Here is a 45,284-nt window from a genome sequence, read left to right on the forward strand (position 1 = left end):
GCCTACGGCGGCGCCTACATCGTCATGGACAGCCAGTCCATCGGCGCCGACCTCACCTACGCCTGGCCGACCAACGAGATCGCGGTGATGGGCGCCGAGGGCGCCGCCAACGTCATCTTCCGCCGCCAGATCGCCGAGGCGGCCGACCCCGAGGCGATGCGGACGCGGATGGTCAAGGAGTACAAGTCCGAGCTGATGCACCCCTACTACGCCGCCGAGCGCGGCCTGGTCGACGACGTCATCGACCCCGCCGAGACCCGCCAGGTCCTGGCGCGCTCCCTGGCCATGCTCCGCGCCAAACACGCCGACCTGCCCTCCCGCAAGCACGGCAACCCCCCGCAGTGACCCGGCGGACCCTCCGCGTCCTCCGGCGCCCGGCGGAGCCCGCGCGGTGGCCCGCGGCGGGCCGGTGACGGCCCGCCCGGCGGCTTCCCCCACCCCATACCAAACCGTAAGGTTTGTTTGGGTGGCGGAAGCCGCCGGGCGGCTCCTGCGCCCCTGGACCGGTTCTCGACCGTGCCGGCCGGACGAAGAGTCCAATATGCAGTCATGCGGCCGATGTTGACACTCGACGGTTACTAGCACCTTGTTAAAAACAGAACATACGGTCCGGTATTGACAGACCGGGCGTGCTGTTTTTAAATCGGAGAGTGCCGGCAGCGCACGCGGACTAGGGGAGACGGCGTGGACATCGACGTACTGGGCGCACTGGACGTGAGGGAGCGCGGGGTGTCCGTCGCTCCGACGGCGCCGAAGCCCCGGCAGGTCCTGGCGCTGCTGGCGCTGCACGCCGACCGGGTGGTGCCGGTCGCCTCCCTCATCGAGGAACTGTGGTCGGGCAGCCCGCCGCGCAGCGCCCGCACCACCCTGCAGACCTACGTCCTTCAGCTGCGCGAGCTGATCGCCGCGGCCCTCGCCGAAACCGGCCACGACGGCAGCGAGGGCGCGGGGCCGGCCGCGGTGCGGGGCGGTGCGGTGCGCGGAGGCGCGGTGCGGCGTGGTGCCAAGGACGTGCTGATGACACTGCCCGGGGGATACCTGCTGTCCATGGACGGCGGCAGGAGCGATGTCCTGGAGTTCGAGCGGCTGGCCGGCACCGGCTACCGGGCCGTGGACGCGGGCGACTTCGCCGGTGCCTCACGCACCCTGCGCGCCGCCCTGGACCTGTGGTCGGGCACCGCCTTCGCCGACGTGCAGCGCGGCGCGCAGCTGACCATGGAGGCCAAACGGCTCGACGAGAGCCGGCTGTGCGCGCTGGACCAGCGCATCGAGGCCGACCTGCGGCTGGGCCGCCACCGCGAACTGCTCGCCGAACTGACCGTGCTGACCAGCCGTTACCGCACCCACGAGACCCTGCACGCCCAGTTCATGCTGGCCCTGCACCGTTCCGGCCGGCGCGGTGAGGCCCTCACCGTCTACCAGCAGCTGCGCACCACCCTCGGCCGCGACCTGGGCCTGGAGCCCTCCTCGCGGCTGCGCCGGCTGCAGCACTCCATCCTGCTGGCCGCACCCGAAAGCGCCCTGGCCCCGCCGGCCCTCCCGCCCCAGCAGGGCCCCCTCGACGGCCGCCTGGCCCCGGCAAGCTGAACCCCCGCCGCCAACTCCCGCTCCGCGCAGCCCGGTTCCGCCCGCACCACCCCTGCGAACGGCCCCCACCCCCCGGCCCCACCCCGCTTCACCCGTTCCGCCCGCCCCACCTGCTCCGCCCGCCCGTTGCCCACCCCGTTCCTGCCTGTTCCTGCCTGTTCCGGTCTCTGCGGTCTCTGCTGACGTCCTTGCCCGCCCGTTCCCTTCCGCCGGCTCGCGGAGTGCCGGCCGGGGCGGGGACGGGCCGGGGCCGGCGGTGGGGCGGGGGGCTGGGGCGGGCGGCACCGAATCCTTCGCGGAGGCGTCCACCATGACCAGCGAGCAGACGGCACCCGCCGGCGACGGCGGGGAACTCCTCGCGGAGCTGACCGCGGTGCTGGCCGGTGTGCTGCAGGTCGACCCCGCCCGGATCGACCCCCGCCAGCCCTTCCAGATCCTCGGCCTGGACTCGCTGCTCATCATCGAGTTCGTCTCCGCCGTCAACGCCCGCTTCGCCACCCGGATCGCGGCGGCGGCGCTCTACGACCACGCCACGCCCGCCGCGCTGGCCCGCCACGTCGCCGCCGAACGCGCGGCCCGCCCCGCCGGCAGCCAGGGCCAGGCCGGGCCCGGCCCCGAGGCGGGGGAGGCGGCCGTGCTGAAGGTGGTGCGCACCCACCTGGCACGGATCCTGCACTGCGACCCGTGGGAGATCGACCCCGGCGCGGACTTCGCCCGGCTGGGCATCGACTCCATCCTCGCCGCCGAGTTCGTGGCCGGCGTCAACCACGCCTACGGCCTCGACGAGCGGCCCGTCACCCTCTACGACCACCCCGACCTCGCCTCGATGGCGGCCCACGTCGCCGCCCACACCACCCTCGCCCCCCACCCCGGCACCGCCCCCGCCGCCCCGCCCTTCGCGGCCGGCCCCCTCCCGCAGGCCGCCGCCGGGACGGCCCTGTCCGCGGGCGAACTGGACGCGCTGCTGGACGCGGTGCGCGACAACCGGGTCAGCATCGACCAGGCGGTCGCCCTGCTGGCGGCCCGGGCCGCCTGAACCCGGGGACACGGCGTGGACACCAGAGAAATCCTCACCCGCTTCAAGAACGGCGCCCTCAGCCGCGACCAGACGGTAGCCCTCCTCTCCCCCACCCCGCCGCCGCAGGCACCCCCGGCTCCGCCCTCCCTGCCGTCCCCGGCCGCCGCACCGCCGGCACCCGCACCCCTGCCCACGCCGGCACCACCGGCGCCCCCACCGCCGCCGCACTCCCCACAACTCCCGCCGTCCGTACCACCGGTGGCCCAGACGCCCGTACAACCACCGTCCCCCACACCGCCTGTGGCCCCGGCATCCGTACCGGCATCCGTACCGGCATCCGTACCGGTTCCGGTGTCTGCTGCCGCCCATCACCCCCCGCCGGTACGCGCCCTGACCGTGCCGGCGGGTGGAACCAGCTCGCGGGATCAGCACGCGGGGTACGCGGTCACGGGTGTTCACGCCCGCTTTCCCGGCGCCCCGGACCTGCGGACGTTCTGGCAGCAGGCACGGGCGGGGATCACGGCCGGCGCCGGCCGGCCGCCGGCGCCGGGAACGTCGTGGCGGCCGGCGGGCAAGGACGGCTACCGGGGACGCTTCCTCGACCAGGCCGACGCCTTCGACGCCGCCTTCTTCGGACTCACCCCCGCCCAGGGGGAGTTGATGGACCCCCAGGAACGGCTGTTGCTGGAGAGCGCCTGGCACACCCTGGAGAGCGCCGGATACGCGGGTGCCCGCCTGGACACCCTCACCGCCGGCGGCCGCCCCCGCGCCGTCGGCGTCTACACCGCGACCGGACCCGGCGACTACGCCCTCCTCGCCGCCCCCCACAGGACGCCGGACGCCCCCGGCGGTCTGCCCGGCCGGCTCTCCGCCCTGCTGGACCTGCGCGGGCCCAGCCAGTGCGTCGACACCGGGGAGTCCTCCTTCCTGACCGCCCTGCACCTGGCGGTGGGCGCGCTGCGCGCCGGGGAGTGCGCGGCCGCGCTGGTGGGCGTGGCCGACCTGCGCCTGCACCCCCAGCGCCACGGCCCGGGCCGCGCCGAAGCGGCGGGTGCCCTGCTGCTGCGGCCCCTGGACGCCGCCCTCGCCGCCGGGGACACCGTCCACGCCGTCATCCGCACCACCGCCACCGGCCACATCGGCAGCCACCCCGCCCGCCCCGCCACCACCCACGCGGCAACCACCACCGCCACCGGCCCCAACGGCGCCCAGGGCGCACACACCGGTGCCGCGACCGGCCGGCAGCCCGACCCCACCGGCGCCACCGGCGGCCGTAACGCCGTCGCCGGAACCACCGCACAGGTCGACGGCGTTCCCGGGCACGATGGCGCCGGCGGGCCTGCCGGCGCGGGACGGCCGTGGCACACCCGGCAGCCCGGCAGCGGCGCGGGAGAGGCAGCGCGGGCATGGCCCTGGGACGGGGCCGACCCCACCCCCTTCGCCGCCGCCTCGCCGGCGGACACCGGCACCTCGGACAGCCAACTGTGGTGCGCGCGGCGGGCGTTCGGCGAGAGCGCCGCCGACGGGACACCGGCCGGGCTGAGCGAGAGCGGGCAGAGCGCGACAGCCGCCGTGGGAGACACGGGCGCGGCCACCGGGCTCACGGCGGTGCTCAGGGCGCTGCTGCAACTGCGCCACGCCGTGCTGCTGCCCGCACCGGGGCGCGCGGAACCGGGCGAGTGGCCCCGGCCGCGCGAGGAGACCGGCCGCGAACTGCCCCGCCAGGCCACGGTCACCGTCCGCGCCACCGGCGGCAGCCTCACCCGCATCCTCCTCGAAGAGGCCCCGCCCCCGCTCCCGCCCCCGCCCCGCACCCCCGGACCAGCCGCCCCCCACCACGACACCCCGCACACCCCGCACGGCCCGCACGGCCCTCACACGCAGTACGACCCGCGCACTTTGTACGACCCGTACGGTCGCCGGGGCCGGTGCGAGGAGTGTGAACAGGCGGCGGGGGCGGGCCGGCTGGTGCTGCTGTCGGCGCCGACACCAGGCCATCTCACCGCCACCGCACGGCAGTTGGCCCTTCATCTGGGTTCACCCGCCCTCCCCTACGGGCTGGAGGAGGTCGCGCGGGAACTGCGGCTGGGCCGCGCCGTGTTGCCCTGCCGGCTCGCCGTGGTCGCACACAGCACCGGTGAACTGGCGGCCCTGCTGGGCGAGTTCGCGGACGGTTCCGGGCGGGACGGCGGAAGGGTGTGCGCCGCCGACCTGCGTTTCCCGGCCGTACCCGCCCTGCTGGTGGGAGAACTGCCCGAGACGGCCGCCTACCTGGACGCCCTGTGGCGGGGCGCCCACCTGACGGCGCTGGCCCGGCTGTGGCTGGCCGGCACCGACATCACGGCCGCGCGGCAGACCGGCCCGGTCATCCCCCTGCCCGGCAGCGCCATGGAACGCCGGCCCCTGTGGACCCCCCGCCCCCGCCCCCGCCCGCAGCCGCAGCCGCAGCCGCAGCCGGAGGGGGAGCGGGAGCCGGTGCCGCCCCCCGGGGCGCAGGACGCCGGACACCGGACCCCCGCCCCAGGCGCCGGGTCCGAAGACCGTGACGACCTCGACGACCGGCCCCCGCCTCCAGAGGAGAGCCTCCCCGCCCCCGCCCCCGTCCCTGCCCTGGAACCCGACCCGCCTCACCCCCCGGCGGACGGCCACCCGGCCCCCGTCTCCGCCCCGGCTGCCGTCCGCGAGGTGGAACTCCCGGGCACCGCAACGCAGTTGAACACCGGCCTCCCCGCCGGTATCCCGCAGCCGCGCCCGGACACCTCCGCCCCGGGCCTTGAAGCCGCCCTCCCGGACCCGGTCCCGGCCCTCATCCCGGGCGGCGGCCACGCGGACCCGCGGCCGGTGCTGAGTGAGGGGCCTTCGCCCCGCGCGCCGGAACCGGGGCCCGGCGCCGGCCACCACCCGCGCCCGCCTCGCGGCGGCGAACACCCCTGCCCGGCAACGGAGTCGGACGGCACTCTCCCCGTCCCCGCCCCCCAGCGGAAGCCGGCCGGCGCCGGACATCCCCTCCCGGCGGAAGACCGCAGGGCTCTGCCCGGGCCTCCCGCCCCCGCGTCCCTGTCCGCGCCCGCACCCGTGCCCCCGACCGTGCCCGCGTCCTCCGCCGCGCCGGTGCCTCCGTCCGTGTCCGCGAGCAGGAGTCTCCCCTCCCCGGCCGTGCCCTCGTATCCCGTGTCCCAGCGCCCGTGGCGGGGGTCGGAGTCGGGCGGGGGGAGGTGGTGACGCTCACCGCCGCCTCCGAGGCCCGGGCGGCCGGGGCGGTGCCGGGCGGGGAGGGCGGCGCGCTGGTCAAGCTGTGGGTGTGCCCCAACGACGACCTCGCGCCGGGGCTGGCCGGTGTGCTGGCCGCGCACTGGCTGGATGAGCAGGAGCGGGAGACCGCCGGCCGGTTCCTGTTCGAGCGGGACCGGCGCCAGTATCTCGTCGCGCACACCCTCGTACGGCGGGCGCTGGCGCTGGAGGCGGGGCTGGCCGAGGCCGAACTCGTCATCTGGCGTTCCCCGCGCGGGCGGCCCTTCCTGCAGCCGCTGCCCGGGGGGCTGCCGCGCGGCGGTGACCACCTCGACTTCAACCTCTCCCACGCCGGCGGCTACAACCTGCTCGGTATCGTGCGCCGCCACCGCATCGGCGTGGACATCGAGCGCCTCGACCGTGACGCGCACGCCATCGACACGATCCTGCACACCTTCACCCTCCCGGAGCAGGACTGGGTGGGCCGGGCGCCTGCGGGCCGCCCGCGGGACCGGCGGGTGCTGCGGCTGTGGACGCTGAAGGAGGCCTACTCCAAGGCCCGCGGCCTGGGTCTGGGGCTGCCCTTCGATGAGTTCGGGTTCGGTCTGCACGACGAGCGCGGGGTGCTGTCCTTCCAGCCGCCCGCCGACGACCGCACCGGACGGTGGCGGTTCGTGGAACTGGAGCCGGTGCCCGACGTCCTGGCCGCCGTCGCCGTGCCCGCCGGCGAGGAGCTCGCCCCCGTCCTCCAGCTCCACCACGGATTCCCCTGGGGCCGCGCCGCCTCCCGCCGTATCGCCCTGCCCGCCCCCGCCCCCGTCGGCGCGAGAACCTGACGCACCGCACCGCAGCCCATGAACGGGATGAAGGGGATGAGCGGGATGAGCGGGATGAGCGGGATGCAGATGAACGGGTGAGCGGACCGCCGGGTGAAGGCGGCAGCAAATGAACGGACGGGCGGACGGGGGATCGGCGGGTGAAGGGGGAGGGGTGTGCGATTGTGCGGGTCAATTCCCGCTGTGCGGGCCGCTGTTGTTTCTCCGGATGCCGTCCGCTGTTTTTCCGTCCGTTTCCCTCCGCTTCCCGCCGCCGCATTTTTCCGGACGGGCGCGCAGAGGGCCGGCGGCGGGTTCGCGGGGAGGTGAGGGCAGCGGGAACGCGGGATCCGGGGGCCGGGGGAGTGCGGGCGGGGTGCCCGCGGGGGTTATGCGGGGACGGGGCCGCCGCTGTGCTCGCGCAGGGCGCGGCGGATGTCGGCGATCGCGGCGAGGGCGACGGGCTGGGGGTCCTCGCGGAAGTAGAAGTGGCCGCCGGTGAAGACGCGCAGGCCCAGGAAGCGGGCGCAGTGCGCGGCCCAGTGGGCCAGGGCGTGGGGCGGGGCGGCGTGGTCCTGCTCGCCGGCGAACACCGACACCGGGACCGGCAGGGGGGTGCCGGGCGGGGCGGGATGCCAGTTGGCGACCAGTTCCAGGTCGGCGCGGATCACCGGCGCGAACAGGCTCCACAGCCCGGGGTGGTCCAGCACCTGGGGCGGGGTGCCGCCCAGCAGGGCCAGCCGGCGCCGCAGTTCGGTGTCACCGACCCCGCGCAGCGACACCGGGTCGGGCGGGGCGCCGTCGCTGGGGGCGCCGCACGCCGACAGGCCCAGCCACACCGGCAGCGGCCCGCCCCGCGCGATGAGGCGGCGGGTCAGTTCGTAGGCGACCAGCGCGCCCATGCTGTGGCCGAAGAACGCGAACGGGCTCTGTTCGGAGGCCAGTTGGGGGCTCAGCCGGTCAAGGAAGTGCTCGACGAGGAGGGGGCCCTCGCTGATCAGCGGCTGTCCCAGGCCGGCGCCGTGGCCGGGCGCGTCCTGCGGGCGGATGTCCCAGTGCCCGGGCAGACGCCCCGCGAAGTCCTGGAACATCAGCCCCGAGCCGCCCGCGTGCGGGAAGACGTACAGGCGCAGCCCCCGCTCCCTGCCGGTGCGCGTACCGGGCCGCCCGCCGCCGTCCCGCGCCACGGCGGCAGCGGAGGCCGCCGCGGCGGCGAGGGGGCCGGCAGGGCCGGCGGGGCCGGCGGAACTGAGCGATTCCATCAGGACTCCGTCCGAAAACCGGCCTGTTCCCGGGGGGAGCAGGCGCACGCACCGTCGCAGAATATCCGCCGGGCGCATTCCCCGACCGGAACCCACAGTTCACTTCCAGTGCCGGTACATGTGTTCTTGAGCGTTCTTGAACGGGTCAAATGCCGTGCCTCGTACGGGACTTGGAATGCCGCTAGAGGACCGCTACAGAAAATCGCTCGGTGGGCACGGAGGCGGCTAGCGTGCGTAATGGCGCAGATTTCTGGCCACCGAAAGGAACTGGACAAGGAACTCGACGAGGTACGGAGGACACTGTGAAGATTCAGGTTCTGGGTCCGTTGAGTGCCGAGGTCAACGGGGGATCGATCGTTCCTACGGCCGGCAAGCCGCGGCAGATCCTGTCGCTGCTGGCGCTCTACCCGGGTCGGGTGATGCCCGTGCCGACCCTCATGGAAGAGCTGTGGGGAATGGAACCCCCGCCCAGCGCCCTGACGACGCTGCAGACCTACATCCTGCAGCTGCGCAGGCGTCTCGGCACGGCGATGGGGCCCGGTTCGCCGGCGGGCGCCAAGGACATCCTCGCCACCCGGCACGGCGGTTATCTGCTGCAGATCGACGACAGCTGCGTCGATGTGCACCAGTACGAGAAACTGATCAGAGAGGGGCAGTCGGCCTTCGAGGCCGGCGACAACGCGGTCTCGGCCGCCCGCTTCCGCGCCTCGCTCGACCTGTGGAGCGGGGCGCCTTTGGTGGATGTGAAGGTGGGGCCCGTCCTGGACATCGAGGTGATGCGGCTGCAGGAGAGCCGGCTGGTCACCGTGGAACGGCGCATCGACGCCGACCTGCGGCTGGGCCGGCACTCCGAACTCATCGCGGAACTCACCGACCTGACGGCCCGTCACCCCCATCATGAGGGGCTGCACTCCCAGGCGATGCTGGCGCTGTACCGCTCGGGCCGGCAGGCCACCGCGCTGGAGGCCTACCGCCGGCTGCGGATGCGGCTGATCGACGAACTCGGCGTGGAGCCCTCGCCGCAGCTGCAGCGCATGCACCAGGCGATGCTCGCCGTCGATCCGCTGCTGGACGTACTGGCGGGACCCCGCCACGGCTCCACGTTCGACCTGTTCGCGGCGTGAGGGAGACCGGCCGCGCCCTGCGGGCCCGGCCGGTCTCCTCAAGGCCCGCCCGCGGCCGGCGCGGGCCCTTCAGCGGTGCGCGCTCTGCAGCCGGGTGACCGTCTCCCACAGAACCGCCGGAGTGGCGAACGTCTCCAGTGACAGCGCCTCGTCCACGAACCGGACGTCGTAGGCGTTCTCCAGCGAGCCCAGCAGCTCGACCGCGCCCAGCGAGTCCAGGCCCGAGTCGCGCAGATCCGTCTGCGCCTCCAGCGGCTCGTCCTCGTCGAGGAACGGCAGGTAGTCGCGCAGCAGTTCCTCGAACTTCTCGTCCCACGCCATGGTGAACCCCAACCCTTTATTGTCTGCGTTGTCTGCGTTGTCTGCGTTGTCTGCGTTGTCTGCGTTGTCTGCGTTGTCTGCGTTGGTTGTGTGTGTTGTTGTGTTGGATGCCTGCGTTGTCGAAGTGTCCGCCGGCACATCGGTGTCCGCCGGTTTCCCGGTGTGTTCCTGCGTTGTGCACGGCGCCACCGCGGTGCCTGCCGCTACGGCACCACCGCCGGTGGGTGTGCCGGTACGCCGGTGCCGGGCAGCCGGTACCCGTCCTTGAGCCAATACCGGCCGCGGGGGCGCGGGGAACCCGTTGGCCACCCCTAACCCGCCTGCTCGGCCGAGATCCGTCCCGGGCCGCTGCCCAGGGCGAGGTCGACGGGAAGGTCACCGCGGCCGTTGATCTGCAGCTTGCGGTACACCTTCGTCAGGTGCTGCTCGACGGTGCTGACGGTGAGGTAGAGCTTGGCGGAGATCTCCCGGTTGGTCAGGCCCTGCGCGGCGAGTGTCGCCACCCGCTGCTCGGAGCTGCTCAGCCGGTTCTCCGGCCGGTCGGCGGGCTGCTGCCCGGGGCGGGCGGGCAGGGGCTGGGCCAGCGGCACGTCGGGCAGGATCTCCTTGCACAGGGCGAGCGCGCCGCACTCCTTGGCCAGGTTCCACGCCGCCCGCACGGTCGCGGTGCCCTTCATCGGTGCCCCGGCCTCCGCCTGCCGGGTGCGGCCCAGGTCGGCCATGGCGCGGGCGGTCGCCAGGCGGTCACCGGAGCGGTGCAGTTCATCGACGGCCTGCTCCAGCCAGAGCGCCCGCTGCCGCCCGCCGGCGCAGGCCAGCGCCCGCTGGTGCAGGGAGATGCCGCGTACCCAGGGCCGGCGGGCGTCCGGTGCGGCCAGCTGCTCCAGTACCAGCCGCTCGGCCTGCTGGGGCCGGCCCAGGCGCAGCAGTGCCTGCGCGGCGTCGCTGCGCCAGGGCAGGTAGGCGGGCCGGTCGATGTGCCAGGCCCGCAGCGCCCGGCCCACGGCGAGGAAGTCACTGAGGGCGGCCTGGGGCTGGTTGCCGCTGAGCTGGTGCAGCCCGCGGGCGCGCAGGAACGCCAGTGCGTGCACGCTTCGCAGCACCTCCGGCGGCAGCGGCCGGTCGCACTGGCGGCAGGCCTGGGTGTAGTGGCCCATGTCGCTGTGGGCGCGCACCAGTACCGCGGCCGCCGCGTAGGGGAAGGTGCCGCCGCGCTCGGGGAGTTCGTCCAGGGCGCGCCCGGCGTGGGCGGCGGCCTCGGGCAGGTCGCCGATGCGCAGCAGGGCCTGTGCGTGCAGGGTGGCGAAGACCGCGGCCCAGCCCGGCGCACCGCGCCGTTCGGCGTCCTGCAGCAGGCCGCGGCTCCAGGGCACGGCCCGCTCGGGGTGGTCGGAGAGCGTCAGCGACTCCAGCGCCTGCACGATCGGCGTCATGGTCGCCTCGGTCAGAGCCGCCGAGCGCAGCAGCCGCTCGGCGGCGGCGGGCGGCGCGTCGATGACGATGTCCAGCGGCGAGACACCCCCCTCCTCCCCGCCCTCCCGGCTGCCCTCCCGCCTCTCCCGGCTGCCGTCCTGGCCGCTGTGCCGGCTGCTGTCGTGGGCCTGGTGGTCCTGTGCGCGGTGGTCGCGGCCGGTGTCCTCCAGCAGGTCGCAGGCGTCGGCGAGGCGTCCCTGCAGCAGCAGTAACTGGGCCAGCGGCTGCGCCGGTTCGCCGTCGAGACGGCCCGCGCGCAGCGCGGCGAGCGGCCCGGCGAGCCGGCGTTCGGCCGCGGCCGGGCTGAACCGCCAGGTGACCCGGGCCAGCCGGATCCCGACCAGGTCGCGGCGGCGCTCGTCGGCGGCGCTGTCGTGGGCGACCTCCAGCAGCCGCAGCGCCGCCCGCCCCTCGTCGCCGGCCAGCCGGCTCTCGGCGGCCTCGCACAGGATGTCGCTCTCGGTCTGCGTCGCCTGCCAGGGCTCGCCCAGACAGGCATCGGCCGCCAGCAGCTGCCCGGCCGCCTCCGTGGCGGGCCGGCCGCGGCGGTGCAGCAGCCGCGCCGCCCGCCGGTGCAGGGCCGCCAGCTTGCCGGCCGGCAGTCCGCTCAGGACGGCCTCGGCCACCGCCGGGTGGCGCACCTGCGCCCCGGCCAGCAGTCCCGCCGCCTCCAGCGCCGTCAGCGCGTGCCGCACGGGCGCCGGGGCCAGCCCCAGCAGCCGGGCCACCAGCTCCGCCTCCGCCGCCGGGCCCAGCAGCGCCGCGGCCTGCGCGACGGCGGCCGGGGTGGGACCGGCGCGGTGCAGACAGGCCCGGACCGCCTGGGCGAACGGGCCGCCCGCCTCCGGCACGGCATCCTGGGGCCGGGCCTGCTCCCGTTCCTGGAGCAGGGCGCGCAGCAGCAGCGGATTGCCGCCGCTGGCCTCGTAGAAGAACCCCGCCGCCTCCCCTCCGCCCTCCGTGCTGCCCGTGCTGCCCGTGGTGGGCGGGGTGTGCGGGGTGTGGTGGGCGGAGGCGCTGTCGTGTCCGGCGGCGCGGGTGAGCGCCTCGCACTCCGCGCGCCCCAGCCGCTCCAGGCGTATCCGGCGGAAGGTGGGCTGGCGCATCAGCTCGGTCGCGAAGCCCGGGTGGGCCGCCTCGTGGTGCGGGGTGCCGGCCACGACCAGCAGGATCCGCGCCGGGCGGGCGTAGCGGGCCAGGTACTGCAGAAAGGCCAGCGACTCCTCGTCGGCGTGGTGCACGTCGTCGACGGCGACCACCACCACGGCGCTCTCGCTCAGCTCCCGCAGCTCCGCGCAGAAGGCCTGCATGTCCTGCGTCCGCGCCCGCCCGCCCCCCTCGCCGTCGCCGTCGCCGTCGCCGTCGCCGGGGCGGAGGGCGGCGGCCAGGGCGCGGTGGCCGGCCGCCAGCTGGCGCAGCACGCCGTAGGGGGCGGCGTGCTCGGCGGGGAAACCGACCGCGCACAGCACCACCGCGTCGGTGGCCGCGGCCTGTTCGAGGAGCGTGTGCAGCAGGGAGCTCTTGCCGCAGCCCGTGGGTCCCTCGACCAGGACGGTGCCCGGGCGGCCCGCGGCGCACTGCGCCAGCGCCTGCCCCAAGGTGTGGATCGCCGCTGTCCTGCCCACCAACGTCATAGTCGCCCCGTCCAGGTCGGTCCACCCCTAACCTCGACCAGCGTGGACAGGCCCCCTATAGGGGTGGTCGAGCGGCGGCGGAGAGCGGCCCCGCGCGACGGTTCACAGCTCGGCGCGCACCAGCCCCGCCACCCGCAGCTCATCGACCCAGATGTCCAGGTCGGCACGGGCGTTGGCGGGCTCGGTGCCCCACAGCGCGGCCAGCATGCGGGCCGCGCCCTCCACGTCCCCGTCGTGCTGGCGCAGCGCCAGCCACACCGCGGTGCCCACCGGACCGCACCGCACATGCCGCACCGGAGGCGCCGTCACCACGTCCAGGCGCCCGTGGGCATCGACACTGACACTCAGCCCGGGCACCGGTCGAACACGCACACGCACCTCCAGCCCGCGAGCTGCCAACGGCTTTGCACGGCCGGCCCGCAGGCGTGCCGCACAGGGCGGTCCGGCACCGGAATAACGCATTGCCACCATCCCGCCGCAGCGGCGGGAGCATCGATTCCATCGTGATGTCCGCACCCGGCAGTGGCAACAGTGGAACACCCCCTACAAGGTGGTGCGCCGCGCCCCGCCGGCTAGGGGTGTGGAGCCCGTTTCACCACTGCGCCCCCGGTCAGGGGCGCCGGGGAAACACATCCGGCCGAATGCATTTCCGAAAAGGCGGGGAAATTGGCCGAATGGAAGCGCAAAGCCCGCACGCCTCCTTCACACACTCGGTGCCGGAATTCGTTTCACCCGTTCTCCAACACCTCTCCACCCCCCGCCGCGATCCTCGCGGTATGCCACCGACGCTGACCGAACCCCTCAGCGGGGCCCTGCACGAACTCCTCACCGCCCGCTGCCGCGCAGAACGCAACAAGGAGATCGCCCTCGCCCAGATCGCGGCCGGCAACCGCGGCGAACCGGTCCCCCTCACCCGCCACTGGACCGACCTCCACCCCGCCGCCCCTCCCACACCCCTCCGCCTGACCTGCGAGAACATCCTCGCCGACGGTGAACGGGTCGCCTTGCGCGCCACCGTCCGCCAGGGCCGCGCCGCCTGGACCCTCATCGGTGAACTCCGCTTCGACGCGGCCGGGAGGATCGTGGAGAGCCACCAGACGATCCTCGAGATCCCGCCCCCGCCCGCAGCCGGCCCGACACCCCCCGCGTGTACGTGCTGAACCGCCCGCCGCGTCTTGAGCCGCTCTCGTGCCGCCCTCCAGCACGCCGCGACACCGTCGGGGCCGACATGGCGGACGGCGGGAGGCGGGCGGTGCACGAACAGGGGCGGCGCACACCGGTGTTCACCGCGGGCGAGGGCGACGCCGCCGTGCTGTTCACCGCCGGACCCCAGGTGCGGCCCGCCATGGCCCGCGCCCTCTACGGCACCTTCCCCGCCTTCCGGGACCGCTTCGACGAGGTCAGCGCGGTCCTGGACCGGCGGCTGCCGCTGCCGCTGGCCGCCGTCGTCTTCGCCCCCGAGGGCGGCCACGACGCCCGGCTGCTGCGCCGCGGCCCCTGCGCGCGGGCCGCGCTGTTCGCCTACGAAGCCGCCCTCTACCGGCTGTGGCAGGAATGGGGGATACGGGTCGGAGCGGTCGCCGGTGACGGCATCGGCGCCCTCGCCGCCGCGCACGCCGCCGGCGCACTGGGCCTTCAGGAGGCGGCCCGCTGCGCGGTCGCCGGCCGCCGGGTGCGCTCCGCCGCCCACGCCGAACGCGCCCTGTGCGCGGCCGGGTTCAGACTCCTGCTCGTGTGCGGCCCGGGCCGCTTCGGCACCGGCCAGGTGGGCCACCTCCCCGCCCTCCTCGCCGAACTCGCCGAACTCCAGCTCTGCGGCCCCCGCATCGACTTCACCGGCCTCTTCCACTCCGCCCGCCTCTGACCCGCCCCGCCCCGCCCACCGGCACGCGCGCGCCGCCGCCGCGAAGAACGGCACCGCCCGGACGGACCGCAGGGAAACAAAACGGTGACAGACAGTCAGAAAACGCGCGCAGAAGGCCCGTTGGAGGCGGGAAGCAGCAGGGGCCGCGCCAAGCCCTGTGCACACTCGGGCCCGTTGCCACGGGTCGTGGCGGCAACGGGCGCCGCCCGTACGCCGGTTGCCGTGCGGGCGGTCCGCCTCCCCGGCCGCCGCACGGTCCCCGCCCCCGGCGGAGAACGTGGCGCGGGCCGGGGAACCGGGAGCGGACCGGGTACGGGAGCGGACCGGGTACGAGAGCGGATCGGGGACGGTTCGTGGCCCGCTGGAGAAAAGCGGGGCGCAGCCCGCCGGCGGCCTACGGTGCGAAGGCCGAGCGTGAGGAGGCAGCCATGGAGGAGGCAGCCATGGAGGAACGGCACGCCACGCTGCACGTCCTGCCGCCCATGGCGCGCCCCGCGGATGAGCCCGCGCCCGCGCGGGCGGCAGCCCCCCGGCACACCGTCCGGGTGCATGTCGTCGGCGCCGATCCGCTCGCCCGGGTCGGTATCCGCACCCTGCTCGCCGGCCATCTGGAGATCCGGGTCACCGGGGAGAGCCAGCCCGGACCCCGGCTGGCCGCGGCGCTGCGCGCGCAGCGCCCGCACGTCCTGGTGGTGCACGCCATCCTCACCGCCGAACAGCAGGCGCTGCTGGCCCGGGAGGCGGCCGACGGCGTCCGGGTGATCATGCTGGGCGGCCCGGAGCCGTCCGCCCGCCCCGCCGCCTGGCACGGGCATCTGCCGGGCACCGCCACCCCCGGCCAGCTGGCCTCCGCGGTCATCCTCGCCGCCGCCGGCTACACCCTCCTGCCCGCGCCCGCCTCAGCGGCGGCGGTGCGCACGGAGCGGACGGCCCATCTCTCCCGGGTGCGCCCCGAGGAGCTGACCGGACGCGAACGCGAGGTACTGCAACTGCTGGCGCGGGGGCTGTCCAACGCCGAGATCGCCCGCCGCCTGACCCTGTCCGAGCACACCGTCAAGACCCACGTGCAGAACATGCTGCACAAGCTGCGGCTGCGCAACCGCGTCCACGCGGCGATCTACGCCTTCGAGGCGGGACTACGGCGCCCGTAGCGGCAGGCCGCCGGCCAGGCACGCAACCGACATCCAGGCACAAAGGGGGGCAGGGGTGATGAACGGCAGCCGTCCGGCGGGCGTGTGCGCGATCCTCGACCCCGCCCCCACCCCCGCCCCCACTCCGGTCCCCGCCCCCACTCCGGCGTCGGCCGGGCGGGCGGTCCTGCATCTGCGCGGCCCGCTGGAGGCGGACGCCTTCCACCGGGCCGTCCACCGGATCGCCGAGAGCCACCCCGGGCGGCGGCTGCCCGCACCCCGGCTGCTGCGCCACGGGCCCGGCCGGCACACCGTCGAACTCCCCGCCCACCCGCCCCCGCCTGGCACCCAGGCACCGTATCCGCTGGGCCTGCTCGCCGACCTGCTGACCGCCGGCCCGCCCGCACCCGCCCCCGCCCCCGCGCCGGGCCGTCCGGCGGCCGGCGGCCGGCACTGCGGGACCCTGCCGCGCACCCTGACGCTGACCCCCCTCATGCGCGAACGGCTCGCCGGCGCGCTGCTGCACCCCGGCCACCACGTCGAGCAACTGGCCTGGCGCTGGCACGGCCCCCTGGACGCCGCCCGTTTCACGGCCGCCTGGCAGGCCGTCACCGACCGGGAGAGCGTGCTGCGCACCGCCTTCGTGTGGGATCCCAGCCCCCGGGCCGTCGTCTTCGACCAGGGCACGCCCGAGGTGCGCCGCCGCTCCTGCGACAGCGCCGCCGACCGGGCGGCGGCAGGAGCGGCCGAACGCGCGGGCGGCTTCGACCTGCGCCGGCCCGGACCGCTGCGGGTGGCGCTGCTGGAAGGCGGCCCCGGCCGCACCGAGGTGCTGATCACCTATCACCGGGCCCTGCTGGACAGCTGGAGCGTGCGGCTGCTGATGCAGGAGTGCTGCCGCGCCTACCTCGGCGGCGGCCTGCCGGGCGGCGAGCGCCGGCCCGACCTGGGCGACTGCACCCGCTGGCTGCACGGCCAGGACCGCGCCCCGGCCCGCCTCCACCCCCCTGCGCCCCTGCCGCCGGCGCTGCCGCACCCCGCCGCCGGCGGGGCGGCGGGGGTGCACCGCACCGCGCTGACCCGCGCCGAGAGCCTGCGGCTGGCCCGGTGGGCGGCCCGCTGGGACGCCACCGAGAGCAGCGTCCTGCAAGCGGTGTGGGCGCTGGTGACCTACCGTGCGCTGGCAGCGGCACCCGCACCCAGGGCGGTCGGTTTCGGGCTGGCCTTCCCCGGCCGGGGACTGCTGCTGGAGGGCGTCGAACGCACCCCGGGCCCGTTCGAGAACACGCTGCCCATGACCGTCGCCCTCCACCCCCGACGCCCGCTGGCGGGGGTGCTGCGCGAACTGCGCGACCGCGCCCTGGAGATGGCCGCCTACGAATGGGCCGCCCCCGCCCCCGCCCCCGCCGCCGGTGCCGCCGAGGGGACCGGGACGGTGGCGGGAGCGGGCACACTGCTCGCCTTCGACTACGGGCCGCGCCCGCAGAGCTCCCTCACCGCCGCGCTGGCCGGCCACGGCGTCCGCGTCGAACGCCAGGACCTCGTCGGGGCCCTGACCGGCTACGCGCTGACCCTGCGCGCCGGCCCCGACGCCCGCCACGGCCTCGCCCTGACCTGCACCTACGACCCCGCCCTGGCCGGCGCCGAAGCGGCCCGCACGATGCTGGCACAGGCCGCGCACCTGCTACGGCTGCTGCCGTGCACCGCCCGCGGCCCGCTCACCGTCGCCGACGCCCTGGCCCTGCTGACCGGCGCGGCGCTGCCCCGCATGCCCCGCCCCGCCTCCCCCCGCCCGCCCGCCGGACCCGCCGGGCCGGGCGTCCTGGTGCCGCTGCGGCCCGCGGCCCGGCCCGGGGCCGGCACCGTCTGCGTGGTGGACGCGCCCGGCGCCCCGCCCCCGGCCCACCGGGAACTGCTGCGCCACTGCCAGGGCCCGCAGGCGCTGAGCGTGCTGCGCGCGGGCGGGGGCGAAGCCGCGCTCACCGCGGCCGCGCACGCACTGGCGGCCGCGGCCCGCTCCGGCCCCCGCCTCGTCCTCGCCGGCTACTCCGGGGCCGGCGCCCTCGCCTGCGAACTGGCCGCCCGCCTCGCCGCACACGGCGCCCGCACCCCCCTGGTGGTGATCAGCGGCGGCACCGACCACGACACCGCCGCCCGCACCCTGGCCCACGCCCTGCACGAGACCGCCCCCTGAACCACCGCGCCCCGCACCCCAGTTGACCCCGCCCGGCCCGTTCGGCCCCGGGCGGCACGGCCTGCGTCCGCGGGTGCCGGTGCCGGTGCCGGTGCCGGTTGCGGGCGTGGTCGCCGGCGGGGCCCTTCGAAGGCCGGGCCCCGGCCGGGGCGCGGTCTCACGAAGTGGCCCTCCGGCCATGGCCGTCGGCGGCCGGCAGGCCCGGGGCAGGCCCGGGAGGTCGGTATCCGCCGGTGCCGCCCCGGCGGCCGTCCGGACGGGATGTGCCCGCGGGGGCCGGGGCCGGCCCGGGTGTGCCAGCCGGGGGCCGTTGCCAACCCGGAAGGGGCCTGCCAGGGTGGTGCCGCCCCGGGCGAGTGCCGCCGGGGTGGGATTCTGTCGGTGCGGAGGTCCGTGAACTGCCCGCCCGCTCAAGCCTGTTGGGCCGGGGCGGGATTCGGGGCGGGCGGGCCGGGCTGGGTACGGTGGTGGCGGGGCCAGCCGATGTCGTCGGCGGCGGGGGTGTCGTCGGCTGCCCGGGCCGGCAGGGGGGTGCGGCCCACCGGGGCCGCACGGCCTGCCGGAACCGAGCGTTTCATGGACGACTCCCGTCGAACATACGGCAGGCCGGCGCGGGGTGGCGGCGGCTGGTCGTCCCCGATGCTGCCCGCCCCCGTTCGAGAGCCGCTTGAGAGACACACGACAACCGCGTGAGTCCGGAACGAGGCCCAGTACAGAGACTGTGGCAAAGGTTTGCCCAGCCGTTGCCCGCAGCCCTACGCTCGGTCGCGGCCCCGGTGGCAACCGTCCGATCCGTTCGGGGGCCCTGAACCGCGCGTCAACCCAGGGAATGGTCACATGCTGCAACAGCCCGCCTTCGGCCGCCGTGTGAGGAAACTGCGCCTGGCCCGCGGGCTGTCCCAGTCCGCGCTGGCCGGTGACGGCATGTCCACCGGATATCTCTCCCGGCTGGAGTCCGGTGCGCGCCAGCCCACCGAACGGGCCGTCACCTACCTCGCCGGGCGGCTCGGCGTGGAAGCGGCCGACTTCGAGGAAACCCCCGGCGGTTCCCTTGCCCACGCCTTGTCCCTGGCCGCCTCCACCGGCTCCGACAGCGCCCTGGAGACGCTGCGCGAGGCGCTGGCCGCCGAGGGGCAGGAGAGTGCGCCGCTGCGCTGGCAGGCGCTGTGGCTGCTGGCGGCGCAGTGCCGGGTACGGGGCGACCACACCGGGGAGCGGGCGCTGCTGGAGGAGCTGGTGCACCTGGGCGACGACGTCGGCCTGGCCGAGCTGCGGGTGCGGGGACTGACCCGGCTGGCCCGCTGCCTGCGCTCGCTGGGTGAGATCCCCGCCGCCCTGGAGGCCGCCGTCGGCGCGCATCTGCTGGCCCGCGACGGCGAGCTGGGCGTCGAGGACCGTGCCGCCGTCCTGCTGGCGCTGGTGTCGGTGGAGGCCGAGGCCGGACGGATGCCGGACGCCCGCGCGCACGCCGACGAACTCACCGCCCTGGTCGAGGGCGGCTCCAACGCCCTGTGGGCGGAGTCGATGTGGACCGCGGCCGCCGTCCGGGTCCGCCAGGGCGACTACCCCGGCGCCCAGCGCTGCCTGGAGGAGGCCCTGGAGAAGTTCGACAGCAGCGAGGACCTGGTGCTGTGGCTGCGGCTGCGGCTGGCCGCCGGCCGGCTGCACCTGCAGAAGATCCCCGCCGACCCGGGGGCCGCCGAGCGGTGCGTCACGGCCGCCGAGTCCGCGCTCGCCTTCGTCGGCAACTCCGGGCTGCGCCAGGAACTGACCGCCCTCAAGGCCGACCTCGCCTTCCTGACCTCCCGCTACGACGACGCACGCACCCTGCTGGGCGAACTCGCCCTGGAAGAACCGCGGATGACCTACCGCGACCGGGTCCGCCTGGACATCCTCCGCCACCAGCTGCGCATCCTGTCCGGCGACGACAGCGGCGTGCGGGGACTGCGCGCCCTGGCCGAACAGGCGCAGACGGACGCCAACATCGACCTGGCCGCCGAGATCTGGCGGATCCTGGCGGAGGCTCTGGCCCAGAGCCGGCTCGGCTCGACTCCCTCTGCGGCGAACTGAGACACGCCCGGCCTCCGCCCACCCCCGGCACCACTCCTCGCGGACGCAGGACGCCGATGAGGCATGAGGCCCGCCCCGGCCCACCCCGGCGCATCACCACCCGGCTCGAACTCGCCGCCGGCCTGCGCCGCGCCGTACTCCCCGAACACCGCACCCCGCCCGGCCCCCTCGCCCGCGCCACGCGGGGCATCCCCGCCGGCCCCCGCCCGCCGCGGTGAGCGGCACCGGCCGCCCCCGGCCGCCGGTGCGGTGGTGCCCCGGGCGGGGCCGCGCACGCACCGCAGCCGGTGGTCCTGGGCGTGCGCCGCGGCCTGGACGGCGAGGTGGCCCACCTCGCCGACCCGGTACCGGCCGCCGCCGTGCTGGACCAGGTGCCCGACGACATCGACCCGCGCCGCATCCTGCGTTCCGCCCCGCACTGCGCCACCGGCTGCGCCCACCGGCGCGGCCCGGACTGCACCCTGGCCGAACGGGTGCCGGCCGCCTGTCCCGCCGCCGCAGGCCCGCTGCCGCACTGCCCTCTGCGCACCGCCTGCGCCTGGTGGGCGCAGGCCGGCGCGGACGCCTGCCGCCGCTGCCCGTCCTCGTCACCCGCCACCACACCGCCACCCACGAGGACGTCACCGTCCGCCACCCCCGCAGCACCTGACCCCCGCCCCGGCCACGCGACACCAACCCCCGCACCGGCAACCGTCTCTGACGTGTGCTCAGTGAATCCTCCGGGCGCGGGCAGCGCCGCCCCGCCCCCCAGAGGGGCAACTCCGCCTCCCGGTGCGGCCGTTGCCGCCGTCGCCGCCCGCCGCCCCGCCCGCAGGAGGCCCAACTCCCGCTGGCGGTAAGGGTGTTGCGCCCTCGTCGCGGAACCGGTACCGGTCCCCAGGGCAGGGGCAGGGGCAGGGGCAGGGGCAGGGGCAGGGGCGGGTGCGGGTGTGGGTGTGGTCATGGTGTTCCTCCTTCCGGTGCCGCCGTGTGCGGGGGTGCCGGCCGCGGTCGCCGGTTGTCTTCAGAAGAGGTCGGTGGTGCGGTCGTTGAGGTGGTCCAGGCAGAACTCGTACAGGTCCTCGGTGTGGGTGGGATGCCAGCCCGCGGGCACGGCGGCACCGGAGGGCCACAGCGCGCGGTGGCCGCCGGCGCCGGCGAGGACGACGAAGGTGGCGAACTCGTCGGCGAAGGGGTCGTCGGCGGCCGGCCCGTCCAGGATCTGCAGGGCGCCGTCGGGGGTGATGCGGGCGGCGCGCCCGGTGCGCCACATCCGGGCGCCGGCGGGCTCGCCGGGGCAGAAGGGGTCGGGCAGGAAGCGTTCGCCGGTGGCCGCGGGCCGCTGGTCGTAGCCGTCGGCGACGCCCGCGCCCGCCACGTACAGGGCGCCGCTGTGTCCGGGGCCGACGGGGTTGAGGCGGCCGTCCAGGATGTAGGCGCGGTAGCCGGGGGCGGGGCGGGCGGGGCCGCCGGGCCGCTGCTGGAGGACGATGCGGCCCTCCGGCCAGCCGCCGCTGACGGTCAGTTCGGTGTCCTCGGCGCGGGCGAGCGCGGCCAGGGCGGCCAGGGTGTCGTGCGTGCCGCCCACGACCGTGCGGGCGTGGGTGCGGCGCAGCCAGGCCCAGACCTCGTGGGGTGCGGCGTGGGCGAGGAGGCCGTCGGGGACCAGGACGTGGGCGCCGCGGACCAGGGCGCCCAGCAGGGCCAGGGCGGCGTCCGCGTCGGGGTAGCCGTGCACCAGCCAGGCGGCGTCGGCGGGTTCGGCCAGGGTGGCGGCGGCGACGGCCCCGGCGCCGATGACGACGGTGCCGTCCTCGCCGGGTGCCAGCAGCAGCGGGTCGCCGGCGGCCGGCGGCCGGGTGCGGTCGCTGTCCAGGACGGGCCAGCGGCCGTCGGCGGGCAGCAGGTCGGCGGCGGCGTCGCGGACCAGGCGGGCGGCGCCCGGCACGGGGGGCAGCAGCAGGTCGGCGGTCTCGTCCAGCAGCAGGACCACGGGGTGGGGGGAGTCGGTGAGGTCCAGGGAGGGGTCGACGGGCAGCAGGGCGGCGCCGGTCTTGGCGACGGCGAGCGCGGCGACGGCGAACCCGGTGGGGGAGGAGAGGGCGGTCAGTACCGAGGTGCCCGGGCCCGCCCGGTGCGCGATCAGCGCGTGGGCCAGCAGGTCGGAGCGGGCGTCGAGTTCGGCGTAGGCCATGCCGGGCAGGGCGGGCGCCTGCGGGGCGCGTGCGGCCTGCTGGGCGAAGAGGGCGGCCACCGGCCGCTGGGGCAGGACGGCCTCCGGCCCGGCCCACACCCCCTGCCCGCCGCCGTCGGGCAGCAGCCGCAGCCGGCTCAGTGGGGTGGCCGGGGCGGCCAGGGCCGCCTCCAGGACGGCGGTGAGCTGGCCGGTCAGGGAGGCGGCGACAACCTCGCCCACCGTCTCGTGGCGGAACGCGGTCGTCACCGTGATACCCGCCGGCGCACCCGCCGGGCTCTGCCGCTCGGTGAGGGTCAGCCCCAGGTCGGCCGCCGGCAGCGGCAGTTGGGGACGGCAGAGCCCCACCGACAGCCCGGCCGCCTCGAACTCGCCGGTGCTCTCCTGCAGGACGCTCAGCGCGACCCCGCCGGGCAGCGCCAGGGGCGCGTCGCCGTCACGGTAGGCGGCGAGGGCGGCCTCACGCACCCGGCGCAGCAGTTCGGTGAAGGCCGGGTCGCCGCCCGTGTCCACCGACAGCGCCAGGACCCGCCCGTAGGGGCCCACCGCCGCCCGCAGCCCGGCACTGTCACGGGCCGGGACCGGCGCCGCCACGGTGATCCGCGGCCCCGCGCCCAGCCGGCCCAGCAGCGCCGCGAGCGCGGCGTGCACCACCATGAACACGGTGGTGTGCTGCTGCGCGGCCAGCCGCGTCAGCCGCTCGTGCAGGCCGGCGTCCCAGCAGGCCTCCAGCGTGGCGCAGAAGGCGTCACCGGCCTGCGGGACGCTGCCCGGCAGCGCGGTGGGCTCCCGCTCGCCCCAGACCGCGCGGGGCGCCGCCTGCGGCAGGTCCCGGCCGCGGTGCGGCGCGCCGCCGCCGACACGGGCCCCGTAGGCGCGGGCCACCTCGGCGGCGAGCGGCAGCTGTGACCACAGATCGACCCGGTCGGCGGGGAGCGCCAGATCCAGCTGGTGCTCCTGGGGCGAGAGCATCCGCAGCCGGGTGCCGGCCGAACCCAGCCGCGAGTTGCGCAGCGCCTCGTGACGGGCCGCCAGGTCCTCCAGCGCGGCCTCCAGGGCGCCCACGTCCAGCGGCCCGCGCAGCCGCAGCGGCAGCAGCGCACTGTCGGTGCCCGACCCGCCCGGCCCGGTGGCGCGGGCGGGCACATCACCCAGCAGCGCCGCGAACAGGGCCGGGGTCGGCGCCTCGTACAGCGCCCGCCCGCCGGGGTCGGCGCCCAGCATCTCCCGGGTGCGTGCAAGCAGCCGGGCCGCGGCCAGCGAATGGCCGCCCAGCGTGAAGAAGTCGGAGTCGGCGTGGACCATCCGCCGCGGCACGCCGACCGCCTCGGCGAACAGGTCGCGCACGATCTCCTGCAAGGGAGTGCCCGGCGCCGGCCCGGGCCCGGGCACCGCACCGTCGGGCACCGGCACCGGCAGCGCGGCCCGGTCGACCTTGCCGTTGGAGTCCAGCGGCAGCGTCTCCAGGACCATCAGCGCCGCCGGGACCATGTAGTCGGGCAGCCGCTCCTGCAGATGGCCGCGCAGCACCGCCTCCAGGCCGGCGCCGTCCTCGAAACCGGTCGGCGTGTTGGCGCACGGCCGCCCGCCGGCCGGGACCTGCAGCACCCCCTGCAGCGGGCCGGCGGCAATACGGGCCGGGTCGACGAAGACGACGTCCAGGGCGTGCGGGCCGGCCGCCGACCAGGTGGGCAGCGCCCGGTAGCCGAGCTGTTCACCGGCCGCGCACAGCAGTTCGGGGTCGGGGGCCGGCGCGTCCTGGGCGGGCAGGTCCAGGCCGTCGACGGGGTTGTCCAGGGCGCGCATCGCCGTGTACTCGTCGTGGATACGCCGGTTGGGCACCCCCGCCAGCCGCAGCACCGCCGGCCGCCGCCCGCCCAGATACGCCTCCACGTCCGCCAGCGAACGCACCGCGTGCCCCCACCGCTCGGTCGCGGCGTGGGAGAGGTCGGCGACGGCCGGCGCGGTGTGCAGCACCGCCTCGTAGCGGTAACGGGTCAGCTCGTTGTGGTCGCTGCCCCGCTTCAGCCGTACGTCCACCGCCCGCACCGCGGGCAGTTGCGCCGCCAGCGTGGTGAACAGGGCCGGGGACAGCAGCAGTTCGGTCTCCCTGGCCACCCGCCCGTCCACCGCCCGGCGCAGCTCCTGCCGGCACCTGCCGCCCGCCCCGGGCCGCGCCAGCTCGACGCCGGTCTGCAGGCAGCGCGCCAGGTCGAGGTTGCGCAGATCCCCCAGGAGCAGACTGCCGCCCGGCGCGAGCAGGGGCAGCACCCGCTCGACGACGCCCCGCAGATGACCCAGGTGGGGGAAGTACTGCACCACGGAGTTGATCACGACCGTGTCGAAGTGCCCCGCCGGCAGCCCGCTGGTGTCGTCGGCGCCCTGGCAGGCCAGGCGCACCTTCTCCCGCAGCCCGGCATCGGCCTCGATCCGCCCGGCCAGCGCCGCCAGCGCCGCAGGGGAGAAGTCGGTGGCCCAGTACTCCTCGCACTCCTTCTCCCGCGCCACCTCCTCCAGCAGCAGCCCGGTACCCGCACCGATCTCCAGCACCCGCCGCACCCCCAGCTCACGCACCCGCTCCGCGGTGGCCTGCCGCCACTGCGCCACCTGCCGCGCCGGCAGCGGCCGGCCGTCGTAACCGCTGGTCCACCCCGCCGAACCGGTGCCGGGGCCGGCCGCCGCACCGGTGTCGTGGTGCAGCGCCTCGTAGATCTCCTGCCACTCGGTGATCCGCTCGCTCTCCCCGGCCACGGCCCCGGCCGGCACCACGTGCGCCACCAGCCGGCTCTCGCCGCCGGGCGCCTGCTGCACCGACACCACCGCCGCGGCCACCGCGGGGTGCGCGCCGAGCACCGACTCGATCTCGCCCGGCTCGACCCGCAGGCCGCGCACCTTGACCTGGTCGTCGGCCCGGCCCACGAACTCCAGCGCGCCGTCCTCGCGCAGCAGCACCACATCCCCCGTCCGGTACAGCACCCCGCCGCCGCCGGTGAAACGGTCCTCGACGAAGCGGCGGGCACTCAGCCCCGGCCGCTGCAGATAACCCGAGGCCAGCCCGGGCCCGCCCAGCAGGAGTTCCCCCGTCCCGCCCGGGGCGACCAGCAGGCCGTCGCGGCCCACCACCACCGCCACCGTGGCACCCAGCGGCCGGCCGATCGGCACCGTCCGCGCCCCCTCGGCGACCTCGGTGACCTCCTGCCAGGTCGCGAACACCGTCGCCTCGGTCGGCCCGTACACGTGCAGCAGCCTTCGCGGCGCCCCGCCCAGGAGGACCTGGCGCACCCGGCGGGGGTCACAGGCCTCGCCGCCGAACAGCACGGTACGCAGCGCCGCGAACGCCTCCGGCCGCTGCCGCACGATCCGGTTGAAGACCGCGGTGGTCACGAACAGGGTCGTGATGCCGTGCTCGGCGACGGCCCGCTCCAGGCGGCCCGCGTCGGCGACGGTCTCCCGCCCCAGCCCGACCAGACGGGCACCGGCCGCCAGCGTCGACCAGATCTCGAAGGCGACCGCGTCGAAGGCCGGCCCGGCGGCCTGGGCCACCACGTCGTCGGTCCCCAGCCGCAGGTGGTCGGTGCAGCCCACCAGATCGGTGAGCGCACGGTGGGGCACCACGACCCCCTTGGGGGTGCCGGTGGTGCCCGAGGTGTAGCAGACGTACGCCGTCTCCTGCGGCTGAGGCTGCACGGCCGCCAGCACGCCGGAACGGGCGGCGATCTCGCCGGCCTCCGCGTCCACGGCCACGAACACCGCCTCCAGCCCCGCGTAGTCGGCCGCGCCGGCCGCGTCGCCCACCACCGCGCGGGCACCGCTGTCCCGCGCCAGCAGCCGCCGCCGCTCGGCGGGGTGGGCGGGATCCACCGGCACATAGGCGGCGCCGGCCCGCACGATCGCCAGGAACGCGGTCACCAGATCCGCTCCGGCCGGCAGCGAGGTGAGGACCCGGTCGCCGCGGCCCACGCCGCGCGCCGTCAGATGGGAGCTGAGCCGGTTGGCCGCCGCGCTCAGCTCCCGGTAGGTGAGCGGACCGCTCCCGGACTCGGGGTAGCTGACGGCTACGGCGTCGGGCCGGGTACGGACGTGTTCCTCGATGAGGCCGGAGATGGACATCAGGGCGGGCTCCTTTGACAACGGCCTTCCGGGCTTGGCAAAACCTTGCCTTGATGTTGGCAACACAAGCATGGGGCGCCGTCTCGGAACACTGGAGCGCCGATCGAGCCCCAGGTCGAGAAGGAAGGACCGGTTGGCAAGACACCAAAACCCTTGCCAACCAGAAGAGTTCGACCACACCCACCCACTCGCCCCGCCGCCGCACGCAGGAACAGCCGGGCGTACGCGGCCGGGGGCACGGGCGGTCGCACGCGGGCCTGGGCGCACCGCGGGCCTGGGAGCACACGGTTCGGTCGCGCACGGGCCTGGACGCACACGCGGGCCTGGGCGCAGGCGGAACCGGGGCGGGCCGGCGGGTGCGGGGCAACGGCCTGCGGGGGAGTAACAGGCGCAGCGCAGCCCCCCGCCCCTCCCGCCTCACGGCCCCGTGCGTCATACCCGGGGATCCGTCAACACACCCCATTCGCGGCGCGCTTGGCACCCAGTACGGGGGAGGGGGCAGGGCCGCGCGCGACGATCCCCGGTGGCCGGCATGCCGCAGGAGCGGCGGGCACGGGCCGGGGTCGCGGGCGAAGTGGCAGGCGAGCGGATCTGCCCGCCGCGCCCCGCAGGCGCGCCCCACATGCCGCGAGCCGTCAACTCAGCCCAACGGGACGGGACGTGGCGTCCCGCCCGGCGACGGGGACCGCGGCGAGGACGGCGAGGGCAAGGACGAGGCCGGGGAGGGTGCGGGAGCGGGGGCGCGCGCAGCGGCGCTGCCCGGCAATGTCGTACGGCCTGAGCCCGCGGGGGAGCGGTATCCGCCGCGCCGCAAATCTGCCCCGTTCCTACCGCCCCCACGGGTAGGACGTCATGCCGCAGGCAATCAACTCAGCCCGACCGTAGGGGACTTGAACGTCCCGTCCGAGGGCGGGGGCGAGAGCGGCAACCCCCACCCCACCAGAACGTGCGCCCGCACCCCGGCACCGTCCGCCCCGGCGCCGTTCGCCCCTTCAGCCCGCGGTGGGTGTGCCGGCGGTCAGGCGGGCGGGGAGTTCCTCGCGGCCCCGCACCCGCAGCTTGCGGTAGACGCGGGTCAGGTGCTGCTCGACCGTACTGACCGTCAGGAACAACCGGGCCGCGATCTGCCGGTTGCTCAGCCCCTGCACCGCCAGCGCCGCCACCCGCTGCTCGGAACCGCTCAGCGGCTGCGCGTCCGGGTCCCCCGGATCTCCCGGCACCGGCAGGGGCGAGAGGGAATCGGGCAGCAACTCCTCACACAGCGCCGCCGCCTCCAGCCGGCGCGCCATGTTCCACGCCGCCCGCACCGTGGCACCTCCCTGCGCGGCACTGCCCTCCTCATACAGAGCACGCCCCAGATCCGCCAGCGCCCGCGCCGTCTCCAGCCGGGCACCGGCCCGCCGCAGTTCCTCCACCGCCTGGCGCAGCAGCCCCGTACGGCGCGAACGCGCCCCCGACTCCGCCAGCAGCCGCAGGGACACCCCCCGCACCAGCGGCCGGCGCGCGTCGGGCAGCGCCAGCTGCTCCTCCACCAGCCGCCGCGCCTGCTCCGCCCGGCCCAGCCCCAGCAACGCCTGCGCGGCGTCCGTACGCCAGGGCAGGCAGGCGGGCCGGTCGGCCTCCCACGAACGCAGGGTGCGCCCGATCCGGCGGAAGTCGGCCAGCGCGGTGTGCGGCTGGCCCGCCGCCAGCTGGTGCAGACCCCGCGCCCGCAGGTACTGCACCCCGTGGAGACTGCTCAACAGCCGCCGCGTGACCGGATACTGGGTGTGCCCGGCGGCCTCGGTGTAACGGCCCAGCGCGCCGCACGCCTGGATGAGGACGGCGGTGGGGGCGTAGCGGAACGTACCGCCGCCGCCCGGCGGCAGCGCCTCCAGGACGGCCGCCGCCTGGGCGTGCGCACCGCGGACATCGCCCAGCCGCAGCAGCGTCTCGGCGTGCAGGGTCGCGAACACCGCCCGCCAGCCCGGCGCCCGGCAGCGGTCGGCCTCCTCCAGCAGCCCCCCGGTGAACGCCAGCGCCCGCCCGGGACGGCCCGAATACACCAGCGTCCGCACGGCCTGCACCAGCGCTCCCAGACTCGCGTCCGTCAGCGGCGTCGACCGCAGCACCGCCTCGCACGCCGCGGGAGGGGTGTCCAGCAGCTCGTCGAAGAGGTTCACCCCGCCCCCCGCCCCGCCGCCACCGGACCCACCCGCCACCGCCGCCGTCGCGGCGGTGAACTCCTCGAACGTGTCCGCGGCCCCCGGCCCGCGCACCGCACGCAGCAGCTGGGCCGCCTCCGCCACCCGGCCGTGGGCCAGCAGCAGGGAAGCCAGCCGCCGGCCGTGCCGCTCACCGGCGCCGCCCGGGCGCACGCCGGCCGCCAGGGCACTCAGCCGCACTTCGGCAGCACCGGGGTCACGGCGCGCGGCGAGCTGCGCGAGCCGCAGCGCCAGCGCGTCACGGCCCAAGCCCTCGGGGCAGACACCGTAGGCGAGTTCGAGCAGCCGCTCGGCCTGCTCCGCCCGGTGCCCGGCCAGCAGCTCCTCGGCGACCTCTCCCACCAGCGCCAGGTCCTCGCCCCGCACCGGCCGCCGTACCCCCTCCGCCGCCGGCGCGAGCAGATGACCCGCCACCACCTCCGCCGGCGCCCCGGCCGCCCGCAGCACCAGCGCCGCCCGCCGGTGCAGATCCGCCCGCAGCCGGGGAGAGGCGTCCGCCAGCACGGCATCACGCACCGAGGGATGACGAAAACGCAGCCCCTCCAGCAGACCGCAGGCCCGCAGCGCGCCGAGCGCCGCCGCCACCGACCCCCCGCCCCCGCCCCCGCTGCCCAGTACGGCGGCGACCAGGGACTGCGTCGCGCGCGGAGCCAGGACCGCCACCGCACGCGCCGCCGCCAGCACCTCGGGACCGCTGCGGCGCACACACGTCAGCACGGCCCCGGCGAACGGCCCGTCGGACGCCGGCACCGGGGAGAGCAACGCCCTCGCACCGCGCTCGTCCTCCTCCAGCAGCGCCCGCAGCAGGAAGGGGTTGCCGCCGCTGACCCGGTGCAGCTCCGCGGCCGTACGGCCCGGACGCGAACCCAGCGCCCGCGCGGTCTCCTGGACACTCAGCAGACCCAGCCGGATCAGCCGGGCGTGCGGCTGGCCGGTCAGCTCCGTGACGAACGGCCCCGCGCCGGCCGGCGGATGCGAGGAGACCGTGGCGACCACCAGGACCGGGGCCGGGCGGGCATGGCGCACCAGATACCGCAGATGCTCCAGACTCTGCGCGTCGGCGTGCTGCACATCGTCCAGGCACAGCACCACCGGCCCGTCCAGGGCCAGATCACACAGCTCCGCACAGAACGTCCGCACCGCCGCCGCACCCGCCGCCTCCTCACCGGCACCCGACCGCGGCAGCGCGAACACCGGTGCGCTGCTGACCAGTTGGCGCAGCACACCCAGCGGCACCCGCCGCTCCTCCTCGGTGGCCACCGCACTCAGCACCAACGCCCCCGCGGCGGCGGCCCGTTCGGCCACGACGTCCAGCAGATGACTCTTGCCGCAGCCGGCCGCGCCCTCGATCAGCACCGCCCGCGAACGCCCCACGGCACACGTGGCGAGGACCGTCTCCAGCACCCCGGCCACCGACGCTCTGCCCGCCTCCGTCATAGCCCGCCCTTTCGCCCCAAGCCGAAGGTCAGCTGGTCCGCGCCAAGGATGAGAGGCCCGCCTCTAACAGAGGTGGAGCGGGGACGGAGATGCCACGACAGCCGAAACCCCCGCTGCGGCACGGTGGCCGGCGGGGGCTTCTCGGAGGCGTTCGGGCCGGGGCGCGGTGCGCCGGGGCCGGGGGAGGGGCGGATCAGACGGCGGCGACGGTGGGCCAGCCGATGCCGTCCGTGCTGTTGAGGGACGCCTGGACGGCGGTCGGCCAGCCGATGCCGTCCGTGCCGGTGGTGGAGGCCTGGACCGCGGTGGGCCAGCCGATGCCGTCCGTGCTGTTGAGGGACGCCTGGACGGCGGTCGGCCAGCCGATGCCGTCCGTGCCGGTGGTGGAGACGGTGACGGCCTTGGGCCACCCGATGTCGTCCGTGCCGGTAGCGGACGCCTGGATGGCGGTCGGCCAGCCGATGTCGTCCGTGCCGGTGGTGGAGGCCTGCACCGCGGTCGGCCAGCCGATGTCGTCCGTGCTTGCGGTGGCGGTGGTCGCGGAGGCGGTCGTGGTGGGCCAGCCGATGGCGTCGGTGGCCGCGTTGCCGACGCCGGCGGTGGTGAGGGCGGCGGTGGCGACTGCGGCGGTGATGACGGCGATGCGGGCGATGCGGTTCATGGCGGGCTCCTCGGTGTCAACTTCTTGTTCGCTGCTTGGCAACCTCTTGCCAGAAGCTTGGCAACACAGCCTCGGAAACCGATCGGAAATTGCTCGACATCCACTCGAAGAAGACGCCAGAAACGCTTCAACCGCCCACCGTGGAACCGCATTTGACAAGGTGAAAGGGGTGCTGACCTGCGAGGGCCAGAGCTCGGGGTTCCACTCGGCCCGCTCTGGCAACACTTGCCAAATCCTCGGGAAACGAGCCGGACGGAACAGAGGCCCGGCCCAGGCCCTCCCACGCGACCTGCGGAAACACCCGGACCGGTCCGTCCCGCTGGAGTACCGCCGGAGCGCACATTGCCAACACCGCCTACTAGTTGGCAATCTATTGCCAAGCAAGTCGGCAATATTTGGCATAGTGCGGGGAGGCCCCGAAGTGAACGCGCCGACGTCCCACAGCGAACGCAGGGTCCATCTGAATACGGCGGGCGAGGGCCGCATGTCCGACGCGGTGCGCGCGGTCTGGGCCGAGTGCGCCGACCGGGAGGACCGCTACGGCCCCCACGAGCTGGAGGAGGACCTCGAAGACGTCCTGCACAGCGAGATCCACCAGCGGCTCGGCGCCCTGCTGGGCGTGCCGGCCGCCGACACCGTCCTGTTCACCGGCGCCGGCGACGCCTTCGCCTTCCTCCTCGCGCACGTCCCCCTCGGCCCCGGCGACCGCGTCTGGACCACGCCCTACGAGAGCGCGGCCAACCTGACGGCACTCTTCGCGTTGCGCGAGCGCACCCGCTGCGCCCTGGACGTCGTACCGCTGCGCCCGGACGGCGACCTGGACCTGGAGTGGATGGCCGGGCACATCGGCGACGCGGTGGCCCTGGTCTCGGTGGCGCACGTCCCGGCCGCCGGCTGCGGCATCCTCAGCCCGGTCCAGGAGGTGGGCCGCATCCTCGCCCCCCACCGCTGCCTGTACGCCGTCGACGCCTCGCACACGGTCGGCCAGCTCCCGCTGGACGCGGCCGGGATCGGCTGCCAGCTGCTGACGGGGGACGGGTGGAGGTTCCTGGGCGGCCCGCGTGAGGTGGGATTCGCCTATGTCGCCCCGCGGCTGAGGCGGCTGGTGGAGCCGGCCGGCCCCGAGCCGCTGCACCCGCCCGCGACGGCCGCCGTCGCCGCGCTCAACACCGCCCTGGCCCGGCACGCCGACGCCGCCGCCGGACGGCAGGAGGATCTGCTGCCCGCGCTGCGGGCCGCGGTCGAGGCGGTGCCCGGCACGGAAGTGATCGCGCCGGGCCGTGTCCAGCACGGCATCCTCGCCTTCGCCCACCCCGCTCTCGCGGCCGGGCTGATCCGGCGCGGCCTGGCCGAACACGGGGTGACGGTGGGCAAGACGGTCGGCCAGCAGCTGCCGCTGTTCCTGCCCGGACGCGGGGTCACCACGGCGGTACGGGCCTCGGTCCACCTGGACAACACACCCGGCGACATCGACCGGTTCGGCCGGGCGCTGCGCGAGGTGCTGGAGCAGGTACGCCCCCGCCCGCTGCCCGTGCCCCGCCTGCGCCCGCTCCCCTCCCCGCGCCCGCTCCTGGTCCACTCACCGGCAGGAGCAGGAGCAGGAGCAGGAGCAGGAGCAGGAGCAGGAGCAGGAGCAGGAGCAGGGGTTGGGGTTGGGGTGCGGGGGGCGCGGCAGCGGGCGGGCCGGCATCTGACGCTGGTCTGCGGCTCCGGCGGCTCCGCACGGCCCGCGTGGAGCGGCGGTGGTCTGCCGGTCGAACCGGAGTGAGGTAGGGGTTTTACGGCATTCGGGCCGGGGTCGGGCAGTCCTTGCTTAGGGGGCGGGTGGCATTATGCTCCACAAAATCCGCCCACATACTGGCTCGTGTGGCGAATCCAACCGTGCTCACGACGCAATTACCCCCCACCACGGCAGAATCCAGAAGTGATTTCTCCCGGCTGGCGCGCAGAATTGCCGACGCGGGACTGCTGGAGCGGCGTCCGCTCTACTACGGCCTGCGGCTGGCAGCGGTGGCCCTCGCACTGGCCGCGGGCTGCGCGGCGTTCACCGTCCTGGGCGACAGCTGGTGGCAGCTGGCCGTCGCGGCCGGCCTGGCGGTGGTCTTCGGCCAACTCGGCCTGGCCGCCCACGACCTGGCCCACCGGCAGGTCTTCAGCGGCCGCCGGGCCGCCGCCGTCGGCGGCCTGATCACGGCCAACGCCCTGCTGGGCATGAGTTACGGCTGGTGGATGACGAAGCACACCCGTCATCACGCCAACCCCAACCACGAGGACAAGGACCCCGACGTCTCCCCGGCCCTGCTGGTGTGGTCCCACCGCCAGGCGCGCCGGGCGCGCGGGCTGCCGGCGTTCATCGGCCGTTATCAGGCCGCTCTGTTCTTCCCGCTGCTCACCCTTGAGGGATTCAATCTCAGCGTCAACAGTTTCCTCGCCCTGCGCAGTCCCGCGATGAAACGCCCCCTCCTCGAAGGAAGCCTGCTGGCAGCTCATTTCACCGTCTATTTCGGCGCGGTGTTCACGCTGCTGCCGCCCGGGAAAGCGGTCGCTTTCATCGCCGTGCACCAGGGCCTGTTCGGCGTGTATCTCGGCTCGGTGTTCGCCCCCAACCACAAGGGCATGCTGATGATCACCGAGGAGGAGCGGCTGGACTTCCTGCGCCGCCAGGTCCTCACCTCCCGCAACGTGCGCGGCGGCCCGGCGGTCGACCTCCTCATGGGCGGCCTCAACTACCAGATCGAACACCACCTCTTCCCCAGCATGCCCACCCCCGCGCTGCGCCGCGCCCAGCGCATCACCGAGCAGTACTGCGCCGAACTGGGCATCCCCTACCACCAGACCGGCCTCATCGCCTCCTACCGCGAGGCCCTGCGCCACCTGCGCAGCGCGGGACAGCCCCTGCGCGCCGCCCGCTGAACAGCCCCGAGCGGGGCCGGACATGACAGACCCAGGCCGCCTCCCGGGACGGAGGCGGCCTGGGTCGTCGGCCCTCGCGCGGCCCTTCTCAGCGCAGGTGGGCGGCGAGGGCCTGGATCACCTGCGGGGCCTGGGAGTTGAGGTAGAAATGGCCGCCGGGGAAGACCCGCACCTCGAAGGCGCCCGAGGTGTGCTCGCCCCAGGCGTCCGCCTCGGCGAGGGTGACCTGGGGATCGTCGTCGCCGGTGAGGGCGAACAGCGGGCACGACAGCGGCGGCCCGGGCGTGTAGCGGTAGGTCTCCGCCGCCCGGTAGTCGGCACGGATCGAAGGCAGGATCATCCGCAGGATCTCCGGGTCGCCCAGCACCTGGGTGTCGGTGCCGCTGAGCCGGGAGATGTCCTCGATCAGCGCGTCGTCGTCCAGCAGGTGCACCCGCTCGTCACGCACCGTCGACGGCGCGCGCCGGCCCGAGGCGAACAGCCCGTGCAGCACCGTCCCCCGCGCCTGAAGACGGCGCGCCACCTCGAAGGCGAGGGAGGCGCCCATGCTGTGCCCGAAAAACGTCACCGGCCGGTCGAGCCAGCCCTCCAGCTCCGTCACGACCGCGTCGGCCAGCGCGCCGATGCTGTCCAGGCACGGCTCGTGCCGGCGGTCCTGCCGGCCGGGATACTGCACCGCCAGCACATCCGCCCCCGGCGACAGCGCCCGCGCGACGGGAAAGTAGAACGACGCCGAACCGCCCGCGTGCGGGAAGCACACCAGCCGGTGCGCCGCCTGCGGGGCGGGATGGAAACGCCGTATCCACGCCCCGGTCTGCGTCGTGGTGTGCGTGCTCACGTCAGGCTCCTCTTCACGGTACGACGGTCACGGTCCCTCGGGGATGCCGGCACCGGCCGCCTGCCTCCCGGCCCGCTCCCCGCATCCAGGGCCTGCTCGTCGTAGGAGCGGCGGATGTGGAAGAGGTCGGCCAGCAGTTCGGCGGAGCCGATGCGTTTGCGCGGCCCCGGCTCGGCGACCCCGCGCAGCGGCAGCCGGCCGAGGTCGGCCCAGTGCAGCCGGCCGTCGGGGCCGATGTAACTGCGGGCCCGGCCCGCGTTGTCGGGGTGCACGCAGTACGGCACGTCCAGCCAGCCGCGCCGGAACGCCGCCAGCAGCGCCCGCCCGATGTCGTCGTCCAGCCCCAGCACCGCGTCCACCAGCGCCCGCGCCTCCGCATACGTCGGCGAGTCCGCCTCCCCGCCCGCCCCCGCCGACGGCGGCCGGGTGGCGCGGGCGACGGCGTCGGCGTACTCCAGCGCCAGCACGTTCTCGGCGATGGTGGGGATACGCCGCGACTCCGCGACCGTCTTCACGATCAGCCGGTGCGCGCCGGTGGAGACGGCCAGCTCGGCCGCCCGCCCCAGCAACTGGTGCGCCCCCCGGTAGGTCTCGGGATAGACACCCATGTACGCGTAGATGACGACGTGCCAGTTGTCGGTGGGCAGCAGCTCCGCGCAGAGCCGGCGCAGCGCACCGACCGCCTCCCGGTCCTGGCCCATGTCGGTCTGCTGGGCATAGCTCAGCGACAGCGAGGTGATGCCGTGCTGGGCGAAGAACATCGCCTCCAGGAAACTGATCGCCACCAGCTGGCTCGGCGGGCACAGCTGCCCCATCATGCAGCCGCCGAACGTCTCCAGATGCGGCTCGATACCCACGTCCCGAAGGCGCGTGTACAGCTCGCAGCAGGCCTCCCAGTTCTTGATGCCGTCCGCCAGCGGGGTACGCCCGTAGGGCAGGCAGTAGGAGACCGGGCCGCCCTCGGTGGCGTTCAGGTTCAGCCGCAGCAGCGCCCAGAAGATGTCGATGGGGGTCGCCGACCCGTGGCGCACCTGCACGGGGAAGGCCGCGTCGCGGACCCCGGCCAGCACCCCCTCGGTGGTCGCGGGGGGATGGTTGACGACCGGGTAGCCGTTGAGGCTGATCCCCTGGCGCAGCGCCTCCTCGACCGCGTCGAGCTCCCCGACCCGGGTGTAGCTGTCCAGCGTCAGGGTGCCCACCGTGACGGCGTCGGCGCCCTTCGCGGCGATCAGCCCCTCCCGCATCAGCGCCGGGTCGCCGAAACCCATCCGGGGCTGGACGACCAGCCGGCCCCCCTCGCCCGCGGCACGCACGAACGCCCCGAAGTCCACCGGCTGCTGACGGGCCGCCCTGGCGGCCCTGCCCCGCAGCGGCAGCCCGCTCACCGCGCCACCTGGCCGGCCTCGTCGAGCCGGCGGCCCGCGGCGGGCAGCGCGGCCAGGAAACCGCGGAAGGCACCCACCGGATCCTGCCCGTCCTCGAAGACGGCGTCGAAACCGGCCGCGGTCAGCTCCGCCGCCCGCACCGCGCCCTCGGCGTTGTCGGTGCCCAGCTTGCCGCCGATCACCACCGGGGTGGCGGCCGAGGGACCGGACGCCCGCAGCCGCCCGATCACCCGCAGCCCGTCCTGGTAGCCGTGCCCGTTGACACTGCTGATGACCACCATGTCCGGCTCCAGCGCCTGGCACTCGGCCACCAGCACGTCATCGGGCACACACGGGCCGAGGTTGACGACCGTGTACCCGCACTCCTCGATCAGCAGCTGCAGGAAGACCAGGTTCCAGGTGTGGGAGTCGGAGGCCAGCGAGGTCACGATCACCGTGCCCCGCGAGGACCGCGCCGCCACCGCGCCGCCCGGCCCCCGCCGGGGCAGAGTGTCCCCGCTCATCGGCGCTCACCCGCGGTGGGAGTGCGCACATGCTCGATCCGGGTGACCGAGACGACCTCGGCGCCGTCGACGGCGACCTCCACCGGCGCCGGCCGGCCCAGGAACATCAGCAGGCTCGAAGTCGGCCCGTAGGCACCGGTGTTGGGCACCGACAGCAGATCACCCGGCTGGAGCCCGGCCGGCAGCTCGATCTGCCGGCCCAGCACGTCGCCCGGTGTGCACAGCGGCCCCACCAGACTCGCCTTCTCCGTGCCGGCGTCCGCCTCGACATGCACACTCACCGGCAGCAGCCGCCCCAGCCCCGACATCCCGCCGAAGGTGTTGATGCCCGCGTCGGCGATCACGAACTTCTTGCCCCGGCTGACCTTCACATTGGCCACCCGGGTCACCAGCGTGCCGCTGTCACCGGCCAGATACCGCCCCGACTCCACCGCCAGCCGCGGACTGCCCGCACGCCAGCCGGGGAAGTGCACGTCCAGGGACGCCTCCAGCTCCCCGCGCAGCTTGGGATAGGCGGCCCGCCCGCCCTGCTGCGCGTAGGGCACCGAGAACCCGCCGCCGATGTCCACCACCTTCAGCGCGATCCCCAGATCGTCCTGGATCGCCGCGGCCACCGAGATCGTGTGCGTCAGCTCCTCGATCAGCGCCGCCTCGTCACGGGCGTTGGACTGCGAGAACAGATGCAGCCCCACCACCCGCGTGCCCGGCACCGACGTCAGCTCCTGCGCGCAGCCGGCGACCGTCTCACTGTCGATACCGAACTGGGTGGGCGCCCCCGTCATCCGGATACTCGTCGTCGCACTGGCGGTGGCACTGTTGATCCGCAACAGGCAGTCCACCACCGTACGGTAGGCGAGCGCCGCCTCACCGATGTGCCGCAGATCGCTCAGCGACTCCGCGGAGAACGTACGCACCCCCCGCCCCACCGCCTCCACCAGCTCCTCCGGCGTCTTGCCCGGACCGGTGTACAGGATGTCGGAGCCGGGATACCCCGCCTCCAGCGCCGCCGCCAGCTCCCCCGTGGAGCTGATCTCCGCCTTGCAGGCCGGGCCCTGCCCCGAACGCAGCGCCCGCACCAGATCGACATGCGGGTTGGCCTTGAAGGCGTAGAACACCTCAAAACCCTCCGGCAGCCACCGGAACAGATCGTCCCGGGCCGCACGCACCCGCTCCAGGTCGTACACGTACAACGGGGTACCGAACCGGCGTGCCAGCTCGGTGGGGTCGGTCGACCGATCACTCATCATGCGCTCCCGTCGAGCATCAGGGCGAGCTCCCGGCGCGCGTTCTTGCCGTGCTGGGTGAGCGGGAAATCGCTCAGGACCCGGCAGATCGCCGGCACCTTGGCGGGCTCCAGCCGCCGGGTGAGCTCCTTGAGGACGGTGCGCGGCGAAAGATCGCTCTCCACGAACAGCGCCAGGTCATGACGCTCACTCGGAGGCAGCGCGGCCGCCGCCCGCACGCCCGGGATGTCCATGGCGGCGCCCTCGATCTCCAGGGTGCTCATCCGGAAGCCCTTACGTTTGAACATGTCATCGCGGCGCCCCTCGAAATACAGGTAGCCCTCCGCGTCCACACTGCCGTAGTCACCGGTGTGCAGCCGCGGACGCCCGCTCACCGGATCGGGCCTGAACGCCTTCGCCGTCAGCTCCGGACTGCGCCAGTAACCGGGCATCACATGCGGGCCCTCGGCGACGATCTCACCGACCTCACCCACCGGCACCTCACGGCCCTCACCGTCCAGGATCAGCACCCGGGTCCCCGGCAGCGGCAGCCCCACCGCACCGGGCCGCTCACCGTCCTCCAGCGGCGGCATCACCGTGATCCGCTTCGCCTCCGTCTGCCCGTACTGGCGCACCACCCGCACCCCGGGAAAATGCTCCCGCAGCGCGTCGATCGTCGCCTGCGGCAGCGCCGCCCCGGTATTGGTGAACAACCGCACCGGCGCCTGCGCCACCCCCTCCCGGGCCGCCAACGTCACGATCATCGACGCCAGCGACGGCACCAACGGCACCACCGTCGCCCCCGTCTCCCGCATCCGCTTCAACAGCAGCAGATCCGAGTCACGGTCGGCCAGCACGATCTCGCACCGCGCGACACACGTCATCAACACCTTGTACAGGCCGTAGTCCCACGACATCGGGAAGCGGCAGAACACCACATCCTCCGCGCGGTAACCCAGCACCCGCGTCAGCGCCCGCGAGGCGAACACCACCTGCGCGTGCGGGCAGATGACCGCCTTCGGCGCGGCCGTGGAACCGGAGGTGTAGATCAAGGTGGCCACATCGCACGGCTCCACCCCCGCATCCTCCGCCACCGCGCCACGCGCCCGCAGCTCCTCCACCTCCGGCCACAGCTCGGCCAGCAGCCGCACCGGACCCGCGATCTCGGCCAGCTGCGGACCGCTCGCCGCGTCGCCCACGACCAGCGCCGGAGTGGCGTTGTCGAAGACCTGACGCAGATGGAACGACTTCATCGCCGGGTTGAGCGGCACGAACACCGCCCCGCACCGCGACGCCCCGTAGAACATCGCGGCCAGCTCCCGGCCGGTGGGCAGCTGCAACAGCACCCGGTCCCCGCGCCGCACCCCCCGCTCCCGCAGCCAGACCGCGAACGCGGCCCCGTACTCGGCCAGTTCACGGTAGCTCCAGCGGCCGGCCGCATCGCGGACCGCCGGAGCGTCGGGGGTCTTCGCGACGGCGTCGTCGAGAAGCGCGTGCACGAGTTCACCGCGACCGCCGAACGTGCCGGCGGCCTCCGGCGTGGAATCCGCTTCGGATTCTTCCAGTTCTTCCAGTGACGAATACGAGTGGCTGACCAACGTCGCACCCCGCTTTGAGTTGTGGCTTGGGTTCGCCGAAATGCGCTGAGGGAGAACCTCGTTGGCCACGGTATGGGCGGTGATGCGCCGGTCAAACCCCTAACTCCCCCTATCCGCAAGGGGTTTCGAAGACCCGCACTACAGGCCCGGAACCGGCCTCGCACCCTTCTGGAGCCCGGCTGGAACCGGACTGGTGGCCGCCGCCACCGCCCGCAGTGCCAGCGACAGCTCCGCACCCCCCGGCGCGTTCTCCGGATCAATCAGCCATTGCGCCATCAACCCCGTGAGCAGGGCATGCGAGAGAGAACCCACCGCCCGCACCGTATAGGCGTCCTTTTCCTGCCCCGAATCCTCACCCAGATGCGCCAGCAGGGTTTCCCCCAAGCCCATCCACGCCTCCTCCAGGGCTTTCGCGAACGCGATCCGCACCTCCGGCGTGTGCTCCATCCGCGTCACCGCCTCGAAGTTCACCGCCCACAGCCGGCGGTGCTCCGCGAACAGGTCGATCACCTTCGTCCAGAACGCCTCCAGCCGCTCGTGCGGCGCCGCATCCCGGTCCGGACCCGCCGCCAGCGCCTTCTCCAACGCCTCCCCCCACTCGGCGTTGGCCTGCAGCAGCGCCTCGTTCAGCAACGCCTCCTTCGAACCGTAGTGATAGCCGATCGAGGCCAGGTTCGTACCGGAGGCGGCGACGATGTCACGAGCCGTGGTGCGCGCGTAACCCTTGTCGATCAGGCACTGCTTGGCGCCTTCGAGCAGAGCTTCGCGATGTCCCATATCCCCTATTCAAGCGACGCACTCCCGCAGTTCTCCACCACACGGACCCCCTAACGCCCAGTTAGGGGTTATTGGCCCGGCACACCACCCACCAGAATTGACCCCATGGAGACTGAGCACCGGACGAAAAGCGCCCTGGTATTCCCAGGAATGGGCCCCGCCCCGTTCGCCGAGGTCGGCAAGTTCATGCTTGTCAACCCCTTCGCCCGGCAGCTCCTCGCGGAAGCCGACGACACCCTCGGCTATTCCCTCTTCGACCGCTTCCGGGAAGCCGAGGGCGACTACTCCGCCCCCGCCCAGGTCGCCTTCTTCGTCAACTGCCTCGCCCTCGCCCGCTGGGCCGAGACCGAATTCGGCCTCCACCCCGGCTATGTCACCGGCCCCAGTTTCGGCGGCAAGGCCACCGCCGTGCACAGCGGCGCCCTCTCCTTCGCCGACGGCGTCCGCCTCACCGAACGCTTCGCCCACTGCCTGGACGCCTTCTTCGCCGACGACTACCCCCACCAGGTCGCCACCCAGTCCTTCGCCCGCACCCCGCCCGCCCGGCTCCAGGAGATCCTCGCCGAACTCACCGCCCAGGACGCCTGGTACGACATCACCTGCGTCGTCGACGACGACTTCCGCATGCTGACCCTGCACGCCGACCGCCTCGACTGGCTCCAGGACCGCCTGCGCGCCGCCGGCGGCATGCCCCTCTACGTCATGAAACCCCCCATGCACTCCGCCGCCTTCGCCGCCCTGCGCGCGCGGGCCGCCACCGAGGTCATGGCCGGCCTCACCTTCCACGACCCCGCCCTGGCCGTCGTCTCCGACCAGGACGGCACCCTGCTCACCACCGGCGAGGAGATCGAGAACCTCCTCCTGGACTGCTGCGTCCGCGCCGTCCAGTGGCCCACCGCCCTGGACTCCCTGCGCACCCGCGGCGTGGGCACCCTCCTCGTCGCCGGCCAGGACGCCCTCTTCGGCCGCGTCTCCGCCGCCACCAGGAACTTCAAGGTCGTCCCCGCCAACCCCCGCCTCGCGCTGCGGCCCCGCCGCCGCACGGCCGCCTGACCACACCGCCGCCCGGGCCCCACGGCCCCGGCGGCGCGCCCCTTTTCGGAGGAAGAATGTCCCAGCACGAATCCCGCGCCCTGCACGAGCGCTTCCTGCGGGGACTGGCCCTCTCCGCCGGCCGCCCGGCCCTGCGCATCGGCGACACCACCCTCACCTACCAGGAACTGCACACCCAGGCCCTGGCCTGGGCCGGCGCCGCAGCCGGCGCCACCACCGTCGCCGTCCTGGCCGGCAAGACCCCCACCGCCTACGCCGGCATCCTCGGCGCCCTCTACGCCGGCGCCACCGTCGTCCCCCTGCACCCCGACTTCCCGCCCCCGCGCACCCGGCACATGCTCCAGCTCTCCGGCGCCACCGCCGTGATCGCCGACGAACGCGGCCGCGCCGTACTGGCCGCCCTCGGCGAGGACACCCCCGCCCTCGACCTCCTCACCCCCGACCCCGCCCACGCCCCCGCCACGCCGCCCGCCACCGGCCGCACCGCCCCCACCGACACCGCCTACATGCTGTTCACCTCCGGCTCCACCGGCCGCCCCAAAGGCGTGCCCATCAGCCACGGCAGCACCCACCACTACTTCCAACTCCTCGACACCCGCTACGACTTCACCCCCGACGACGTCTTCTCCCAGACCTTCGACCTCAACTTCGACTGCGCCCTGTTCGACCTGTTCTGCGCCTGGGGCGCCGGCGCCACCGTCGACGTCACCCCCCAGACCGCCTACCTCGACCTGCCCGCCCACCTCACCGCCCACGGCGTCACCGTCTGGTTCGCCACCCCCAGCGCCATCTCCCTGGTCCGCCGCATGGGCGGCCTGGCCCCCGGCGCCCTGCCCGGCCTGCGCTGGAGCTTCTTCGCCGGCGAGGCCCTGCACGCCCACGACGCCGCCGACTGGCAGCGCGCCGCACCCGCCGCCACGCTGGAGAACATCTACGGCCCGACCGAACTGACGGTCACCATCACCGGCCACCGCTGGCACCCCGCCACCTCACCGGCCCGCTGCGTCAACGGCCTGGTCCCCATCGGCCACGTCCACGACGGCCACGACCACGTCCTCCTCGACACCGAGGACCGCCCCGTCCCCACCGAAGGCGAACTCCTCATCACCGGACCGCAGATGTCGGCCGGCTACCTCGACCCCGCCGACGACGCCGGCCGCTTCGTCACCCGCGAGGGACGCCGCTGGTACCGCACCGGCGACCGCGTCCGCCGCCTGCCCGACGGCGAACTCGTCTACCTCGGCCGCCTCGACTCCCAGGTCCAGGTCCAGGGCTGGCGCGTCGAACTCGCCGAGGTCGAACACGTCCTGCGCTCCGTCGACGGCGTCCAGGACGCCGTCACCGTCGGCGCCGCCACCCCCTCCGGCACCGAACTCATCGTCTACTACACCGGCGAACGCCGCCCCGCCGCCGCCCTCGCCCGCGCCCTGCGCGAACTCCTGCCCAAAGGCATGCTGCCCCGCCACTACGAACACCTCGCCGACTTCCCCCTCAACTCCAACCGCAAGGTCGACCGCAAGACCCTCACCACCCGCGCCGAGGAACTCCTCGCCCGCACCACCGCACGCCGCGGACAGGGCACAGCGGCCTGAACAACCCCGCACGGCGGTCATGGCACCGGACCCGCACCCGGTGCCATGACCGCCATCCGCGTTTCCCGCCCCCGCTGCCCGCCACCCCACATCACGCCACGGCCAGGCACCCCCACCCACGACAACGCCCCCCGCGCCGACCCGGACCGTGAACCCCGGCCCGGCGCACGGAGGGCGCCGCCCCAACCGCCTCTCACCTCAGCTGAACAGACCCTCCCCGTCGAGGATGTCGAACAGCTCCTCCGCGCTCGCCGCACTCAGATCGTCCTCGCCCGCCTCCGCACCGAACAGCAACTCCCGCAGATGCGCGGCGAGTTTGTCGGGCGAGGGATAGTCGAAGATCAGCGTCGGCGTCAGCCGGCACCCGGTCAGCGCCCCGAGCCGGTTGCGCAGCTCCAGCGCGGTGAGCGAGTCGAAGCCCAGATCCAGGAAACCCCGGTCGGGCCGGACCGCGTCCGTGCCGCCGTGCCCCAGCACCGCCGCCGCGTGCGTACGCACCAGCTCCAGCAGCTCCTGCGCCCGCTCCTTGGCGTCCAGCGCCGCCAGCCGCGCCACCAGCGCCGCCGGATCCAAACCCCGCCCGGCCCGCTCCGGCGCCCGCGACACCTGCGGCACCAGCCCCTTCAGCAGCGCCGGCAGCCCCTCCGCCCGCGCCCGCAGCGTCCCCAGATCCACCCGCAACGGCACCGTCGCCGCCCGCCCGGACTCCCGCGCCGCATCGAACAGCGCCAGCGCCTCGGACACCTCCAGCGCCGGCAGCCCCCGCGCCGCCATCAGCCGCATGTCCTCCTCCACCTCCTGCGTCAGCCCCGTCCGCACACCCCACAGCCCGTAGGCGAGTGAAGTGGCGGGCAGGCCTTGGTTGTTGCGGTGGGTGGCGAGGGCGTCGAGGAAGGTGTTGGCGGCGGCGTAGTTGGCCTGTCCGGCGGCGAGGGTGAGGCCGCCGGCGGAGGAGATGAGGGTGAAGAAGGCCAGATTGTCGGTGAGTTGGTGCAGGTGCCAGGCGGCGTCCGCCTTCGGTGCGAGGACGGCGTCGATGCGTTCGGGTGTCATGGTGGCGATGAGGCCGTTGTCTCCGGTGCCCGCCGCGTGGACGATCCCGGTGAGGGGGTGTGCGGCGGGGACGGCGGCCAGGAGGTTCTCAAGGGCCCGGCGGTCGGCCACATCGCAGGCGGCGATGGTGACCTCGGCGCCCAACTCGGTGAGTTCTGCGTCGAGTTCGGTGGCGCCGGGCGCGTCAGGGCCGCGCCGGCTGGTGAGCAGCAGGTGGCGTACGCCGTGTGCGGTGATGAGGTGGCGGGCGAGGTGGGCGCCGATACCGCCCGTACCACCGGTGATCAACACCGTGCCCTCCGGGTCGACCGCGGGCACCTCGGCGGACCGGGCGGTGACCTGGGCCAGGCGCGGGATACGGACACCGCCCGCGCGGACCGCGCTCTCCGGCTCACCCGAGGCGACAACGGCCGCGAAGTCGCCTTCGCCGTCGGTGAGTTGGATACGGCCGGGACTCTCCGCCTGCGCCGCCCGCACCAGCCCCCACACCGGAGCCTGCGCCAAGTCGACGTCCTCGCCCGGCTCCACGGCCACCGCACCCCGGGTCGCCACCAGCAGGGTGGAGTCGGCGAAGCGTTCACCGGCCAGCCACTCCTGCACCACCCCCAACACCTGGTGCGCGGCAGACCGTACGGCCTCCGGGACCGGACCTTGGGCGGCCGGGACACGGTAGAGGACCGCACCCGACACCGCCTCCGTACCCACCCGCACCTCCTCCCACAGGCGGGGGGTGTTCGCAGGTGAGGTGACGGCGCCCGGTGCCGGCTGCCAGCCGATCTCGAAGAGCGACTCCCGTCGTCCGCCCGCCAGTTGCTCGGGGGAGACCGGCCGGAAGGCGAGCGAGCCGACCGTGGCGACCGGGGCGCCGGTGGTGTCGGCGAGGGTGAGGGAGAGGTTGCCGACCTCGTCCTTGACGATGCGCACCCGCAGGGCGGTCGCGCCGACGGCGTGCAGGGTGATGTCGGACCAGGAGAAGGGCAGTTCGGTCTGCTCCTCGCCGGTGACGTGGTCGCCGACGCCGAGCGCGTGCATCGTGGCGTCGAGGAGGGCGGGGTGGACGCCGAAGCCGGCGGCCTCCTCATGCGACTCCTCGGGCAGGGCGACCTCTGCGTAGACGGTGTCGCCCTCACGCCAGGCGGCCTTCAGGCCCTGGAAGACGGGCCCGTAGTCGTAGCCCTGCCGGAAGAGCAGCTCGTAGGCGTCGTCCACGCCGACCTCGGCGGCGCCGGGCGGGGGCCAGGCGGTGAGAGCGGTGGCGGGGGCGGCCGGGCCGCCGCTGAGGAAACCCTCGGCGTGCAGCAGCCACGGCGTGTGCGGGCCCGCCTGCTCCTCGCGGGAGTGGACGCGCAGGCTGCGCCGCCCGGACTCGTCGGGGCCGACGGTGACCCGCAGCGCGACTCCGCCCTGCGCGGGCAGCACCAGCGGGGCCTGGAGGATGAGTTCCTCCAGGGTCGGCGAGCCGGTCTCCCGGCCCGCGTAGAGGGCGAGTTCGACGAATCCGGTGCCCGGCAGCAGCACGGTCCCCAGCACGTCGTGGTCGGCCAGCCACGGGTGGGTGTCCAGGGCGAGGCGGCCGGTGAAGGTGACGCCGTCGCTGTCCGGCGCGGAAACGACCGCGCCGAGCAGCGGATGGTCCGCGGCGCTCAGGCCGAGGGAGGCCGGGTCGCCGCCGCCCTGGCTGTCGATGATCCAGAACCGCTCGCGCTGGAGCGGATACGTCGGCAGCTCCACGCGCCGGGCGCCGGTCCCGGCGTAGACGGCGTCCCAGTCGAGGCGGGCGCCCACGGTGAAGAGGCGGGCCAGCGCGGTCATGAGGCTCGTGGTCTCGGGGCGGTTGCGGCGCAGGGCGGGGACGATGACGGCGTCCGGTGTGTCGAGGGTGGCCTCCGTCAGCGCGGACAGGATCGCGTCGGGGCCGAGTTCGACGAAGCGGGTGATGCCCTTGGCCCGCAGATACGTGACGGTGTCGGCGAAGCGGACCGCCTCGCGCAGGTGCCGGGTCCAGTAGGCGGGGGTGCCCCACTCGTCGGTGATCTCGCCG

32 protein-coding genes are annotated in these 45,284 nt (G+C 74.9%); 17 read left to right on the forward strand and 15 right to left on the reverse strand.

Going from position 1 to position 45,284, the window contains the following annotated elements; genetic code table 11:
* The 5 genes from ABZT12_RS34410 to ABZT12_RS34430 form a co-directional block, all read left to right on the forward strand.
* Positions 1-345 (forward strand): carboxyl transferase domain-containing protein (locus ABZT12_RS34410; protein ID WP_356392133.1); only part of this gene is annotated, 345 nt, incomplete at its 5' end.
* Positions 346-684: 339 nt separating this feature from the next.
* Positions 685-1,587, forward strand: coding sequence for an AfsR/SARP family transcriptional regulator (locus ABZT12_RS34415; protein WP_356392135.1), 903 nt, complete (start codon positions 685-687; stop codon positions 1,585-1,587).
* 310 nt (positions 1,588-1,897) lie between these two features.
* The gene (locus tag ABZT12_RS34420; protein ID WP_356392137.1) at positions 1,898-2,623 is read left to right on the forward strand and encodes an acyl carrier protein; all 726 of its coding nucleotides are present in this window, start codon (positions 1,898-1,900) and stop codon (positions 2,621-2,623) included.
* Between the two features lie 378 nt (positions 2,624-3,001).
* Positions 3,002-5,827, forward strand: coding sequence for a beta-ketoacyl synthase N-terminal-like domain-containing protein (locus ABZT12_RS34425; protein WP_356392140.1), 2,826 nt, complete (start codon positions 3,002-3,004; stop codon positions 5,825-5,827).
* On the forward strand, positions 5,824-6,672 hold the full coding sequence (locus ABZT12_RS34430; RefSeq protein ID WP_356392143.1) for a 4'-phosphopantetheinyl transferase superfamily protein: 849 nt from the start codon (positions 5,824-5,826) through the stop codon (positions 6,670-6,672). Before ABZT12_RS34425 ends, ABZT12_RS34430 begins: the two co-directional genes overlap by 4 nt.
* 368 nt (positions 6,673-7,040) lie before the next feature.
* Here the strand turns inward: ABZT12_RS34430 and ABZT12_RS34435 are convergent, their stop codons facing one another.
* The gene (locus tag ABZT12_RS34435) at positions 7,041-7,913 is read right to left on the reverse strand and encodes a thioesterase domain-containing protein (RefSeq protein WP_356392146.1); all 873 of its coding nucleotides are present in this window, start codon (positions 7,911-7,913) and stop codon (positions 7,041-7,043) included.
* A 302-nt stretch (positions 7,914-8,215) separates the two neighbouring features.
* Between ABZT12_RS34435 and ABZT12_RS34440 the strand changes: the two genes are divergently transcribed.
* Complete coding sequence (locus ABZT12_RS34440; RefSeq protein WP_356392149.1) at positions 8,216-9,037, forward strand: AfsR/SARP family transcriptional regulator; 822 nt, start codon at positions 8,216-8,218, stop codon at positions 9,035-9,037.
* Between the two features lie 69 nt (positions 9,038-9,106).
* Here the strand turns inward: ABZT12_RS34440 and ABZT12_RS34445 are convergent, their stop codons facing one another.
* The 3 genes from ABZT12_RS34445 to ABZT12_RS34455 all read right to left on the reverse strand — a co-directional run bounded on the left by ABZT12_RS34445 (position 9,107) and on the right by ABZT12_RS34455 (position 12,837).
* Entirely contained in the window at positions 9,107-9,358 is a 252-nt protein-coding gene (locus ABZT12_RS34445) for a phosphopantetheine-binding protein (RefSeq protein WP_356392223.1), read from the reverse strand.
* Positions 9,359-9,669: 311 nt separating this feature from the next.
* Positions 9,670-12,456, reverse strand: a complete 2,787-nt coding sequence (locus tag ABZT12_RS34450) for an AAA family ATPase (RefSeq protein WP_356392152.1) — start codon at positions 12,454-12,456, stop codon at positions 9,670-9,672.
* Positions 12,457-12,567: 111 nt separating this feature from the next.
* Positions 12,568-12,837: a PqqD family protein gene (locus ABZT12_RS34455; protein WP_356392155.1), complete on the reverse strand. Its 270-nt coding sequence runs from the start codon at positions 12,835-12,837 to the stop codon at positions 12,568-12,570.
* Positions 12,838-13,241: 404 nt separating this feature from the next.
* Here ABZT12_RS34455 and ABZT12_RS34460 point away from each other — a divergent pair, with 404 nt between their 5' ends.
* From ABZT12_RS34460 to ABZT12_RS34475, 4 genes are all read left to right on the forward strand, one after another.
* On the forward strand, positions 13,242-13,625 hold the full coding sequence (locus tag ABZT12_RS34460) for a hypothetical protein (protein WP_356392158.1): 384 nt from the start codon (positions 13,242-13,244) through the stop codon (positions 13,623-13,625).
* A 92-nt stretch (positions 13,626-13,717) separates the two neighbouring features.
* The gene (locus ABZT12_RS34465; protein WP_356392161.1) at positions 13,718-14,329 is read left to right on the forward strand and encodes an acyltransferase domain-containing protein; all 612 of its coding nucleotides are present in this window, start codon (positions 13,718-13,720) and stop codon (positions 14,327-14,329) included.
* A 428-nt stretch (positions 14,330-14,757) separates the two neighbouring features.
* Positions 14,758-15,480: a response regulator transcription factor gene (locus ABZT12_RS34470; RefSeq protein ID WP_356392164.1), complete on the forward strand. Its 723-nt coding sequence runs from the start codon at positions 14,758-14,760 to the stop codon at positions 15,478-15,480.
* A gap of 58 nt (positions 15,481-15,538) precedes the next feature.
* A complete protein-coding gene (locus ABZT12_RS34475) occupies positions 15,539-17,653 on the forward strand; it encodes a condensation domain-containing protein (protein WP_356392167.1) in 2,115 nt (704 codons plus the stop codon).
* Between the two features lie 410 nt (positions 17,654-18,063).
* Here the strand turns inward: ABZT12_RS34475 and ABZT12_RS34480 are convergent, their stop codons facing one another.
* A complete protein-coding gene (locus tag ABZT12_RS34480; protein WP_356392170.1) occupies positions 18,064-18,231 on the reverse strand; it encodes a hypothetical protein in 168 nt (55 codons plus the stop codon).
* 259 nt (positions 18,232-18,490) lie between these two features.
* Between ABZT12_RS34480 and ABZT12_RS34485 the strand changes: the two genes are divergently transcribed.
* The 3 genes from ABZT12_RS34485 (at position 18,491) to ABZT12_RS34495 (ending at position 20,562) form a co-directional block, all read left to right on the forward strand.
* Positions 18,491-19,723, forward strand: a complete 1,233-nt coding sequence (locus ABZT12_RS34485; protein ID WP_356392173.1) for a helix-turn-helix domain-containing protein — start codon at positions 18,491-18,493, stop codon at positions 19,721-19,723.
* A gap of 56 nt (positions 19,724-19,779) precedes the next feature.
* A complete protein-coding gene (locus ABZT12_RS34490) occupies positions 19,780-19,941 on the forward strand; it encodes a hypothetical protein (protein ID WP_356392175.1) in 162 nt (53 codons plus the stop codon).
* 81 nt (positions 19,942-20,022) lie between these two features.
* A complete protein-coding gene (locus tag ABZT12_RS34495; protein ID WP_356392178.1) occupies positions 20,023-20,562 on the forward strand; it encodes a hypothetical protein in 540 nt (179 codons plus the stop codon).
* Between the two features lie 164 nt (positions 20,563-20,726).
* Here the strand turns inward: ABZT12_RS34495 and ABZT12_RS34500 are convergent, their stop codons facing one another.
* The 3 genes from ABZT12_RS34500 to ABZT12_RS34510 form a co-directional block, all read right to left on the reverse strand.
* Positions 20,727-26,006, reverse strand: coding sequence for an amino acid adenylation domain-containing protein (locus ABZT12_RS34500; protein ID WP_356392181.1), 5,280 nt, complete (start codon positions 26,004-26,006; stop codon positions 20,727-20,729).
* 992 nt (positions 26,007-26,998) lie between these two features.
* On the reverse strand, positions 26,999-29,647 hold the full coding sequence (locus tag ABZT12_RS34505) for an AAA family ATPase (RefSeq protein WP_356392184.1): 2,649 nt from the start codon (positions 29,645-29,647) through the stop codon (positions 26,999-27,001).
* Between the two features lie 193 nt (positions 29,648-29,840).
* A complete protein-coding gene (locus ABZT12_RS34510; protein ID WP_356392188.1) occupies positions 29,841-30,308 on the reverse strand; it encodes a hypothetical protein in 468 nt (155 codons plus the stop codon).
* Between the two features lie 421 nt (positions 30,309-30,729).
* Between ABZT12_RS34510 and ABZT12_RS34515 the strand changes: the two genes are divergently transcribed.
* Positions 30,730-32,076: an aminotransferase class V-fold PLP-dependent enzyme gene (locus ABZT12_RS34515; RefSeq protein WP_356392191.1), complete on the forward strand. Its 1,347-nt coding sequence runs from the start codon at positions 30,730-30,732 to the stop codon at positions 32,074-32,076.
* Between the two features lie 98 nt (positions 32,077-32,174).
* On the forward strand, positions 32,175-33,221 hold the full coding sequence (locus ABZT12_RS34520; protein ID WP_356392194.1) for an acyl-CoA desaturase: 1,047 nt from the start codon (positions 32,175-32,177) through the stop codon (positions 33,219-33,221).
* Between the two features lie 88 nt (positions 33,222-33,309).
* On the opposite strand, the gene ABZT12_RS34525 is transcribed toward ABZT12_RS34520, so the two are convergent.
* From ABZT12_RS34525 to ABZT12_RS34550, 6 genes are all read right to left on the reverse strand, one after another.
* Positions 33,310-34,059, reverse strand: coding sequence for an alpha/beta fold hydrolase (locus ABZT12_RS34525; protein ID WP_356392197.1), 750 nt, complete (start codon positions 34,057-34,059; stop codon positions 33,310-33,312).
* Entirely contained in the window at positions 34,056-35,444 is a 1,389-nt protein-coding gene (locus tag ABZT12_RS34530; protein WP_356392200.1) for a methylaspartate mutase, read from the reverse strand. Before ABZT12_RS34530 ends, ABZT12_RS34525 begins: the two co-directional genes overlap by 4 nt.
* On the reverse strand, positions 35,441-35,947 hold the full coding sequence (locus ABZT12_RS34535; RefSeq protein ID WP_356392203.1) for a cobalamin B12-binding domain-containing protein: 507 nt from the start codon (positions 35,945-35,947) through the stop codon (positions 35,441-35,443). Before ABZT12_RS34535 ends, ABZT12_RS34530 begins: the two co-directional genes overlap by 4 nt.
* Positions 35,944-37,191: a type III PLP-dependent enzyme gene (locus ABZT12_RS34540; protein ID WP_356392206.1), complete on the reverse strand. Its 1,248-nt coding sequence runs from the start codon at positions 37,189-37,191 to the stop codon at positions 35,944-35,946. Before ABZT12_RS34540 ends, ABZT12_RS34535 begins: the two co-directional genes overlap by 4 nt.
* Positions 37,191-38,669, reverse strand: coding sequence for an AMP-binding protein (locus tag ABZT12_RS34545; RefSeq protein ID WP_356392209.1), 1,479 nt, complete (start codon positions 38,667-38,669; stop codon positions 37,191-37,193). The genes ABZT12_RS34540 and ABZT12_RS34545 overlap by 1 nt, the downstream gene beginning before the upstream one ends.
* A 237-nt stretch (positions 38,670-38,906) precedes the next feature.
* Positions 38,907-39,545, reverse strand: a complete 639-nt coding sequence (locus tag ABZT12_RS34550; RefSeq protein WP_356392211.1) for a TetR/AcrR family transcriptional regulator — start codon at positions 39,543-39,545, stop codon at positions 38,907-38,909.
* Positions 39,546-39,650: 105 nt separating this feature from the next.
* Between ABZT12_RS34550 and ABZT12_RS34555 the strand changes: the two genes are divergently transcribed.
* On the forward strand, positions 39,651-40,598 hold the full coding sequence (locus tag ABZT12_RS34555; protein WP_356392214.1) for an ACP S-malonyltransferase: 948 nt from the start codon (positions 39,651-39,653) through the stop codon (positions 40,596-40,598).
* 56 nt (positions 40,599-40,654) lie between these two features.
* Positions 40,655-42,190: an amino acid adenylation domain-containing protein gene (locus ABZT12_RS34560; RefSeq protein ID WP_356392217.1), complete on the forward strand. Its 1,536-nt coding sequence runs from the start codon at positions 40,655-40,657 to the stop codon at positions 42,188-42,190.
* 198 nt (positions 42,191-42,388) lie between these two features.
* On the opposite strand, the gene ABZT12_RS34565 is transcribed toward ABZT12_RS34560, so the two are convergent.
* The coding region (locus ABZT12_RS34565; RefSeq protein ID WP_356392220.1) for a type I polyketide synthase at positions 42,389-45,284 on the reverse strand (2,896 nt) is incomplete at its 5' end.

Origin of the sequence: Streptomyces sp. NPDC005423, from assembly GCF_040606415.1 — a bacterium.
In the GTDB taxonomy this organism is placed as follows: domain Bacteria; phylum Actinomycetota; class Actinomycetes; order Streptomycetales; family Streptomycetaceae; genus Streptomyces.

Bases quoted from the DNA above. Each gene is read 5' to 3' on its own strand.
- ABZT12_RS34420 (WP_356392137.1), top strand. From the start codon at position 1,898: ATGACCAGCGAGCAGACGGCACCCGCCGGCGACGGCGGGGAACTCCTC.
- ABZT12_RS34435 (WP_356392146.1), bottom strand. From the start codon at position 7,913: ATGGAATCGCTCAGTTCCGCCGGCCCCGCCGGCCCTGCCGGCCCCCTC.
- ABZT12_RS34445 (WP_356392223.1), bottom strand. From the start codon at position 9,358: ATGGCGTGGGACGAGAAGTTCGAGGAACTGCTGCGCGACTACCTGCCG.
- ABZT12_RS34460 (WP_356392158.1), top strand. From the start codon at position 13,242: ATGCCACCGACGCTGACCGAACCCCTCAGCGGGGCCCTGCACGAACTC.
- ABZT12_RS34470 (WP_356392164.1), top strand. From the start codon at position 14,758: ATGGAGGAGGCAGCCATGGAGGAACGGCACGCCACGCTGCACGTCCTG.
- ABZT12_RS34475 (WP_356392167.1), top strand. From the start codon at position 15,539: ATGAACGGCAGCCGTCCGGCGGGCGTGTGCGCGATCCTCGACCCCGCC.
- ABZT12_RS34480 (WP_356392170.1), bottom strand. From the start codon at position 18,231: ATGAAACGCTCGGTTCCGGCAGGCCGTGCGGCCCCGGTGGGCCGCACC.
- ABZT12_RS34485 (WP_356392173.1), top strand. From the start codon at position 18,491: ATGCTGCAACAGCCCGCCTTCGGCCGCCGTGTGAGGAAACTGCGCCTG.
- ABZT12_RS34490 (WP_356392175.1), top strand. From the start codon at position 19,780: ATGAGGCATGAGGCCCGCCCCGGCCCACCCCGGCGCATCACCACCCGG.
- ABZT12_RS34500 (WP_356392181.1), bottom strand. From the start codon at position 26,006: ATGTCCATCTCCGGCCTCATCGAGGAACACGTCCGTACCCGGCCCGAC.
- ABZT12_RS34505 (WP_356392184.1), bottom strand. From the start codon at position 29,647: ATGACGGAGGCGGGCAGAGCGTCGGTGGCCGGGGTGCTGGAGACGGTC.
- ABZT12_RS34510 (WP_356392188.1), bottom strand. From the start codon at position 30,308: ATGAACCGCATCGCCCGCATCGCCGTCATCACCGCCGCAGTCGCCACC.
- ABZT12_RS34535 (WP_356392203.1), bottom strand. From the start codon at position 35,947: ATGAGCGGGGACACTCTGCCCCGGCGGGGGCCGGGCGGCGCGGTGGCG.
- ABZT12_RS34540 (WP_356392206.1), bottom strand. From the start codon at position 37,191: ATGAGTGATCGGTCGACCGACCCCACCGAGCTGGCACGCCGGTTCGGT.
- ABZT12_RS34550 (WP_356392211.1), bottom strand. From the start codon at position 39,545: ATGGGACATCGCGAAGCTCTGCTCGAAGGCGCCAAGCAGTGCCTGATC.
- ABZT12_RS34555 (WP_356392214.1), top strand. From the start codon at position 39,651: ATGGAGACTGAGCACCGGACGAAAAGCGCCCTGGTATTCCCAGGAATG.
- ABZT12_RS34560 (WP_356392217.1), top strand. From the start codon at position 40,655: ATGTCCCAGCACGAATCCCGCGCCCTGCACGAGCGCTTCCTGCGGGGA.